General features: G+C 64.5%; 53 protein-coding genes and 2 pseudogenes (1 of these 55 cut by a window edge). 28 read left to right on the top strand and 27 right to left on the bottom strand.

Annotated features, from left to right (window positions below; genetic code table 11):
- On the bottom strand, positions 1-102 hold the start of the coding sequence (locus QWY80_RS16495; RefSeq protein ID WP_290233873.1) for a hypothetical protein. It extends 144 nt beyond the left edge of the window; only the first 102 of its 246 coding nucleotides appear in the window; the start codon lies at positions 100-102; the stop codon falls past the left edge of the window.
- 198 nt (positions 103-300) lie between these two features.
- Between QWY80_RS16495 and QWY80_RS16490 the strand changes: the two genes are divergently transcribed.
- The 3 genes from QWY80_RS16490 (at position 301) to QWY80_RS16480 (ending at position 3,400) form a co-directional block, all read left to right on the top strand.
- Complete coding sequence (locus QWY80_RS16490) at positions 301-669, top strand: DUF6746 family protein (protein WP_290233871.1); 369 nt, start codon at positions 301-303, stop codon at positions 667-669.
- A gap of 114 nt (positions 670-783) precedes the next feature.
- Positions 784-2,220: a bifunctional enoyl-CoA hydratase/phosphate acetyltransferase gene (locus QWY80_RS16485; protein ID WP_290233869.1), complete on the top strand. Its 1,437-nt coding sequence runs from the start codon at positions 784-786 to the stop codon at positions 2,218-2,220.
- A complete protein-coding gene (locus QWY80_RS16480) occupies positions 2,213-3,400 on the top strand; it encodes an acetate/propionate family kinase (protein WP_290233866.1) in 1,188 nt (395 codons plus the stop codon). The genes QWY80_RS16485 and QWY80_RS16480 overlap by 8 nt, the downstream gene beginning before the upstream one ends.
- A 40-nt stretch (positions 3,401-3,440) precedes the next feature.
- Here QWY80_RS16480 and QWY80_RS16475 read toward each other — a convergent pair whose 3' ends face one another.
- From QWY80_RS16475 to QWY80_RS16415, 14 genes are all read right to left on the bottom strand, one after another.
- A complete protein-coding gene (locus QWY80_RS16475) occupies positions 3,441-4,031 on the bottom strand; it encodes a DUF4202 domain-containing protein (RefSeq protein WP_290233862.1) in 591 nt (196 codons plus the stop codon).
- A 402-nt stretch (positions 4,032-4,433) separates the two neighbouring features.
- Positions 4,434-4,931 carry a hypothetical protein gene (locus tag QWY80_RS16470; protein ID WP_290233860.1) on the bottom strand — a complete coding sequence of 166 codons (498 nt, stop codon included), beginning with the start codon at positions 4,929-4,931 and terminating at the stop codon, positions 4,434-4,436.
- A 21-nt stretch (positions 4,932-4,952) separates the two neighbouring features.
- Positions 4,953-6,038, bottom strand: coding sequence for a T6SS phospholipase effector Tle1-like catalytic domain-containing protein (locus QWY80_RS16465; protein WP_290233857.1), 1,086 nt, complete (start codon positions 6,036-6,038; stop codon positions 4,953-4,955).
- Positions 6,039-6,390: 352 nt separating this feature from the next.
- Positions 6,391-7,821: an IS1182 family transposase gene (locus tag QWY80_RS16460; protein WP_290233854.1), complete on the bottom strand. Its 1,431-nt coding sequence runs from the start codon at positions 7,819-7,821 to the stop codon at positions 6,391-6,393.
- Positions 7,822-7,936: 115 nt separating this feature from the next.
- Positions 7,937-8,299 (bottom strand): DUF2513 domain-containing protein, encoded by a 363-nt coding sequence (locus QWY80_RS16455; RefSeq protein ID WP_290233851.1) that lies wholly within the window; start codon positions 8,297-8,299, stop codon positions 7,937-7,939.
- 79 nt (positions 8,300-8,378) lie between these two features.
- Positions 8,379-8,939, bottom strand: a complete 561-nt coding sequence (locus tag QWY80_RS16450) for a hypothetical protein (RefSeq protein WP_290233849.1) — start codon at positions 8,937-8,939, stop codon at positions 8,379-8,381.
- 250 nt (positions 8,940-9,189) lie between these two features.
- A complete protein-coding gene (locus QWY80_RS19490; RefSeq protein ID WP_494337378.1) occupies positions 9,190-9,387 on the bottom strand; it encodes a DUF3761 domain-containing protein in 198 nt (65 codons plus the stop codon).
- A 421-nt stretch (positions 9,388-9,808) separates the two neighbouring features.
- Entirely contained in the window at positions 9,809-10,336 is a 528-nt protein-coding gene (locus tag QWY80_RS16445; RefSeq protein ID WP_290233845.1) for a hypothetical protein, read from the bottom strand.
- Between the two features lie 387 nt (positions 10,337-10,723).
- Complete coding sequence (locus tag QWY80_RS16440; RefSeq protein WP_290233842.1) at positions 10,724-11,311, bottom strand: hypothetical protein; 588 nt, start codon at positions 11,309-11,311, stop codon at positions 10,724-10,726.
- Positions 11,312-12,680: 1,369 nt separating this feature from the next.
- A complete protein-coding gene (locus QWY80_RS16435) occupies positions 12,681-13,082 on the bottom strand; it encodes a hypothetical protein (RefSeq protein ID WP_290233840.1) in 402 nt (133 codons plus the stop codon).
- A gap of 318 nt (positions 13,083-13,400) precedes the next feature.
- On the bottom strand, positions 13,401-13,607 hold the full coding sequence (locus tag QWY80_RS16430) for a KTSC domain-containing protein (protein ID WP_290233837.1): 207 nt from the start codon (positions 13,605-13,607) through the stop codon (positions 13,401-13,403).
- A 133-nt stretch (positions 13,608-13,740) separates the two neighbouring features.
- Positions 13,741-14,553 carry a hypothetical protein gene (locus tag QWY80_RS16425; protein WP_290233833.1) on the bottom strand — a complete coding sequence of 271 codons (813 nt, stop codon included), beginning with the start codon at positions 14,551-14,553 and terminating at the stop codon, positions 13,741-13,743.
- A 73-nt stretch (positions 14,554-14,626) separates the two neighbouring features.
- On the bottom strand, positions 14,627-15,136 hold the full coding sequence (locus QWY80_RS16420; protein ID WP_290233830.1) for a hypothetical protein: 510 nt from the start codon (positions 15,134-15,136) through the stop codon (positions 14,627-14,629).
- Positions 15,137-16,569: 1,433 nt separating this feature from the next.
- Entirely contained in the window at positions 16,570-19,164 is a 2,595-nt protein-coding gene (locus QWY80_RS16415; RefSeq protein ID WP_290233828.1) for a DEAD/DEAH box helicase, read from the bottom strand.
- Positions 19,165-19,830: 666 nt separating this feature from the next.
- Between QWY80_RS16415 and hsdR the strand changes: the two genes are divergently transcribed.
- The 5 genes from hsdR (at position 19,831) to QWY80_RS16390 (ending at position 27,765) form a co-directional block, all read left to right on the top strand.
- The gene (hsdR, locus tag QWY80_RS16410; RefSeq protein ID WP_290233825.1) at positions 19,831-22,263 is read left to right on the top strand and encodes an EcoAI/FtnUII family type I restriction enzme subunit R; all 2,433 of its coding nucleotides are present in this window, start codon (positions 19,831-19,833) and stop codon (positions 22,261-22,263) included.
- 84 nt (positions 22,264-22,347) lie between these two features.
- On the top strand, positions 22,348-23,832 hold the full coding sequence (locus QWY80_RS16405; RefSeq protein ID WP_290233820.1) for a type I restriction-modification system subunit M: 1,485 nt from the start codon (positions 22,348-22,350) through the stop codon (positions 23,830-23,832).
- On the top strand, positions 23,829-25,586 hold the full coding sequence (locus QWY80_RS16400; protein WP_290233819.1) for a restriction endonuclease subunit S: 1,758 nt from the start codon (positions 23,829-23,831) through the stop codon (positions 25,584-25,586). The genes QWY80_RS16405 and QWY80_RS16400 overlap by 4 nt, the downstream gene beginning before the upstream one ends.
- On the top strand, positions 25,586-26,560 hold the full coding sequence (locus QWY80_RS16395; protein WP_290233815.1) for an Abi family protein: 975 nt from the start codon (positions 25,586-25,588) through the stop codon (positions 26,558-26,560). The genes QWY80_RS16400 and QWY80_RS16395 overlap by 1 nt, the downstream gene beginning before the upstream one ends.
- 200 nt (positions 26,561-26,760) lie before the next feature.
- Complete coding sequence (locus tag QWY80_RS16390) at positions 26,761-27,765, top strand: aldo/keto reductase (RefSeq protein ID WP_290233812.1); 1,005 nt, start codon at positions 26,761-26,763, stop codon at positions 27,763-27,765.
- A 25-nt stretch (positions 27,766-27,790) separates the two neighbouring features.
- Here QWY80_RS16390 and QWY80_RS16385 read toward each other — a convergent pair whose 3' ends face one another.
- Complete coding sequence (locus QWY80_RS16385; RefSeq protein ID WP_290233809.1) at positions 27,791-28,015, bottom strand: type II toxin-antitoxin system Phd/YefM family antitoxin; 225 nt, start codon at positions 28,013-28,015, stop codon at positions 27,791-27,793.
- A gap of 86 nt (positions 28,016-28,101) precedes the next feature.
- A complete protein-coding gene (locus QWY80_RS16380; protein ID WP_290233807.1) occupies positions 28,102-28,632 on the bottom strand; it encodes a cytochrome b in 531 nt (176 codons plus the stop codon).
- Positions 28,633-28,837: 205 nt separating this feature from the next.
- Between QWY80_RS16380 and QWY80_RS16375 the strand changes: the two genes are divergently transcribed.
- From QWY80_RS16375 to thiE, 16 genes are all read left to right on the top strand, one after another.
- On the top strand, positions 28,838-30,016 hold the full coding sequence (locus QWY80_RS16375) for an FAD-dependent monooxygenase (RefSeq protein WP_290233804.1): 1,179 nt from the start codon (positions 28,838-28,840) through the stop codon (positions 30,014-30,016).
- 54 nt (positions 30,017-30,070) lie between these two features.
- Complete coding sequence (locus QWY80_RS16370; RefSeq protein ID WP_290233801.1) at positions 30,071-30,730, top strand: hypothetical protein; 660 nt, start codon at positions 30,071-30,073, stop codon at positions 30,728-30,730.
- Positions 30,731-30,803: 73 nt separating this feature from the next.
- Complete coding sequence (locus QWY80_RS16365) at positions 30,804-30,953, top strand: hypothetical protein (RefSeq protein ID WP_290233798.1); 150 nt, start codon at positions 30,804-30,806, stop codon at positions 30,951-30,953.
- Positions 30,953-31,687, top strand: coding sequence for a metal ABC transporter ATP-binding protein (locus QWY80_RS16360; protein ID WP_290233796.1), 735 nt, complete (start codon positions 30,953-30,955; stop codon positions 31,685-31,687). The genes QWY80_RS16365 and QWY80_RS16360 overlap by 1 nt, the downstream gene beginning before the upstream one ends.
- Positions 31,671-32,561, top strand: a complete 891-nt coding sequence (locus tag QWY80_RS16355) for a metal ABC transporter permease (RefSeq protein WP_290233793.1) — start codon at positions 31,671-31,673, stop codon at positions 32,559-32,561. The genes QWY80_RS16360 and QWY80_RS16355 overlap by 17 nt, the downstream gene beginning before the upstream one ends.
- 21 nt (positions 32,562-32,582) lie before the next feature.
- Entirely contained in the window at positions 32,583-33,617 is a 1,035-nt protein-coding gene (locus QWY80_RS16350; RefSeq protein ID WP_290233792.1) for a metal ABC transporter solute-binding protein, Zn/Mn family, read from the top strand.
- A gap of 101 nt (positions 33,618-33,718) precedes the next feature.
- Positions 33,719-34,027 (top strand): nucleotidyltransferase domain-containing protein, encoded by a 309-nt coding sequence (locus tag QWY80_RS16345; RefSeq protein ID WP_290233791.1) that lies wholly within the window; start codon positions 33,719-33,721, stop codon positions 34,025-34,027.
- Between the two features lie 168 nt (positions 34,028-34,195).
- Positions 34,196-34,870 (top strand): ABC transporter ATP-binding protein, encoded by a 675-nt coding sequence (locus QWY80_RS16340; RefSeq protein ID WP_290233790.1) that lies wholly within the window; start codon positions 34,196-34,198, stop codon positions 34,868-34,870.
- Positions 34,870-37,383: an FtsX-like permease family protein gene (locus QWY80_RS16335; protein ID WP_290233789.1), complete on the top strand. Its 2,514-nt coding sequence runs from the start codon at positions 34,870-34,872 to the stop codon at positions 37,381-37,383. Before QWY80_RS16340 ends, QWY80_RS16335 begins: the two co-directional genes overlap by 1 nt.
- Entirely contained in the window at positions 37,380-38,558 is a 1,179-nt protein-coding gene (locus tag QWY80_RS16330) for a lipocalin-like domain-containing protein (RefSeq protein ID WP_290233786.1), read from the top strand. Before QWY80_RS16335 ends, QWY80_RS16330 begins: the two co-directional genes overlap by 4 nt.
- A gap of 16 nt (positions 38,559-38,574) precedes the next feature.
- The gene (locus tag QWY80_RS16325) at positions 38,575-39,477 is read left to right on the top strand and encodes a LysR family transcriptional regulator (RefSeq protein WP_290233783.1); all 903 of its coding nucleotides are present in this window, start codon (positions 38,575-38,577) and stop codon (positions 39,475-39,477) included.
- Between the two features lie 134 nt (positions 39,478-39,611).
- Positions 39,612-40,034, top strand: a complete 423-nt coding sequence (locus QWY80_RS16320; RefSeq protein ID WP_290233781.1) for a DoxX family protein — start codon at positions 39,612-39,614, stop codon at positions 40,032-40,034.
- 66 nt (positions 40,035-40,100) lie between these two features.
- Positions 40,101-40,838 (top strand): DODA-type extradiol aromatic ring-opening family dioxygenase, encoded by a 738-nt coding sequence (locus tag QWY80_RS16315; protein WP_290233779.1) that lies wholly within the window; start codon positions 40,101-40,103, stop codon positions 40,836-40,838.
- 114 nt (positions 40,839-40,952) lie between these two features.
- Complete coding sequence (locus QWY80_RS16310; protein ID WP_290233777.1) at positions 40,953-41,297, top strand: hypothetical protein; 345 nt, start codon at positions 40,953-40,955, stop codon at positions 41,295-41,297.
- A gap of 62 nt (positions 41,298-41,359) precedes the next feature.
- Positions 41,360-41,863 carry a C40 family peptidase gene (locus QWY80_RS16305; protein ID WP_290233774.1) on the top strand — a complete coding sequence of 168 codons (504 nt, stop codon included), beginning with the start codon at positions 41,360-41,362 and terminating at the stop codon, positions 41,861-41,863.
- Between the two features lie 90 nt (positions 41,864-41,953).
- Positions 41,954-42,571: a thiamine phosphate synthase gene (gene thiE, locus QWY80_RS16300; RefSeq protein ID WP_290233770.1), complete on the top strand. Its 618-nt coding sequence runs from the start codon at positions 41,954-41,956 to the stop codon at positions 42,569-42,571.
- Positions 42,572-42,672: 101 nt separating this feature from the next.
- Here the strand turns inward: thiE and QWY80_RS16295 are convergent, their stop codons facing one another.
- From QWY80_RS16295 to QWY80_RS16250, 10 genes are all read right to left on the bottom strand, one after another.
- Positions 42,673-43,422, bottom strand: a complete 750-nt coding sequence (locus tag QWY80_RS16295; protein WP_290233767.1) for a ZinT family metal-binding protein — start codon at positions 43,420-43,422, stop codon at positions 42,673-42,675.
- A 126-nt stretch (positions 43,423-43,548) separates the two neighbouring features.
- Complete coding sequence (locus QWY80_RS16290) at positions 43,549-44,424, bottom strand: DMT family transporter (RefSeq protein WP_290233763.1); 876 nt, start codon at positions 44,422-44,424, stop codon at positions 43,549-43,551.
- A 111-nt stretch (positions 44,425-44,535) separates the two neighbouring features.
- Positions 44,536-45,903, bottom strand: a complete 1,368-nt coding sequence (locus QWY80_RS16285) for a D-alanyl-D-alanine carboxypeptidase (RefSeq protein ID WP_290233759.1) — start codon at positions 45,901-45,903, stop codon at positions 44,536-44,538.
- A gap of 106 nt (positions 45,904-46,009) precedes the next feature.
- Positions 46,010-48,877, bottom strand: a complete 2,868-nt coding sequence (locus QWY80_RS16280; RefSeq protein ID WP_290233755.1) for an HD domain-containing phosphohydrolase — start codon at positions 48,875-48,877, stop codon at positions 46,010-46,012.
- Positions 48,878-49,014: 137 nt separating this feature from the next.
- Positions 49,015-49,785: a TSUP family transporter gene (locus QWY80_RS16275; RefSeq protein ID WP_290233751.1), complete on the bottom strand. Its 771-nt coding sequence runs from the start codon at positions 49,783-49,785 to the stop codon at positions 49,015-49,017.
- Positions 49,782-50,822, bottom strand: coding sequence for an ABC transporter ATP-binding protein (locus QWY80_RS16270; protein WP_290233748.1), 1,041 nt, complete (start codon positions 50,820-50,822; stop codon positions 49,782-49,784). The genes QWY80_RS16275 and QWY80_RS16270 overlap by 4 nt, the downstream gene beginning before the upstream one ends.
- Entirely contained in the window at positions 50,819-51,877 is a 1,059-nt protein-coding gene (locus tag QWY80_RS16265; protein ID WP_290233746.1) for an ABC transporter ATP-binding protein, read from the bottom strand. Before QWY80_RS16265 ends, QWY80_RS16270 begins: the two co-directional genes overlap by 4 nt.
- On the bottom strand, positions 51,852-52,805 hold the full coding sequence (locus tag QWY80_RS16260; protein ID WP_435389377.1) for an ABC transporter permease: 954 nt from the start codon (positions 52,803-52,805) through the stop codon (positions 51,852-51,854). The genes QWY80_RS16265 and QWY80_RS16260 overlap by 26 nt, the downstream gene beginning before the upstream one ends.
- An 8-nt stretch (positions 52,806-52,813) precedes the next feature.
- The gene (locus QWY80_RS16255) at positions 52,814-53,791 is read right to left on the bottom strand and encodes an ABC transporter permease (protein WP_290233739.1); all 978 of its coding nucleotides are present in this window, start codon (positions 53,789-53,791) and stop codon (positions 52,814-52,816) included.
- Between the two features lie 67 nt (positions 53,792-53,858).
- A complete protein-coding gene (locus tag QWY80_RS16250) occupies positions 53,859-55,439 on the bottom strand; it encodes an ABC transporter substrate-binding protein (protein WP_290233737.1) in 1,581 nt (526 codons plus the stop codon).
- A 246-nt stretch (positions 55,440-55,685) separates the two neighbouring features.
- Here QWY80_RS16250 and QWY80_RS16245 point away from each other — a divergent pair.
- From QWY80_RS16245 to QWY80_RS16235, 4 genes and pseudogenes are all read left to right on the top strand, one after another.
- Positions 55,686-55,952: pseudogene (locus QWY80_RS16245) on the top strand (3-hydroxyacyl-CoA dehydrogenase NAD-binding domain-containing protein); the annotation flags it as partial.
- Positions 55,953-56,005: 53 nt separating this feature from the next.
- Positions 56,006-56,461, top strand: coding sequence for a thioesterase family protein (locus tag QWY80_RS16240; protein WP_290233735.1), 456 nt, complete (start codon positions 56,006-56,008; stop codon positions 56,459-56,461).
- 45 nt (positions 56,462-56,506) lie between these two features.
- On the top strand, positions 56,507-56,635 hold the full coding sequence (locus tag QWY80_RS19470; protein ID WP_435389376.1) for a hypothetical protein: 129 nt from the start codon (positions 56,507-56,509) through the stop codon (positions 56,633-56,635).
- A pseudogene (locus QWY80_RS16235) lies at positions 56,587-56,889 on the top strand (BCCT family transporter); the annotation flags it as partial. The gene QWY80_RS19470 and the pseudogene QWY80_RS16235, both read left to right, overlap by 49 nt.
- Positions 56,890-56,909: the final 20 nt, after the last annotated feature.

Raw genomic sequence — 56,909 nt, 5'->3', positions numbered from 1 at the left:
GACCGTCGAGGCCCGGGCCAGGCGCACGGAAGCGTCGCTGATGCCGCAAACCTGGGGAACGCCGGCCGGCCGGCTGGCCAGATGGTGGATGCGCTGCGTCATGTGGACCTCCCTGATCGCCTTTATAATAACAATTATCATTTACAATAGACAATCTAGGACGCCCGGAAGACCTTGTCAAAGCCGGCTCGGCGCAGGCCAACGATGAAACCCTTCCCGGTGCTTGCCGGCACGGGGGAGAGCGTCTAGCATCATGAATGCCAATCAGTATCATTTACTCATGATAGGGAGACTCACCCGATGAAGACGCTGCTCCTCACCGCGGTTGCTGCCGGCCTGCTGGCCACCGCCGCCCACGCCGACGAACGCCCCGACCACTTCGAAGGCAAGGCCTCCGAGACCCTGGAACAGGCCATGAGCAACTTCACCGCCACCAACCGTGAGCTGGCCGAACTGCTCGCCCAGGACGAGCTGAGCGATGAAGACCTGGGCTCCATCCATGAGCTCAGCTACACCCTGGAGAACGCCCTGGCCAGGATCGACGCAGAGGTCGAGGCCATGGCCGTCGACCTGGAGGAGGTCCACCTGGGCTCCGAGAGCCTGGACAGGGAGCGCGTGCATACCCACGGCAGTGCCTACCTCGAGGCCGCCCAGCCCCTGGCGCCCTGACCGCCCGACCTGGGGGACTCCCTGCGACCTGGCTCAACATGGCGGCCCCGACGACCGGCTATGCTGGGAGTCTAACCTGCTGCGATGCCGTGCAAGACGACCGGAGTCCCCGACATGGATGCCCCATCCGACGATGGCTATATAGAGAATCGCACCTTCGACGAGATCCAGGTGGGCGACCAGGCCCAACTGGAGAAGCGCCTGACCCTGGACGACATCCAGCTGTTCGCCATCCTGTCCGGTGACGTCAATCCCGCCCATGTGGACGACGACTTCGCCCGCAGCACCCGCTTCCAGGAGGTGATCGCCCACGGCATGTGGGGCGGCGCCCTGATCTCCACGGTGCTCGGCACGCAGTTGCCCGGCCCCGGCACCCTCTACCTGGGCCAGACCCTGCAGTTCCGCGCCCCGGTCAACCTGGGCGACGTGCTCAGGGTCAGCGTGCGCGTCACCGCCAAGGACGAGGCACGTCACCAGCTTACCCTGGACTGCCGCTGCGAGAACCAGAAGGGCAAGGTGGTGATCGAGGGCGAGGCGCGGGTGCTCGCCCCCACCGAGAAGATCCGCCGCCCGCGGACCGTGCTGCCCACGGTGCGCCTGGCCGAACGCGGCCGCCTGCACGAGATCCTCTCCGCCGCCGACCACCCGGCCGCCATCCCCATGGCGGTGGTGCACCCGGTGGACGAGGTCTCGCTCACCGGCGCCGTGGCCGCCGCCCGCCACGGGCTGATCGTGCCGCTGCTGGTGGGCCCCGCGGCCAGGATTCGCGCCGCCGCCGACGCCGCCGAGCTCAACATCGGCGACTTCGAACTCATCGACACGCCCCACAGCCACGCCGCCGCCGAGCGCGCCGTGGCCCTGGTCCGCGAGGGGCGCGCCGAGGCCCTGATGAAGGGCGCCCTGCACACCGACGAGCTGATGCACGAGGTGCTCAAGCGCGACAGCGGCCTGCGCACCGAGCGCTGCATCAGCCACGTGATGGCCTTCGACGTGCCCACCTACCCGAGGCCGCTGTTCATCACCGACGCCGCCATCAACATCACGCCCGGCCTGGCCCACAAGCGCGACATCATCCAGAACGCCTTCGAGCTGGCCCACGCCCTGGGCAATGCCGACCCCAGGGTGGCAATCCTCGCCGCGGTGGAGACCATCAACCCGCGGATGCCCTCCACCCTGGACGCCGCCGCCCTGTGCAAGATGGCCGAGCGCGGCCAGATCCGCGGCGGCACCCTGGACGGCCCGCTGGCCTTCGACAACGCCATCTCCGAGGCCGCCGCCCGGGCCAAGGGCATCGACTCGCCGGTGGCCGGGCGCGCCGACATCCTGGTCGCCCCCGACCTGGAGGCCGCCAACATGCTGATGAAGCAGCTCACCTACCTGGCCGACGCCACCGGCGCCGGGCTGGTGATCGGCGCCCGGGTGCCCATCGTGCTCACCAGCCGCGCCGACGAGGCGATCACCCGCATGGCCTCCTGCGCCCTGGCCCTGCTGCTCGCCGACCACCAGCAGCGCCAGGGCCTGCCCGGCAAGGTGGGAGGCCGGGATGAGTGACATCCTCACCCTCAACAGCGGCTCCTCGAGCCTCAAGTTCGCCCTCTACGCCGCGCAACCCGGCCAGGCGCTGGCCGACCTCACCCCGCGCTGCCGCGGCCAGTTCGCCGGGCTCGGCACCGCCACGCCGGGCGTCCAGTTGCACGACGCCCGGGGCCAGTCCCGGGACGCCGACCTCGGGGCTCTGCCCGAGCGGCTCGACCACCGGGACGCCACCACCCGGCTGCTGGCATGGATCGACGCCATGCCCGAGCTCGAGCTCGCCGTGGTCGGCCATCGTGTGGTGCACGGCGGGCAGCGCTACCACCGCCCGGTGGTGCTGACGCCGGCGATCGTCGACGAGTTGGAGGCGCTCAACTCCCTGGCCCCGCTGCACCAGCACTTCTGCCTGGCGCCGGTGGCGCGGCTCGCCGAGCGCCACCCCGAGCTCCCCCAGGTGGCCTGCTTCGACACCGCCTTCCACGCCACCCAGCCCGACGTGGCCCGCCACTTCGCCCTGCCCCGCGAGTTCACCGCACGCGGGCTGATCCGCTACGGCTTCCACGGCCTCTCCTACGACTACCTCAACCGGGTGCTGCCGCAGCACCTCGGCGACGCCCCCCGCGAGCGGGTGATCATCGCCCACCTGGGCAACGGTGCCAGCCTGTGCGCCATCCGCGATGGGCAGAGCGTGGCCTCCACCATGGGCTTCACCGCCATCGAGGGCCTGCCCATGGGCACCCGCAGCGGCAGCCTCGACCCCGGCCTGGTGCTGCACCTGATCCACGAGGAGGGCATGAGCGCCGAGGCGGTCGGCGACCTGCTCTACAAGCGCTCCGGCCTGCTCGGCGTCTCCGGCATCAGCAGCGACATGCGCGACCTGCTGGCCAGCCCCGCCCCCGAGGCCCGGGAGGCCATCGACCTCTATACCTACCGCGCCGCGCGCGAGATCGGCAGCCTGGCCGCCGCCCTGGGCGGGCTCGACCAGTTGGTCTTCACCGCCGGTATCGGCGAGCACGCCGCCCCGGTGCGCGAGGCCATCTGCCGCGGTTGCGACTGGCTGGGCCTGAGCCTCGACGACGCCGCCAATCGCCGCCACGCCAGGCGCATCAGCACCGCCGACAGCCGCGTCGGCGCCTGGGTCATCCCCACCGACGAGGAGCGCATGATCGCCTGGTACAGCCGTCAGCCAGGCGTTTGACGCGACGCAATGCAGCGAGCCCGGGATCGCTCGGCGCGCCTCAGCCCGCCAGGGCCTCCTCCACCAGGCGCCGCGCCTCGTCGCTCATCGGCAGCCCCAGGGCCAGCTCGTGGGCGCGCGGCGACATCTTCTTCCAGGTCTTCTGCACGATGCGGATCAGGTGGTCGTGGTCGACCTGCTTCGAGAAGTCGGCGAAGTAGTTCTCCAGGAACACCAGGCAGGCGCAGTCCTCCACCGCCTGGGTGCCCGGGTCGCGGCCCAGTCCCTGCTTGCGGATCATCGCCGCCACCTGCTCGGCCGCCTCGGCGGAGTAGCCCGCCTCCTGCATCAGGCGAGCGGTGGTCTCGCCGGCGCGCTTGCCCTGATCACGCCGCCAGGTCAGGTAGCCCACCCGGCCCTCGGGGTAGTCGCCGCGCGGCACCTGCCAGCGCTGCAAATGCTGGGCGCGCACCGCCAGCCGCACCCGTTCGTCGGGATCGTCCATCAGCCGCTCCAGCCAGGCGCTCATGCGCCCGGCATGCCACAGCTCCAGCGGCTGGCTCTCGCCCTCCGCCTCCACGCGGCGCGGGTCCTCCGCGTGCAGGGCATCCAGGGCGGCCAGGGTCTTGGCGTAAGGGGTATCGACGGACATGGGTCGCTCCTCGAAGGGTTGCGGATACGGAAAGGGTCGGCCTCCAGCATACCCGGCCTGCCCGGCAGGGCACACATCGGCCGGGCCCTACCACTAAGGTCGCGTTGTCGCCGCGGGTCGCAGCGACCATGATGCCGGCCACTGACGCACGCATAAAAAAGGTCCCCCGAAGGGGACCAGGTGGAGCACGCCAGCTCACGCTTCGAATCGCCGCCGCCAGGGCGGCGATCCTGCCAATTACAATGCGATCATCGAGCCAAGAAACACAAAACCCTTTCTGAACAAGGCCTTGAACAAAAACACAAGCGCAAGGCCTTGTCTCTCCGCTCGCTCGCCGATGCTGCCCTGCACCATCCAGGCCCCGGAAATGCCCGCCTCGCCCCATGGTGGCGCCCGCACACCTCAGTCGCGACAGACCGCCACCCCGGCTCCCCCCGCCGAGAAGGCCTCGAACCCGTCGGGCGCCTTGACCCGGACCTCGGGACACTCGATCGCCTCGCCCCCTTCGCCCAGGCACCCGGAAATCGTCATCGACAGCGCCAGGGCCTGGCAGGCATGCCCCTCGATCGGCTCCAGCGCGATCTCGTCGGCGAACATGCCGTAATCCGTCGGCGCCAGCCCCACCCTCAGCGCCTGCGACGCCACTGCCGTTCCCCGGGCATCGTGGGCCGCCAGCGAACCGATGAACTCGCGCAGTGCCGTCATGCGGGGAATGTACGCCTCGAGCGTCGCCCGGCAAGGCGGCACGAGGCCGTATTGCGCCGCCCCGGCCCACAGGTTGAGCCGCCCCGGTTCCCGCTGGCTGCGCGGCTCGCAGTGCGGCAGTTCCGCCACCGCCGCATGCGCCACCATCATCAGACCAGCGAACACCCCGGCGCGGGATTTCCCTCGAGCTCCCATCACCGCCTCCCATGCAACGGCTCATCCCTCGATGGGCAGGGGCTCCGGGGGAGTACAGCCCGCCGCGACCAGGGTCTCCGGCCGATAGCCGGAATTTTCCTGCCAGCGACGCCACACGGACGGATCGACGCTGACGCCCACCGCCGGGTTGCCGTCGCGGTCGCTGGCATAGCCCCGATGATGCCTGCCATCGCCGCCCTGCGTCAGCGACTTGTACCAGCGATACAGCCCCCGCATGAACTCCTGGTAGGAATCCCGCGGCTTGGCCCGATAGGCCTCGGGCAGGGGCTCCGGGATGAACAGCTTCAACCCCGCCCGCTCGGCCTTCTGGCACATCCAGCCATAGGCCAGGCTGGCCAGGGGATCGAAACCGCCGTCCGCCATCCGGTAGCCGCCGCCCACATTGGCATGGGCGCCGATGAACCAGCGCTGCTCCACCTCCAGCTGGCTCGGCTTCTTCTGGCCACCGGCGTGGGTCCAGAGGGCAATGTCATAGGCCGCGCGATGCTCGTCCAGCGCCACCGCCTGATAGGCATGCCGCACGATCGACGACAACTCGGTATCGTGCCAGGCATAGCGCCCATGCTCGGACAGGTTGGTGCCCGGAATCCCCAGCGCCCCGACGGTATCCCACACGCCGATGAAGTGGATCTCGATCTCGCGGCTGTAGCGCCGCCGGAAATCGCTGCAACGCGCATCGTCGGGGGCAATCTGCTTATCGCGGTAGAGGGCCTCGGCCTCCTCCACCAGGCCGGGCGTGGCGACCCGCAACAGCCCGCACTTGCGGATCATCCCCACCAGGCTGCGCGCCGTGTAGGCGCCTCGGCTGAAGCCGAGGACGAAGATCTGCGACCCCTCCAGGTAGTGGCGCACCAGCCAGTCGTAGCCCTTCTGGAGGTTGCGGCTCAGCCCCACTCCGAAGGCCCCGCCGGTGATACGCTCCCACTGCCGCGTGCCGACCCCCGGCTCGTAGAAGAAGCTCTGCCGGACGCCATGCGCATCGTAGTCGGAGATGTCCCGGGCCAGCCGGTAGATGTTCGTGCGGTCCTGGGGATCGTTCCAGGTGCCATCGAACAACAGGATCAACCGCTGCGTGGGATTGGCCATGCGCCGCCCTCCTTGTCGCCCGGCCCTGGCCTGCGCAGCCATGGCATGGACCGGGACGCCCGCCACGGGTGCTCGAGGCCGTTACATAGGGTTAGCGTAGGTAACAGAGCGGTGGGGTGCCATTCCTCGGTTAAGAAGAGAAGGACAGAAATCGGTCGAGGCTGTGTGAAAACACGAATACCCGCCGCCTATACCTGTATCTAGCGATGAAGCCGCTCTCAGCGGCCAACGAGACGCTTCAGAGCACTTCCATCATCGCCACATCCGAGGTTATTCAAAGTCACGCTTCCCAAGAAATCCTCCCTGGAGAGCGTCACAGGCCGCTACAGGCGCGACTAGGGCGGCAGGTGCATTACGCCCGCATCGCCTGAATCAATCGCTTGGTACCGAGGATATTCATGACGCGCTTCATATTGTAGGCCAGCACGTGAAGGCTCATTTCCGTGCTGACATTTTTGAGGGTTTTGGTCAGAAAATGTGTCGCACCCATCCAGGCCTTCAGCGTTCCGAACGGGTGCTCGACTGTCTGGCGTCTGAGGCGCATCATTTCCGGTTTCTTGTCCAAACCAGACTGCACTGACTCAAGCACATCCTCATGCTCCCAGCGCTTGATTCGTCGGTAGTTCCCCGTGGTGCATTGCGGCTTCATTGAGCAGTACGGGCAGGCCGAACTCCAGTAGCAATGTAGTATCTGGCTCTTTTCGACACTCTTGAAACGCCAGATCAGCCGCTCTCCCGCAGGGCAGCGATATTCATTCTTTTCAGGCACATACCGAAATGCCTCTCTGGGATACATCCCTTTGGCCTGACTCGGTGAGGTCTTGGGTTTGGGGAGATAGGTGGTGATACCGGCCTCGTGGCACGCGAGAATCTCTTCTCCTTTAAAATAACCGCGATCAGCTACGACGTTGAGATCGCTGGCACAGATGGCATCACGCGCCTGTTTGGCCATCCGGGACAGTTGACTGCGATCACTGCCGACGTTGGTGACCTCATGGGCGATGATCAAGTGGTGCCGGCTGTCGACGGCCGTCTGCACATTGTATCCCACTACCCCAGTGCCTCGCGTCGTCATGGAGCGGGCATCGGGATCCGTCAACGACACCTGTTGGTCTGGTGCCTGTGTTCTTTGGATTTCAATTGCTTGCAGTTGCTGCACCTCCTCCGTGAGGGCTGCAATCTTGTCCTTCAGGTGAGCCGCCTGTGCTTCTGTGACAGCCGGAACTCCCTGGTCAGCTGAGTCGAGTTGGCGCAGGTAATGCTCAATGCTCTTCTCGATTTCCTCGGCGCGCCGTTTCATCTTGGCGAACGTAAAGTTGCGGTCTCGGTTGTTGACCGCTTTGAATTTGCTCCCGTCGATGGCCACGATGGCTTGTGAGAAGAGCCCCAGGCGCCGGCAGAGCACGATAAAGTCTCGACAGGTGTCGCGGATCGCCTTGCCATTGTGCTTACGGAAGTCGGCAATCGTCTTGAAGTCCGGTGCCAGGCGCTCTGTCAGCCACATCAGCTCGACATTGCGCTGTGCCTCGCGCTCTAGGCGACGGCTGGATTGGACGCGATTGAGGTAACCGTAGAGATAGATTTTCAGGAGTATAGCGGGGTGATACGCGGGCCGACCGGTGGCATGTGGGTCGACACCCTTGAAACCTAGTTGTCTGAGGTCGAGAGCCTCGACGAAGGCCTCGATGGCTCGGACCGGGTTGTCCTCTGCGACGAAATCATCCAGAAGCTCAGGGAACAACGTGGCTTGAGACCGGGACTCACCTGAAACGAAGCGCTTCATTGGCACCTCCACGAGCTGTCACGGGTAAAGTATAGCGGGAGCCACGTTTTCACACAGCCTCGGCCAGGAGCGGACGTTGAGCATAAGCTTATGCATGTATAACAGTAATTAGGTCTCATAACCCAAAAATACTTTTCACGGCATCAATCGCCAGGGACTTTACAATGTCGAAGGGCATAGATACCCCTTTCTCTGCGGCCTTAGCCTTTACATTTTCCCACACTTTCTCCTCACGTACTGCGTCTAGAAACTCATGGCCCGCCCAAGACGGATTAAAGGCTAGAACTCGAATTATTCTTCCCGTATTCGTCATTTCAGGTTCGTAGTCAATGAGCTTAGCTTGAGCAAGCAACAACAAATGGTATTTGATTGTAAGGTTGTCATAGCCCTCAATGTCCAGCGTTTCCACAGCCTCAGGCCCTGGTTTAGCCTCAAGCGTGAGAAGGATTTTACGTACGAGGTCAAGATCACGTTTCATTGTTATTCCTTGAACGGCCTAACGTATAGCTAACCGACAGCGGCGCGCGAAGCGTACAGATGTCCGGTTGAGCGACATGTTATGTCTCAATCGGATCCCAACCAAAATCACGTGTGAGCCACCTACGAAACTTGGTGTCTATTTGTACTGGCGCCCTTCGAATGTACCTCTCCGCTACCTGGCGTTCCTCATGATCAATGGTCTGTAGGTGGTCGAGGATCTGTTCGTAGGTTGGCATTTTATCTCTCGCATTCCGAAACCCACATTTAAGATTAGTCCAAACCACCGCATCAAGGCCAAGTTCTTTTGCCCAAGCTCCGATCTGTGCTTCACATCTACCGTGCGAAGTCTCGGTCTCGGAACACCAGTAGCCGATAGAGTATTTGATGTTCTCCTCGGAGATGCCTTCTCGTTCTGCCAGAGCCGCCTTCGCATCCTCAAGGGCGACCACGGACATCAGAGCCCATAGGGTTCTTACCAGAGTGCCTTGTTCGACAATCACAAGCGTCACGCGCTTTCCACCCGATTCTCGAGCGAATTCGATTGGGAGAATTGGGCCGTCCTCGAACCAATTGCCGCGAATTGGCAATCCACGAGGGTCCCAAATCAACGAGCCCCAACCAAGGCATGCGATCTTCATCGGCTTCTCCTTGAAGCAGAACAGTGATTAGAGTTCCCGTCTTATCATTGGGTGAACGTGCCGGCTGCATTTGATGGGCCGGCCACTTTGAGTCATCAACTGACTTAGCCATTCCATCAGCATAGGCTAACACACTCCATCCGGCCAAAAGCGGTCTTTCAATGATACATTATGCAGCACCCACCTGGAATAACGAAGACGACGTTACGAGGATCTGGTTAGCTTTTTTCCTGTTTAGATTGTTAGGCAGCTAGTCAGCAACACCTCCATGATGAGAGCAAGTTCCCCTACCCCGAGAGCTAGAGTATGTGCCATCTTCACAAACTGACCCATGACTAGGACATATTTTCCTGACGCGGGCTTCTTTAATGCTCTTAACACCAGAGCAGTATCGAACGCCCCTGGGGGTTATATTGCAATCAACAACAGTATAACCATATCTTAACATTTTTTCTTTAGATTCGAATATTTCATCACCAACACCCTCCATGATCGCCATATGGTTTCGCACGTTTGCATCTTGAACATCCGAAAGATATCCGACTGAAAACTTTTCACCAAAAAATAGATAATCTTCTTCATAACAACCGTAATTCGCGCACCCGCTCACTAATATAGAGAAAAACATTAGTATAGAAAATCTATATAAACTCATCTTCTAAATCGCTTGCTCAACATAGTCAAGAGCTCCCTATCGGCCAGAAGCAGTCGTTCAGTAAGGGCTGATATAAGCCGAAGCACGGAGGCGATATAAAAAAGGACAAAGCCGCTAATCCTAATTTAAAAATAATAAGCGAAGCACCTGCCCGACATCCATCTGCAGAGTACCGGGTCAAGTCTGGAGCACTTAAACCATAAATCAGTTCGTATCAGACAACGCTCCGTAGCCTAAGGTGGCCGTAAGATTGAACAATAGCTATCCATTGAATTGAAACTTCGTCCTTTGAATCCTTCAAGGCTCGGACAAGTTCCGCACGACCTACGTAGTTATATTCAACAAGCTCGAAGAGCTCAATAAGCTTCACGGACTTTGACATTTTTCTCAAGTCCGGTCTATGGGGGGCCGCTTCAAACAAAGCGCATACACAACGCCCGAAATTTATCACTATCCGATCTTTGGAGCTTTCGTGTAAAACCCTCGCAAGCTCGCGAACTTTAGTTCTTGCGAGAAATTGTTTATCGCGCATCTCTCTTACCTGTGAAACGATGGCTGAAATTTCGCTTCGATCCGCATCCCTGACAAGTTCTAGACTTTTAGAGAAGAATGCGAAGTAGTCCTCCACGACTGGTTCAAGCTCTCGAAACAATGGCTCTATTACTTCTTCAAAATAACGGCGTCGACTCATAGCTCGAACTGACAAAACCGGAATAATTCGGTCAATGACTTTCAGGAACACATCCAAATTTTCTAACATTTTTCATGCCCATGAACAATTAGACTATTATGCCAAGATAGACGAATTTGGCTGAGCGTTAATCCATGCCATACAGCGGCCAGCGGATATATAAAATTTCTTTAATTAAACATATATTAATTTAGCTAATTAGAGTAATACTGGCAGTGGTTCCGACTATACAGCATAGTAGGACATGCCCGCAGCATATCCAAGGTCGTTAGTTACTTCTGCCATTCCTTAATCGTAGTCTATAGTTCTCTAATCGGCCAGAAGCGGCCCTTCAGCCTGTGTTCATATAACGCTTTTTTTTCAGCGGTGCACTTTTAGCACAGCGTAGCGGGCATCCAGTGGAGGGCCGCCAAGCCCAGAGCGTACTGCAACAACTGGTTAGGCCTGCGCTGAAGCTCCGAGGAATCTACCTTTGAACTCGTATATCCCTTTAAACCCATGTGGTCCTTTCCAATGCATCGAAAGCAGTTTAGTTAAGCGACGACCGTAAGAGGCCATCAGCCATTCGTACTTTTCCCAAAGCCCCTCATCAAGAGTGGATGGCAGAGAACTATTTTCTTTGCTCAGTGCACAAGGATACCTAGCCCATGATTCGCTGCCTTCTTCAAAGGCTCGCAAAATGCCCCACCCCTTTGTCTTGTAAGGGATATTCACAGACTTGGAGGCTAACTCCGTAAGTTTGTGGGACCTTAAAAGTTTTGAAAGCTTACCATTTGAAATCCAGCCTGGATTTTCGTAAACGAGGAAGGCTTTGATCGCATTTTCCAACGCAAACGAGGCAAGTAGAAAAGTCGATCTATTAGTATTATCCCAAGCACTTCGTGCCCCAGATCTATGATCGAGATAACTAAGATGACCTCGCCCAAAACTTTGCCTCAACTGCACGGCTTGATCATGTAGGTCGTCAGCTACTAAGAACCAGCTATGCGGGCATGCCAGATCTACGAACTCCTCATTCGTCATCATATTCCTTAACACTTGATTAAAGGCCTTACAGTGATTAGACTTCACGCTCTTTTATAGACTTGCACGCGCTGACACGTTCATTCGAGTTATACCGCATGCCATTCACAGTCTAACCCACTAAAATTTATAATAATTAGATATAGGCCGGCAGTATAACACCAATCATCGTGTCGGCTGCTTAACTTAGATGGACATGCCAGAAACATTTGTCGGCATGTCGGCTTTGGATCGATAGATCCCTAAATCGTACATCAGCATACACTAACGCTCTCATATCGGCCAGAAGCGGTCATTGAACACTTGCCAAATAATAGTTAGATCATTGTTTCTTATAACTTATGCTATCCCTCAGCAACCTTTAATTTAAAAAACCTTAAGCGCCACTAATTCTTATATAGCCTCTTTGTAACCCAATGAATTGTCTTAACTAAATTTTTACTTTCGCTTATGGCTTACCATTCCAACTCACACTAGAACGGTTGTGAGCGGCACCTTTTTATTTTCTCACTCAGACATTACAATAAGAAGCCAGCCAATCAAAAAAACCAACCCCATTATTACCCCATTTTTCCTCTTATCACCAGACAAACTCGGGGACAAGACGCAATATCCAATATAGCCAAGAATTATCATCAGAACTGTGTATTTCGTATAGTCCATTCCCTAACCCCAATGCGCTCAGTTTTTGTCGGTTGACGACCTTCACATTCAATCACATTACATCATTACAGGCTAGGGCTCTCCTATCGGACATGAGCGGACGTTGAGAAGAATTTACTTTAAATATAATATTTAGTTTAATCATCAGTTGGCTGGCATTAAAGCAGGCGATTCTTACAACTCAAGTCACCCGCAAGGGCACAAAAAACCGGGAAGTAAATAATTATTGCAAGCACTAATCCACCGCTTTTTTGATCATGACTTCTTGCCCAAACCAGGCGCTCCCCCTTGTACAACTGGCCCTCTTTTAGGTGGATATTCCCACTCATACGTGGGACATATGTATAATTTAAACTCGCGAGCTTGGTTAATTTCGCCAGGCGTAGGTTCCCGCCCATGCACTGACCGAAAATGACGTTTAAATTCACTTCTCGGAAAAAATTCCTTGCAGTGCACACAGTATCTTTGCCTTGCTTTATTACGACTCATCTCTACCACCACTATTGAATTCAATGAAAGCAAAACGATGCTCAATTAAATTATAAAAACTTTCTTCACCCATGCTAAAAATAAGTCCTACCCATATCCAACTCTCTTGTCCAGACGCATTAAAGATATGAACCAATGAATCAATAAAAGCAGAAAAGGATATAATACCTTACCTTGAAAAACCGAAGTTCAGCGTCAGCTTTTCCCTATCAGCATTTAGTTAGGTTCTTTTGACTTCACGCCATTTGCTCCGGTCATTTACTATTTTTCCATTCCTGAAGGGAACAAACATTGTATCACCAAAAAACTCAGCCCTTAGTTCAATCCAAAAATCACCTTCTAGAACTTCATTTGCTGCATCAGGCTTTCTAGAAGAAAATGGATATTCAAATTTAACTAAATACAGCTCCCCTGATGCCTTGAGCTCATAAACAGAAACATACCCGCGCCAGCAAGCAGTACAAAAAGCACGTTCTTGTGGTTTCCCTTTCTGCTTGAATGGATAAGCCTTTCGATTCTTATAGCCTGAAGGTTCACCGATAAATATGGAGAAGAGCTTGTAGGCACCAAATTCCACACCACCTTTATTATTAATGAGTTTTTCGGGTATCTGTGCAGTCATACTAATCACCCCTACTAGCAGTTGGAATACAATCTTATTTATCGGATTATCATACCGACTACTATAAACAATAACCGAGCAGGCAATGTAAGCTCTTATATCCTATGAATATTCTAACATTTATGTATAGCTTGGCAGCATATCACAGATAAATGTGCCGGTAGTATTTCCCGGGAAGTCCACACTGAATCGTCAAATGTCTCAGCCACTCCATAAGCATGGACTACAGTTCAACATTCGGCCAGCAACGGCCCATCAGGGACTTCCGGCGGCCGTAGGCGGCGTACTGATGCGACTTCTTAAAAGCTCGGCGCAAGGTTAGCACTGGTACCGATCTTTGATGTATTGATGATAATAGCGCCCGACTGAACCGGAGTTCACGAATTCACGGAACACTGCTTCCGGCACGCCACAAAAGGTATAAACCGGATGACTATCCTCAAAGTCTATAAACATCTTGGAAGTCTCGGTGTCATATCCAACTTCTGTTATGGCTCTAGATCTGACAGATACCCATTCGACCATGGTGTTCCCCTCCCAACTTTTAACTCCTGAGCTCAAGGGAATTTGAGGCGGCGCCCGTTTTTTGCGGCAGCAAAAATGGGCGACGGATCAAACGTCCTCTGCGGCAATTTATTAGGCGCGTGCTGAACCATGGCTACAACAATATGCCTAGGACGACGAGCACGACTATCACGATAATCGCAATTATAGAAATGGATGGACCTTTGTTCTCAGCACCCGCGTTTTCCGCTGGAGCATACCGGGGGCTATGGGGTTTGCGGGGCGAACTTGTGGCAGCCGACTTCAAGCCAAATTCTTGATCTACTAAAGCCGCGGCAGCCTTGTAGGCGGCGGTTCTATTGCTTCCACCCTGCAGCGTATACCCGTCGGTGCCGGTTCGCTCCCCAAACCACAACAAGCTGCACCCGGAATAGCGCTTAATAGATTTCATTACCTTATCGTCGGCGACGAGCTTCCCGGCCACAGAATTCAACTGAGGGTCATTTGGGGAGACAATGGCGGTCTTGGATCGGGAGCCTAATCGATCATTCAGAACATTAGATGCAAACCATGCTGCCAGTTCCTGTTCTCGGCCAGACTCAGACAACACCGAAAAAATTTGACCGTAGACCGAAGCTTCACCAGTGTAGCGACTTGTTTCAACTTCGTATTCGTTGGCAATTTTCATCAGCTGAGGGGAAGCCGTCGTATCTTCATCGATTTTGCAAGAGATTAGGTCGCTGAGTTCAGCTTTCGTAGCATCGGGTGGAATTCTAATCCGCAGGTCTTTGGCATATGCAATCTGCCTTTCGGTTGGCGGATCCGGAGGCAGTTCTTCGATTTGATCTATAGCGGTGCCATCGGCCTCCGCCTTTGCTCGGGCTGATGCTTCGTCCTTGGCTGTATAGGTTCGTGAGCGAGAGCGGCCTGAATCCTTTCCAATTCCTCGGACCTTGTATTTCGGCATTTCGTTCTCTCTTTTTATAGCCTAACGTTTGAGTTAAGCCAACCCGCGAAGCGAAGTCGGCTTGAACGAACAGTTAGGGCTCATTCTCGATTCTCTCCAGGTCAAGGTCATTAAGTTCGCTTTCCGGATCTCGGCGGAAGATATCAACGACAGTCTCCCAGACTAGCAAGCCGAACCCATAGAACTTCCGAGCCTTGTCCAGCGTCACTTGGCTCACTTGGAAGTGCCTACTTCCGTCGTTGGTGAGCCCGAAGTGGCGGCAATGGTCGTATGCGTCAATGAACTCTTTGAACTGGTCTTTAAGACTCGGGTCGAGCCCATGCTTATCTACCAAAGAATCGAAGATCTTGGATGGCGAGGGCAACTTGCTATCTGGCTCAGGATTGTTCTGCCCAAGAAGCTGCGACACGCTAAGACCGATGGTGCAGATGATAAAGACGCATCGCTCATGGAAATGCTCTACCTCCGCGCTCTCCAATATATCATGCTCAAGCGCAGCCCAATACAGCTTGGCTTGCTTGAGTGAGTACAGCTGAAGATTCGTATCTTCGCCGTTCGAGTCGATGAAGTAGTAGCGATGCATAGCGATGAGCCCTAACGATTAGTTTAGATGAGCCGTACCAACCGCCGCCCGGCTTTGCCGGCCGCAGCGCTTTACGGCGTCGGGTTAAAGCTTTTTTAGGGCAAGTCGGCCACAAGACGTTCCTGCACGCTTCAATAAAGCAGCCAACATTTTATAATCCACAAAAGCCCCTTTTACTTAGCTTTTTTGGCACCATTCAACCCGTGCTTGTGGTGCACCTTCAAAGCGATCCGCTGTGCCAGAAAAGTCATGTCTCAGGTACTGTCCTGGCTTTAGGCTCTTAGAATTAAGTGTTTCTACACGCTTGTACCCTTGGGCCTTCAACTGCTCCTCCAACCTATCTGCATCTACCGGGCTTCCTTGCTGCAATCTTATCTCCATACGTATTTCCTCTGTTACTCTAACAGTGATTATTCGGAACGCTCTGATATTGAACGCAGGAAGGACATCCACTTTCTACAAGCGACCTGACTACGCCATCGATCTACACATCAGGCTATGGCAAGAAAGTGGTTGTGCTTTTTAGTTTTCCTTTTCACCAGCCTAGCCTAAAGTTTCCCATCCGGCCAAAAGCTGACGTTTGGCAAAAGCTGATGTAAAATTTAACGTTGTACTTTATCTGCGCTCTCTTTGCGCCCGGCTCGACGCGCTTGCTGGGCTTGTGCCTTTGCTACAAACATCATCAAGACGTCGAAGACCTTCAAGTCCCTCAGAATCCGCCACAAGAACCCTCAGGAACGCATACTCCACTAGCTTCATGGTCCTCTTCAGCTTACGGAGGTCCACCCAGAACTCGCCCCTGTTAGTGAACCGTAGTCCTATCTCCGAGCGCCGCGTGCGCCCATATCGGAACAGATCGGAGTCCGGATCGAACTCTGCCAATTGTCCAATAGGCTTCGTAACCCAAAGCGGCGCGTGCTCTCCATAGCGGTCACGGACGTGGCAACAAAACACATGCAGCAACGACCCGATGCTATGATTTAGTTTCTCCGGATGCACGATTACCTTCAGGTAAAGCTCTACGCCATGGCGGTATAGATAGAGAATCGGACAAATGACTTCTTGCCCACGCTCGCCATCCGCCAGAACTTGGTCAACAAGGAGCGCCGCTGCGGTGAAGTATGAGCGGGCGAGCGACTCGTCATCGTACCCGGCCATACCACCGAGAAGAGCACCGTGTGTACACGTTTCGTCGAGATCCTCAGGAGGTTCGCTGAAGATTAAATGGTCAGCCTGCATACACTTCTATGCCTATAGTACGATGTCCACCCTGCGATGACTTGACTTCCCTCTTCACTTTCCGGAAGAAATACTTTTAGATCGTCGACTTCCTTAACTGTCCCATCAGCATATGCTTAAATTCCAAATTCGGCCAATAGCAGACCTTTGCTCATTTTGGTATGGCTTTGAGATTGAGCCGAAAAACATAGACCCTATGGCGTTTCCTCCAGATATTCGCGCGCAGGCCGTCTTTCAAGCCAAACACTCAGTCCCGGCGCATCTGCCGTGGCATTTACAAGAGCTGTTGCTGCTTCAGCCCTCCACGCCAAGTTTCCCGGTTCCTGAAAGCTCCTACGCAGCTCCCTGACAGTCACTAGAGCTTCTTCAGCCCATGCCCGGAACTCATCTAGCCCCCAATAAGCGACCCTCATGAGATGTGGCTGCGCTCCAGGCATCGCCTTCTTGGCTGGTGTCACAAGCACAGGCTGAATAATTCGTGCATCTACGGCATCCGTCACATGATCTCGGATCCAATCCGGGTGAGAAGCCGCCTGTCGCGCCTTAGTCGCGTCAATTACGGCTGTGCTTGGGTTAGCATTGGCATGATCCTCAAAAACGATAACCACATCACCAACTTGCCACCATGGATCGGGGGAGGCATCAGTCTCGCGCTTGCCCGCCACAAAACCGAGATGTTCGCCTAGCAGCACCTGCGCCTGCTCAAATGAGGCACCATCCTGGAGTCCGTCACGAATCTTCTTCTCTTGCGCCGAAAACGCGCGGTTATGGACCGTACCTAGCTTCTGTAGGTAGGCCTCAAGACGCTCGACCTGTAGCTGGATAACTGTATCATCTTGTTCATCGGCTGTTGGCGGTTCATCGCGCCCATGCGCCAGTTCGACGAGCCAAGGAATACCCGCTGCTGCGTCTTTTGCCTTTTTGAACTGCTCTCTTGCCTGCACACCTAAGTCGGCATATTTTTGTGCGGATGAAAGTTCGGCTGCACTCCCTGCAAGGTAATGCCATAGTGCTCGATAACCCCGAAGCTCACTATTGTTTAGCCCACCAAGCACTTCACGAGCAGCCTCATATGCTTTCGGGTAGTCCTGGCCCCACATTGCCTGCTGCCAGACTATTTCATGCTTCACGATTGAGGATAACTCACCCATTGCGGGAAAAGGCTCCTGAACTGCGTTGCCCCTTGCTTCTAGAATAATTTCATTTGCCTCCTCCCATTCCGACTCATGCTCAAGGAATATTTCGAAGTTTTCCTTGATGGTTGCCGCGTTGACTTCGCTCGACTGCTCCACCCCAAACTCAAGCTCAGCTTGCAATTCAGGATGGAAATGCTTCCGCCTACGGCGATCCGTTAGGTAGGCTGGAAGGTCCTCCCCCGTGACCACAACCGCTGAATAATCATTAAGGCCTCGAGTACACCTACCGACCGCTTGGAGCACACGGGTCTGAACCCTTTCATTAAATAGAAGATTGGCTCCCATTCGAGTCATGAGGAACCGCTCCTGAAGGTTAGTTGCTCTCGGCAACCCTTCGACAAACAACAGACGACAGTCGTGATTCGGAAAGTCGATTCCATCGTAGCGGTTAGCTATCACTGCTACCGCACCTTCTTCATCTACAAAACCTGAACGGCTAGACTCAAGATCTTCCGCAGTAAAAACTGGGAATTTCAACATAGAGCCCACATCTTCTCGAATGCTCTCTGCAGCCTCATTGGTTGGTGTTAACACGAGGCTTCGACCTGCTTTTCTCATTAGAGAACGACGTAAATCTAGGATTTCATCCTCTGCCAAAGATCTTTCTGGAAAGATAAAAAATCGACGACCTATCCCTTGGCGATCCCACCCTTCAGGAATAGGTAAGCGAGTGATATTTGTGCGGCCTGTGAGCCGCTCTAGGTCTCCGCCTGCCCCCAAGGTGGCGGACATGAAAATTCTCTGCTTTGCCCCTGCGAACGGACGGTGCGTCCATGTCGGAGGTATTAGTGGCCTAATCATTACTTCTGAACATGTGACATACAACTGGCAAGCGGCGAGATTATCCTCAAGCATGCTCCACGCGTAACGCTGATCGCTTTCACGTATATTCTGAGATATAACTGACTGCAGTTCTTGGGCGATTTCTGACAACTTATAGCTTGGGATCTTATCGACCCATGTCATATCCTCAAAGCTACTTCTATCCCCAATCATGCGGGCATAGCTGACATCTGACAACTTCCCCTTAAGAACTCCAGCGACAGCATAAAACAAACCCTCATCGTCACCAGAACGACGAATATTAACCGTCCACTGGCTCGCAATATAATTCTCCGACGCATGAGCATCGTCGACGAGAACAATATCCGGATCCTCAAAAAACGGGTTAGTATTGAACAGGCTGCTGTAGGTAGTAACAGCCACTTTGTTTCCATCTAAGTAGGCAGCTTTCGCACTTGGTGTGTAGTTCTTTACAGAGCCAGTAAAAGCCTGCACAGACAATCCATACTTATCGTCCGCTTCGTCAGCTACTTGACTCACAAGCTGTCTGGTAGGACAAAGATAGACTACGCGCTCGCCGTACTTTCGCCGTCGCCATTCAGCGAGCAACAGCCCAACGAGGGTTTTTCCACTACCAGTTGGCAACTGAAGAGCTACGTCTGATGCGTCTAGCGCTTCGGTTACGTATGTTCGGAGAACCTGTCCTTGATGATCATATAGGCTTGGGTGCTTGCGGCGAGGAAGATCTCGAAATAGCCGATCCGGACTCTCAGGGACAGGAACATGTGCGGAAGGTTTTTTAAACGCCATAAATCCTCATCATAGCTAATATTAAAGATCTACACCAAGGTATCCTAAGCGCCGACATCAGCGTGTTCGGCTCAGTTGTCATGTAATGCAAAGAATTTTAAAAATAGAAATCATCATGTGTTCATGGTGGACCCCATACAACAGAATCAGATGCTGACCATCTGCTCTGACATAACCGCTGTGGGTCGATATCTGCCGGTCGCAAACCCCTACCGAAGAATCTCTACTGGCTGGAACCCCACTCCGGTATGGATTTTATGATCTGAGAGCACGCTACCGCCTGACAGTACCGCATGAGGGACCGCCTCCTTGGTAGAAAGGGCTGTCAGGTTCGCAAGGTGGCGACACTGGCAGCCCCATTAAGACACGTCGTGCTCCTGCGCACGTGACCGCTCATTTCGGCGATCATGACCGATTTGCACACTTATATATGTTTTCACACAGCCTGGGGCGTCAGTTGCCATCCACACCACTGCATGATCTGCTATGAAGCATGTGACTTGAGCATGGTTCCCTCCTGGCGTTTCTAATCCTTTATGGTGAGATAGCCCATCACCACCGCGCCTTTCCGATGAAGTCAGCCTAGCACAGGATGCTTAGCCTGGTTAAATATCGTAAGCTCAGGTAACCGCCGCCCGCCCCGCCACCGACCAGCAGGATGCCAGCATGGACAAGAAGGCGCTCAGCGAACGGGACATCTGTACCAAGTTCATCACGCCGGCGCTTGAGCGTGCCGGCTGGGATATCCAGGTCCAGGTGCGCGAGGAGGTCTCCTTCACCAACGGCCGCATCATCGTGCGCGGGCGGCTGCACACCCGCGGCAAGCGGCGCCGGGCCGACTACCTGCTCAGTTTCCAGAAGAACCAGCCCATCGCGGTGATCGAGGCCAAGGACAACAAGCACGGCCTGGGCGACGGCATGCAGCAGGCGCTGTCCTACAGCGACGCCCTGGACGTGCCCTTCGTATTTTCCAGCAACGGCGATGGCTTCCTGTTCCACGACCGCACCGGCCTGGGTGGCCAGACGGAAACCGTGCTCGGACTGGATGAGTTTCCATCTCCCGAAACGCTCTGGGAGCGCTACTGCCGGTACAAGGGCCTCGGCCCGGCGGCGCGCCCGGTGGTGGAGCAGCCCTATTTCGACGACGGCAGCGGGCGTACGCCGCGCTACTACCAGACGGTGGCGATCAACCGCACCGTGGAGGCGGTGGCCCGCGGCCAGGACCGGATCCTGCTGGTGATGGCCACCGGCACCGGCAAGACCTTCACTGCCTTCCAGATCATCTGGCGGCTGTGGAAAGCGAAGCAGAAGAAGCGGATCCTCTTCCTCGCCGACCGCAACATCCTGGTCGACCAGACCAAGAACAACGACTTCAAGCCGTTCGGCCAGGCGATGACCAAGGTCACCAACCGCACGGCGGACCCGTCCTACGAGATCTACCTCTCGCTCTACCAGGCCGTCACCGGCAACGAGGAGGAGAAGAACATCTACAAGCAGTTCTCGCCGGACTTCTTCGACCTGGTGGTGATCGACGAGTGTCACCGCGGTAGCGCGGCGGTGGACTCGGCGTGGCGCTCGATCCTCGACTACTTCTCCTCGGCCACCCATATCGGCCTCACCGCCACGCCCAAGGAGACGAAGGAGGTCTCCAACATCGACTACTTCGGTGAGCCGGTCTACACCTACTCGCTCAGGCAGGGCATCGAGGACGGTTTCCTCGCCCCCTACAAGGTGGTGCGGGTGGATATCGACCGCGACCTGCAGGGTTGGCGCCCCACCAAGGGCCAGCGCGACAAGCTCGGCCAGGAGATCGAGGACCGCATCTACAACCAGCGGGACTTCGACCGCCAGCTGGTGATAGAGCCCCGCACCGCGCTGGTGGCCCATAAGGTCACCGAGTTCCTGGAGAGCACCGATCCCTACCAGAAGACCATCGTCTTCTGCGAGGACATCGACCACGCCGAGCGCATGCGCCAGGCGCTGGTCAATCTCAACCCCCAGCGGGTGGCCGAGAACCGCAAGTACGTGATGCGCATCACCGGCGACGAGGCAGAGGGCAAGGCCGAACTCGACAACTTCATCGACCCCGAGGCGCGCTACCCGGTCATTGCCACCACCAGCAAGCTGATGACCACCGGCGTCGACGCCCAGACCTGCAAGCTGATCGTGCTCGACCAGCGCATCCAGTCGATGACCGAGTTCAAGCAGATCATCGGCCGTGGCACCCGCATCAACGAGGACTACCACAAGCACTGGTTCACCATCCTCGACTTCAAGAAGGCCACCGAGCTGTTCGCCGACCCCGATTTCGACGGCGATCCGGTCAAGGTCTACCAGCCCAGGGACGACGATCCCATCGCCCCGGACGACGAGACGGCGGAGGACGCGGTGGAGGCCGGTGACAGCGCCGCGGGGGTGGAGGACAGCCATGGCGACTACGAGGTGGAGGAAGGCGCCACCTGGCAGAGCGACGACACCTTCGGCGGCACCGATCTCGGCGGCGACGAAGGGCCCGGCAAGCGGGTAAAGTATGTGGTCGACGACGTAGAGGTCAGCGTGGTGGCCGAGCGGGTGCAGTACCTGGGCCCGGACGGCAAGCTGATCACCGAGAGCCTGCGCGACTACACCCGCAAGCGGCTCCAGGCGCAGTTCGCCTCCCTGGATGACTTCCTGCGCCGCTGGCACGAGGCCGAGCGCAAGCAGGCGATCCTCGAGGAACTGGAGGAAAACGGCATCTTCTGGGAGGACCTGATCAAGGACATGGGCAAGACGCTCGGCGACGAGCCCGATCCCTTCGACGTGATCTGCCACATCGCCTTCGATCGCCCGCCGCTGACCCGCCGCGAGCGCGCCGAGCAGGTAAGGAAGCGCGATATCTTCACCCGCTACGAAGGCCAGGCCCGCCAGGTGCTGGAGTCGCTGGTCGACAAGTATGCCGACGCCGGCATCGCGCCCATCGAGGACCCCAAGGTACTCACCCTGGCGCCCTTCGACCGGCTCGGCGCGCCCATGGAGCTGGTCAAGGCCTTCGGCGGCAAGCCGGGCTATACCCGCGCGGTGCGCGAACTGGAAGACGCCCTCTATCACTCCGGGGCCTGATCGTCACCCTATCCACACCCTGTTGCCGGGCGCCCCTTGTGGATGATCCGGCATGCGTATCGAACACCAAGGAACGCCTCACCCATGGCCATCAGCAGCACCATCAAATCCATCCAGGACATCATGCGCAAGGACGTGGGCGTGGACGGCGACGCCCAACGGATCGGCCAGCTGGTCTGGATGCTGTTCCTGAAGATCTTCGACGACCGGGAGCAGGAGTGGGAGATGTTCGATGAGAACTACCGCTCGCCGATCCCCGAGCCATTGCGCTGGCGAAACTGGGCCGCCGACCCGGAGGGCATGACCGGCAACGAGCTCAAGGAGTTCGTCGACACCATGCTCTTCCCCGGCCTGCAGCAGTTGCAGCCACGCGGCGACGACACCCGCGGCGTGGTGATCCGCAACGTCTTCGAGGACGCCTACAACTACATGAAGTCAGGCCAGTTGATGCGCCAGGTCATCAACAAGCTCCAGGACGGCATCGACTTCAACACCCAAGCCGACCGCCACCAGCTCGGCGACATGTACGAGCAGATCCTCAAGGACCTGCAGAGCGCCGGCAATGCCGGCGAGTTCTACACCCCGCGGGCGGTGACCGAGTTCATGGTCAATCGGGTGGATCCCAAGCTCGACGAGATCGTCATGGACCCGGCCTGCGGTACCGGCGGCTTCCTCACCTGCACCATCGAGCACAAGCGCAGCCGCTATGTGACGACAACGGAGGACGAGCAAGTCCTGCAGACCAGCATCCGCGGCATCGACAAGAAGCCTCTGCCCCACCTGCTGGCCACCACCAACATGATCCTCCATGGCATCGAGGTGCCGGAGCAGGTCCGCCACGACAACGCCCTGGCACGCCCGTTACGCGACTGGAGCCCCAGGGAGCGGGTCGACGCCATCGTCGCCAACCCGCCCTTCGGCGGCATGGAGGAGGACGGCATTGAGACCAACTTCCCCCAGGCCTTCCGCACCCGGGAGACCGCCGACCTCTTCATGACGCTGTTCATCCACCTGCTGAAGGACGGCGGGCGCGCCGCCGTGGTGCTACCGGACGGCTTCCTGTTCGGCGAAGGCATGAAGACCCGCCTCAAGGAGAAGCTGCTCACCGAGTGCAACCTGCACACCATCGTCCGCCTGCCTAACGGCGTGTTCAATCCCTACACCGGCATCAAGACCAACCTGCTGTTCTTCACCAAGGGCCAGCCCACCGAGCAGATCTGGTACTACGAGCACCCCTATCCCGAGGGCTACAAGAGCTACAGCAAGACCAAGCCGATGCGCTTCGCGGAGTTCGCCACCGAGATCGACTGGTGGGGTGACGAGAGCGACGGCTTCGCCAGCCGCCAGGAGACCGAGCAGGCCTGGAAGGTCGACATCGACGAGATCAAGGCGCGCCACTACAACCTGGATATCAAGAACCCCTGGCAGGGCGAAGAGGTCAGCCACGACCCCGATGAACTGCTGGAGAAATACGCCCGCCAGCAGGCCGAGATCCAGGAGCTGCGCGACCAGCTCAAGGAGATCCTCGGTGACGCCCTGAGTCATACCGTCACGGAGGGCCGGGCATGAACGTGCGTGAACCGAGCCTGACGACCATCGGCGAGACGGCCAATACCGATGTGACGGGACTGCTCATCGATCATCTGGACCTCTGGACCGGCGCCGTCACACAGAAGCGCAGCGGTGGCCGCGGCAGCAACGGAAAGGTCGAGCTCACCGGCATCAAGAAGCTGCGCGAGCTGATCCTGGAGCTGGCCGTGCGCGGCAAGCTGGTGGAGCAGGATCCCAATGACGAGCCCGCCAGCGTGCTGCTGGAGCGCATCGCCGAGGAGAAGGCGCGGCTGGTCAAGGAAGGAAAGATCAAGAAGCCGAAGAAGCTGCCGGAGATTACTGAGGACGAGAAGCCGTTTGAACTTCCCCCTGGATGGTCTTGGGCACGCCTTGGCACAATTGCTCAGATCAGCCCCAGAAACGATGCAGATGATGAAATTCTGGCATCGTTCGTCCCCATGCCACTAATATCGACTTCCTTTCATGGCGAGCATAGCCAAGAGCCGCGCCCTTGGGGCGAAATAAAGAAAGGCTATACCCATTTTGCGGATGGTGACATCGCCATTGCCAAAATCACCCCCTGCTTTGAGAACAGCAAGGCAGCAGTCTTTCGCAACTTAGAAAATGGAATTGGCGCTGGCACTACGGAGCTGCATATTGCTCGCCCCTATGGGGAAACGTTGAACCCGCTCTATATACTCCTCTGCCTGAAGTCTCCTCGCTTCCTGAGCACTGGCGAGGAAAAGATGACTGGATCTGCCGGCCAAAAACGCGTTCCCAAAGACTTTTTCTCTGGTGAGCCGCTCCCCTTGCCGCCTTTGGCAGAACAACACCGTATCGTCGAAAAAGTCGAAGAACTCATGGCCCTCTGCGACCGCTTGGAGCAGCAGGTCGGCGACCAGTTGGCAGCCCATGAGGTGCTGGTGGATACTCTGCTCGACGCCCTGACCCGCTCCGCGGATGCCGCTGAGCTGGCCGTGAACTGGGCCCGCATCGCCGAGCATTTCGATACCCTCTTCACCACCGAAGCCAGCATCGACAAGCTGAAGCAGACCGTTTTGCACCTAGCTGTAACCGGAAAAACAGTTAAAGCTCATGGAGATAAAACAAAGTACAAATCAATCTTCAAAGACTCTCCTCAGAAGCAAGAGCTGCTCTCTAAATCGATTCCAAACTTCCCATCCCACTGGAAGCCATCAACATTGCTAGAAGCTTCTGAAATAATTGTGGACTGCCCGCACTCAACACCCAAGTGGTCAGATAGCGGCTTCATTTGTGTAAGAACCAACCAGTTCATGCCTGGAAAGCTAGATCTTTCCAATTCCAAATATGTAAATGAGACCACATATTTAGAGCGCATTAAACGATTAGAGCCTGAGAAGGATGATATATTATACAGCCGCGAAGGAGGTATCCTCGGCGTAGCCTGCCGAGTCCCACCTGGAGTCAAGCTTTGCCTCGGACAAAGGATGATGCTAATTCGTCCCAACAAAGAAAAAACCAGAAGCCAATACTTGGAAATGGTGCTCAATTCGCCATTTATCAAGTCAATTGCTGAGAACAATACCACAGGGGGTGCAGCACCAAGAGTCAACATGTTTGTTATCAAAAACTACCCCACCCCCATTCCACCACTTAATGAACAAGATAAAATCATAGAAAGTTACGAAACCTTCATATCTCTCTGCGACCAGCTCAATGCCCGCCTAGGCAAGGCAGGCGAGACTCGCGCCAATCTGGCCGAGGCAGTGGTGGAGCAGGCGGTATCCTGATGGCCTACGATCGTCCATGGAAGTCTTTCGAGGAGCAGCTTGAGCTGCTGGAAGCACGGGGTATGGTGGTCGCCGATGAAGCGGCTGCTTTGGAATACCTGGAGCGCGTCGGCTACTACCGATTGAGTGCCTACTGGTACCCGTTCCGGGTATTCGAAACGGTGGGACATGACCGCCACGGCCGCCCGATCTCGAAGGCCACCGACCGGTTCGTTCCCGACACCCAGTTCGTCGATGCGGTGCGACTCTACCTGTTCGACAAGGAGCTTCGGCTGCGCCTGACGGATGCCCTGGAGCGGATCGAGATCGCCCTGCGAGTCGATATCGCCTACCTGCTGGGGGAACGCGACGCCTTTGCGCACCTGCACCGCGCCTCCTTTCACCCATCCTTCGCTCGCCGAAAGTTCGGGCGAGACCCGCGCGACAGTTTCGAGAAATGGCAGGCGCGCTGCGAGGGGATGGAAAAGCGCTCCAAGGAGGACTTCGTCAACCACTACCGGCAGAAGCACGGCCCGAGGCTACCGATCTGGGTAGCCGTCGAAACCTGGGACTTCGGCACCATCTCGCAGTTGTTTGCGATGATGAAGGTGCCGGACCAGCAGCGTATCGCCGAAAAGTACGGTGTATCGGACTGGGAGGTCTTCCAACGCTGGCTGCGCTCACTGAACTTCCTGCGCAACGTCTGCGCCCACCATAGCCGACTATGGAACCGCAACATCGCTCGACCCAAACTACCTGAGCCTGGCGTGCTCCATTGGTGTGATGCGTTTCGCGGAGAAGGTGAGCTAACCACACGCACTTTTGTACTGCTTGCCATCGTGCGGCATATGACCAGGGAGGTCTGCCCGGACACTGGCTGGCACCGGCGCCTTCAGGTGCACCTGACGACCTTCCCGTCACAGCATGCCCAGCGCCAGCTTTCCCTGGAGGACATGGGAACGCCGTCAGGCTGGGAGCGCTGGTGGTCAGCGTGAGGGATGGGAGACGGGAAATAAGAACCCCCGCGTAAGCTCGTAAGAGCCAAGAGGCGGGGGTCGTGTTGAAACCAATGGTAGGGCATTGGCCCGAGTCGCGCAACAACCTTGAAGGGACCGACTCCCCCCACCTTGCGATGCCCCACTCCACCTCGGCATGATGGCCTCTCTCCCCTGCCCACCACCTGACGAGGATCGCCATGTCGACCGTCTTCGCCCGCCTCAAGGAAGTCGCTTCGCCCACCATCGGCCTGGGCGCCATGAACCTCTCCCACGGCTACGGCACCCCGGTGCCCGAGCCCGAGGCGCTGCGCGCCCTGGAGGCAGCCTTCGACATGGGCTATCGCCACTTCGATACCGCCACCCTCTACGGGGCCACGGCCAACGAGCAACTGGTGGGCAAGGCGCTCGCCGGCAAGCGCGACGAGATCCTGCTGGCCAGCAAGTGCGGCCTGTTCATCGACCCGGCGCTGGGCAAGCGGGCGCTCGACGGGCGCCCCGAGACGCTGCGGCGGCAGTGCGAGGCGAGCCTCGAGCGCCTGCGCACCGATCACCTGGACCTCTACTACCTGCACCGCTGGGACAAGCGCGTGCCCATCGAGGAGAGCGTCGGGGCGCTGGGGCGCCTGGTGGAGGAAGGCAAGATCGGCGCCGTCGGCCTGTCCGAGGTCTCCGCCGCCACCCTGCGCCGCGCCCGGGCTGAATACCCCATCGCGGCGGTGCAGTCGGAGTACTCGCTGTGGACGCGCAACCCGGAGATCGCGCTGATCGAGGCGTGCCGCGAGGCGGACACCGCGCTGGTGGCCTTCAGCCCCCTGGGCCGCGGCTTCCTGGCCGGGGCCGTCAGCGATCCCGCCGACCTCGAGGAGAGCGATATGCGCCGCAGCATGCCGCGCTTCAGCGCCGAGAACTATCCCCGCAACCTGCGCCTGCTGGAAGACCTCAGGGCCGTGGCGAAGGAGCTGGACATGACGCCCGGCCAGCTGGCGCTGGCCTGGCTGCTGGCCAAGGGCGACGACGTCATCCCCATCCCCGGCTCACGCTCCGTCGAGCACATGCGCGAGAACCTGGCGGCGGAAGGGCTGCGCCTGGATGCCGCGACCGTCACCCGACTGGACGCCATGATGACGCCGGACCGGGTGGTGGGCGGTCGCTACGGCGAGGCCCAGCTGGCGGAGATCGATACCGAGGAGTTCGCCTCCTGACCAGGCATCACCGACGTGCCGGCCCTCAGGCATCTTCCTCGCGCTCCAGGTCGATGTAGAGGCTCTCCAGGTGGTCGGCGCTGGGCGTCGCCTCGCCGGTGAGTCGGTGGTAATCCTCCAGCGACATCAGCACCGCGTGGGGGCCGTTCCTGCGCGTGATGACGATCGGCTGGTGGCGATCGCAAACCTTGTCGCACAGCTGCTTGAGCTTGTCGCGTGCCTTGGCGAGGGTGATGACCTCGAGATCCATAGCGTCTCTCCCGTGGCTGTTGGAGTTAAGTCTAGCCGACTCCGCCACCCCCCTCGCCCGGGGCCAGCGCAACGGGCATCCCCAGGCTAGCCGGAACGGCGCCCCGCCATGCGCTCCAGCACGTCCTCGTCGCCGCTGCGGCGGTGCCAGATCGCCATGCCCACGTGGCCGACGATCAGCACCAGCAGGGTCCAGCCCAGCAGCCCGTGGAAGATGCCGCCGACGGCGGTCATCCACTCGATCTCGCCCTCGAAGCCCGGCATCAGCGGGATGCCGAACGGCGCGAAGGCGCGGCCGGAGCCGTACTGGCGGATCAGCGCCACGGCGGGGATGCTGATCATCAGCAGGTAGAGTGACAGGTGGCCCAGGGTGGCGACGGCGTTGACCGCCGGTGGGCGACGCGGGAGGTCGAGCAGCGCCCAGGCCAGGCGCACGATGGCCAGCAGCATCAGCAGGGCCCCGTTGACCTTGTGGGTGGCCCAGAGGGCCTCGTCCAGGGCACTGTCGGGAGCCAGCACGTGCGCCCCCACGGTGATGAACTGCCAGGCGAACAGGGCCGCCATGCCCCAGTGCAGGAAGCGGGTGAAGCGTCCGTAGTGGGTGGCCGGTGCGTTCATGAGGGTCCTCCCGGGGGAGTTGGTGGATGGCATGACGCCATCCTAGCCACCAAAGGCGCAGCGATTGTGAAAGTGGGAGCCGGCGCGTTACGCGTGGGGGCATGGTAGCCCTTCTGCTCGTCGGGTAGGCGCCTTCGGGAGGCGTGCATGGCTCGGCGCCGGGGATCCGGTATCCTAGGCCGTGGTTTCCCGCAAGGAGAGAGGAATGGACAGCACCCTGGACGCGATCATCGTGGGCGGCGGCATGGTCGGCGCGGCCGTGGCGGCGGCGCTGGGCCAGGCCGGCCTGGCGGTGGCCCTGGTGGAGGGCGGCGCGCCGCCCGCGGCCATCGCCGACGACGAGCCCTTCGACCTGCGCGTCTCCTCGCTGAACCTGGCCTCGCAGCGCCTGCTCGAGTCGGTGGGCGCCTGGCAGCGCCTCCCCGCCGCGCGGCGCAGCGTCTTCCGCCACATCCACGCCTGGGACGAGGACGAGCGCCGCGCCATCCGCTTCGCCGCCGGCGACCTGGGGCTCGAGGACTTCGGCCACTTCGTCGAGAACAGGGTGATCCGCCGCGCCCTGTGGCAGCGGCTGGCCGAGCTGCCCAATGTGGCGGTGCACTGCCATGCCGGGCCGGTGGCGCGCATCGGCGGCGGCGAGCGCAGCCTGCTCGAGCTCGACGACGGTCGCCTGCTGGCCGCGCGGCTGGTGGTGGGCGCCGACGGGGCGGGCTCGCGGATGCGCGAACTGGCCGGCATCGCCACCCGGGACGCCGACTACCACCAGCGCGCCCTGATCGTGAACGTGCGCACCCACCTGCCCCAGCAGGACGTGAGCTGGCAACGCTTCACCCCCGAGGGGCCCCAGGCCATGCTGCCGCTGCCCGGCCCCCACGCCTCGCTGGTGTGGTACGCCGGCCCCGAGGCGACCCGCGAGCGCGAGGCGCTGGACGACGCGGCGCTGCGCCAGGCCATCGAGCGCGACTTCCCCGCACGGCTGGGCGGGGTGGAGGCGGTGCTGGGGCGCGCCAGCTTCCCCATCCGCCGCCGCCACGCCGAGCACTACACCCGCCCGCGCCTGGCCCTGGTGGGCGACGCCGCCCACGTCATCCACCCACTGGCCGGCCAGGGCCTCAACCTGGGCCTGCAGGACGCCGCCACCCTGAGCGAGCGGGTGATCGCCGCCCATCACGCCGGCCGGGACCCCGGCGGGCCCGGGCCCCTGGCGGCCTATGCCCGCCATCGCCGCCCCCAGGTGCTGGCGATGATCGCCGCCACCGAGGCCTTCCACCGCGTCTTCACCGGGGCGGGGCCGCTGCGCCGGGCGGGCGCCGCCGGGCTGTCGGTGGCCGAGCGCCTGGGCGGCGCCAAGCGCCTGGTGATGCGCCAGGCGCTGGGGTTGTAGGCCCTTCTTGCCAGCAGTGCTAGGCTTCGAAGGCCGGCCCCCAAGGAGATCGCCATGCCTCGCCTCGCCCGCCTGACCTGCCTGCTCGTCCTGCTGCTGCCGCTGCCCGCCCTGGCCCAATCCACGCCGGAGGCGGAGTGGCAGGCCTACGAAAGGGCCCTGGCCGACGGCGCCCGCCACGCCGGCTACTGGCAGGCCGGCTGGACCACCGTCTACGCCGGCAGCCTGGCGTTGAACGCCTGGCAGGCCAGCGAGGCGAGCGACCGCGACGACCGCTTCGACGCCCGGGTGGGGGTGGTGAAGTCGACGCTGGCGCTGGGCGGCATGCTGTTCGACCGCCAGCCGCACCCCGCCGCCCTGCGCGAGCTGCGCGACGGCGACGACGACGTGGCGCGCGCCCGGGCGCTGCTCGAGTCGGTGGCCGCCGAGGAGCGCCGGCGGCGCAGCTGGCGCGCCCGCCTGGGCTCGCTGGCGGTGAACACCGCGGCGGGGCTGGCCATCGCCGTAGGCGACGACCGCGAGCGCGACGGCGCCATCAACTTCGCCACCGGCATGCTGGTCAGCGAGCTGCAGCTGCGCACCCAGCCGGGCCAGGCCACGGCGGCGATCAATCGCTTCCAGCCGGTGAGCGTCTCGCTCGGCGACCTGCGCCTGGAGGGCGAATACGCCTTCCTGGTGGGCCCGCAGCAGTTGGGCCTGGCCCTGCGCTACTGATCGCCCCTTCCGGTGCTGGCCAGCCGCGCTATTGTTATGTTATAACTTCCGCCGATTTTTCGGAGGATTCCCCATGGCACACCGCGCACACCGGCACCGCCCGGAAGGGCCCTGCCATTTCTCGCTGATGTCGCTCTCGGCGGCGCGTCGCCTGCTGCTGGCGGCGCTGCCGCTGCTGGTCCTGTGGCTGACGGTGGCCTGGGCCGCCGGCTGGGGGGGCTGATGTCGCGCCTGCAACTCGACGACCTGACCCTGGCCCGCGGCGGGCGCACCGTGCTGGAGCACCTGGAGGGGCGCTTCCAGGACGGTGCCGTCACCGCCCTGCTCGGCGCCAACGGCGCCGGCAAGAGCACCCTGATCGCGGCGATCATGGGCATGCTGCGCCCGGTGGCCGGCCGCGTGAGCTGCCAGGTGCCCAGGGAGCGCCGCGCCTGGCTGCCCCAGCAGCTGGCGCTGGACCTCACCTTCCCGATGAGCGTCGAGGAGCTGATCATGACCGGCTCCTGGCCCAGCCATGGGGCGGCCAAGGGCTACTGCGCGGTGCACTACCGCCGCGGCCGCGAGATCATGGCGCGGCTGGGCATCTCGCACCTGGCCCACCGCCAGCTGGGCGAGCTCTCCGGCGGCCAGCGCCAGCGCGCCCTGCTCGGCCGTACCCTGATGCAGGAAGCCGAGCTGCTGCTGCTCGACGAGCCCTTCGCCAACGTCGACATGGAGACCGTGGACGTGCTGATGGACGCGCTGCGCGACATGGCCCGGGAGGGCGCCACCATCATCGTGGTGCTGCACGACCTCGAGCAGCTCTCGCGGCTGGCCGACGACGTGCTGCTGCTGGCCGGCGGCCACGGCCGCTGGGCGAGCCCCGAATCGTTGCTCGAACGCTACGCCGGCCAGGCGTCCCGCGCCCCGCGCCTGCCGCTCACCTTCCCGGATGCCCTCGATGCTGGAACTGCTTGACGCCTGGCTGCTCGCCCCCTTCGACTACGGCTTCATGAAGCGCGCCCTGGTGGCCGGCCTGGCGCTGTCGCTGGCCGCCCCGCCGCTGGGGGTCTTCCTGATGCTGCGCGGCATGAGCCTGATCGGCGACGCCATGGCCCACGCCATCCTGCCCGGCGTGGCGCTGGGCTTCCTGCTGGCCGGCTTCTCGCTGCCGATGATGAGCCTGGGCGGGGTACTCTCGGGCCTGCTGGTGGCGGTGCTGGCCGGCAGCGTGTCGCAGATGACCGGCCATCGCGAGGATTCCGCCATGGCCAGTTTCTTCCTGATCTCGCTGGCCGGCGGGGTGATGCTGGTGTCGCTGGGCGGCAGCAGCGTCGACCTCACCCATGTGCTGTTCGGCTCGATCCTGGCCGTCGACACCACCGCCCTGCTGCTGATCGCCGGCATCAGCAGCCTGATCGTGGTGACCCTGGCGGTGATCTTCCGCGCCCTGGTGGTGGAGTGCCTGGACCCGCTGTTCCTGCGCGGCCAGGGCAGCCCGGTGGGGCTGGTGCACGGCCTCTTCCTCGGCCTGGTGGTGCTCAACCTCACCGCCGGCTTCCAGACCCTGGGCACCCTGATGGCCGTGGGCCTGATGATGCTGCCGGCCACCACCGCGCGCTTCTGGAGCCAGCGCCTGGAGGGCCTGATCGGCATCGCCATCGGCGTGGCCCTGGTGTCGAGCACCGGCGGCCTGCTGCTCTCCTATCACCTCAGCCTGCCCTCGGGCCCGGCGATCATCCTGCTGGCCGGCGCCGCCTACCTGGTCTCGGCGCTGGTGGGCCGCCACCACAGCCTCACCCACCGCCTGCGCCGCCGTGCCACGCCGCTGGGCGCCCCCGAAACCGACTGACCCCAACGGAGCCTTTCCATCATGCGTTTTCCCAAGCCCCCTGCCGCCCTGCTGGGCCTCGCCGCGCTGCTGGCCCTGCCCACCGTCCAGGCCGACGAGCGGGTGAAGGTGCTGGCCAGCTTCAGCATCCTCGCCGACATGGTCGAGAACGTCGGCGGCGAGCACGTCGAGGTGGCCACCCTGGTCGGGGCCGACGGCGACGCCCACGTCTACTCGCCGCGCCCCACCGACGCCCGCGCCCTGGCCGAGGCGGACCTGGTGGTGTTCAACGGCCTGCGCTTCGAGGGCTGGATGGAGCGCCTGGTCGATTCCAGCGACTATGCCGGGCCATTGGTGGTCACCACCGACGGCATCGAGCCCCCGGCCTCCGGCGGCCACGAGGCGCATGACCACGGTCACGATCATGGACATGACGATCACGACCACGGCGACCAGGACCCCCACGGCTGGCAGGACCTGGCCAACGGCGAGGTCTACGTGGCCAATATCCGCGACGGCCTGATCGAGGCCGACCCCGACAACGCCGAGGCCTACGAAGCCAACGCCGAGCGCTACCTGGAGGAGATCGACGCCGCCGACGCCGAGATCCGCGAGCTGCTGGACGAGATCCCCGCCGGCACCAGCGTGATCACCGGCCACGACTCCTTCGGCTACTTCGCCGCCGCCTACGACCTGCGCTTCCTGTCGCCGGTGGGACTCTCCACCGAGGCCGACCCCAGCGCCGCCAACATGGCCGAGCTGATCGACCTGATCGGCGAACAGGACGTGCGCGCGCTGTTCCACGAGAACATGACCAGCCCGGCGATCATCATGCAGCTCGCCGAGGAGACCGGCCTGCCCATCGCCGGCACCCTCTACGCCGACGCCCTGGCCAGCGAGGGCGAGGCCAGCACCTGGCTGGGCATGATGCGCCACAACGCCCGCACCCTGCACGACGCCCTGGCCGAGCCTGGCCACGGCGACCACGACCACGACCACGACCACGACCACGACCACGACCACGACCACGACCACGACCACGACCACGACCATCAGGATCATGGCCACGCCCACTGAGCGATAACCCGCCCCGACAACGCCGCCTTCGGGTGGCGTTGTCGGCCTCGGCCGGTGCAGTGCTAGACTCTTCATGAGTCTTTCACGCCCGGAATCTCACCATGCGTCTCAGCATCCAGCAGCGCCATCTCATCCTCGCCATCGCAAGGCGGCTCGTCGGTCGCGACGTGGAAGTCCGCCTGTTTGGCTCACGCCTGGACGATACTCGCCGCGGCGGTGACCTGGACTTGTTGCTGGTTTCCCCCACCCCCATCTCGCTCCTCGCGCGCGCCGAGCTGAAACAGGCATTGGAGGAGTCCCTGCAACTGCCTGTGGATATTGTGACTTATACACAGGACGATGAACCGACTCCCTTCCAGGCCATCGCCCTCCACCAGGCACGGCCCATCACGGCCGAGGATGCTGCATGAGCTTTCTGGGGTGCTCTTTCAGGCCTCTCGGCACCTCGTGACCTTGAGCATCGAACAACTAGGTATCCCACCCGCCAGCCGGGACTTCGCGGAAGAGTTCGAACGTATCTTCGCCTGAACCAGCGGCTGTGCCACCATCATCGGCTGTTGAACGCCAGGGAAGCCGCCATGCTCGAGTTCCGCCAGGTACACAAGGCCTATGCCACGCCCCAGGGGCCGCTCGAGGTGCTGGGCGGGGTCGACCTGACGCTGGCGGCGGGGGAGAGCCTGGCGCTGATGGGCGAGTCGGGCAGCGGCAAGTCGACCCTGCTGCACCTGGCCGCCGGCCTCGACCTGCCCGATGCGGGCGAGGTGCGCCTGGCCGGCCGGGCGATCTCGGGGCTCGCCGAGCCCGAGCGGGCGCGGCTGCGCCGCGAGTCGCTGGGGCTGGTGTTCCAGCAGTTCCACCTGGTGCCGAGCCTGACGGTGCGCGACAACCTGCGCCTGCAGGCGCGGCTGGCCGGCCGCGACGACGCCGCCTGGTCGGCCGAGCTGGTCGCGCGGCTGGGCCTCGCCGGGATGGAGCGCCGCTACCCGGAGCAGCTCTCCGGCGGCCAGCAGCAGCGCCTGGCCATCGGCCGCGCCCTGGCGCCCCGCCCGCCCCTGCTGCTGGCCGACGAACCCACCGGCAACCTCGATGAGGCCAGCGCCGATGAGGTGCTGGCCCTGCTGCTGGAACTGGTCCGCGAGACCCGCTGCGCGCTGCTGATGGTGACCCACAGCCCCCGGGTCGCCGCCCCCCTGGACCGCCGACTGAGGCTCTCCCGCGGCCGGCTGACCGCCCCGCAGGAGGCGCCGGCCTGATGCCCACCCTGCTCGCCACCCTGCTCTCCCACTACCGTCGCCATCCAGGCCAGCTCGCCATGCTGCTGCTGGGCCTGTGGGTGGCCAGCGCGCTGTGGAGCGGCGTGCAGGCGATCAATGCCTCGGCCCGCGACAGCTACGCCCGCGCCGAGGCGCTGTTCACCACCGACCTCGACCGCCTGGAGCGTCGCGACGGCACGCCCCTGACCCGCGACGACTTCCTCGCCCTGCGACGGGCGGGCCTGCCGGTCTCGCCGCTGCTGGAGGGGGAGCTGGAGGCGCCGGACGGCACCCGCCTGACGGTGATCGGCATCGACCCGCTCACCCTGCCCGGCGACAGCGCCTTCGCCACCGCCGGCAGCTCTTCCTCATCAAACCCGGGCGAACTCACCGGCTTCCTGACGCCGCCCTGGCAGGCCCGGGTTGCCCCGGACACCCTGCCCGCCCTGGGCCTCGATGCCGGGTCGTCCGAGGACGCCACCCCGCGCCTGGCGGCGGGCCGGCTGCCGCCGCTGACCCTGGCGCCCGCGCTGCCCCCGCAGACCCTGGTGATGGATATCGCCGCCGCGGCCGAACTGCTCGACACGGGCGAGCGCCTCTCGCGCCTGGTCACCGCCCCAGGGGCGCTGGATGCGCCGCCGCCGGGGCTGTCGCTGACCCGCGCCGCCACCCTGGTGTCGCCGGGCCAGCTCACCCAGAGCTTCCACCTCAACCTCACCGCCCTGGCGCTGCTGGCGCTGGTCGTCGGGCTGTTCATCGTCCAGGCGGCGCTGGGCCTGGCCCTGGAACAGCGCCTGGGCATGCTGCGCACCCTGCGCGCCCTGGGGGTACCCGGCCGCGCCCTGGTCGGCGGCCTGGCGCTGGAGCTGCTGCTGCTCGGCAGCCTCGGCGCCCTGGCCGGCATCGCCGGCGGCGTCTGGCTGGCCCGGGCGCTGCTGCCCGACGTGGCCGCCACCCTGGGCAGCCTCTACGGCGCCGGGGTGGGCGTGGAGCTGCGCCTGCCCTGGCACTACTGGGCCGGCGGCCTGGCGGTGACCCTGGCCGGCCTGTTGCTGGCCGGCGCCGGGGTACTGTGGCGGGCCGCGCGCCTCACGGTGCTGGACCTGGGCCGGGCCCAGGCGTGGCGCGCCGGCTACCAGCGCCAGCTCCGGCGCATGGCGCTGGCCGGCGGCCTGGTGGCCATCGGTGGGTTGGCGGTGTGGGCCTGGCTGTGGCGCCAACCCGCCGGCGAGGGGCTCACGGCCGGCTTCATGCTGATGGGCGCCCTGCTGCTGCTGGGCGCGCTCTGGCTGCCGCCGCTGCTGGCCGCGGCCCTGGCGGGGCTCGCCCGCCTGGTCCGACGGCGCCCCCTGGCCCAGTGGGCCCTGGCCGACCTGCAGTTGCAGCTGCCGCGGCTGTCGCTGGCGCTGATGGCACTGCTGATCGCGCTGTCCGCCAGCCTGGGGGTCAACAGCATGGTGGGCGGCTTCCGCCTCACCTTCCTGGAGTGGCTGGACCAGCGCCTGGTCGCCGACCTCTACCTGGACCCGCCGGCGGAGCGCTTCGATGCCATCCACGCCTGGCTGGGCGAGCGCCCCGAGGTGGCCGAACGCCTGGCCACCCGCCAGGGCGAGACCACCCTGCTGGCGGTGGTACGCGACGGCGAGAGCCGCGCCCGGGAGCGGCCGGTAGAGCTCTTCGGCATCACCCCGGGCACGCACCTGACGCCCAGCTGGCCGCTGCTCGCGACCCGCGAGGGCCGGCAGGCGGCGTGGTCGGCGCTCGAGGCGGGCGAGGCCTTCGTCAACGAGCAGCTGGCCATCGCCGAGGGGCTGGCCCCCGGCGACCGCCTGACCCTGGCCGCCCCGGACGGCCGCGCGATCCTCGAGGTGGCGGCGGTCTACCCCGACTACGGCAACCCCCGCGGCGAGGTGCTGCTGGCCACGCCCCGCCTGGGCGAGCGCTTCGCCGCCCCGCCGGGCTCCATTGGCATCGTGCTCGCCGAGGGCGCCGACCCCGCCGCACTGGCCGAAGCCCTCGCCGTACGCTTCGCCCTGGGCCGCGACGCTCTGCGCGATCAGCGGCAGGTGAAGCGCGTGGCCACCGAGATCTTCGAGCGCACCTTCACCATCACCCGGGCGCTCAACGCCCTGACCCTGGCGGTGGCGGCCCTGGCGCTGCTGGCCAGCCTGCTGGCCCAGGCCCGCGAGCGGCGGCGCCGGCTGGCCCCGCTGTGGGTCCTGGGCGTGCCGCGGGGCCGCCTGGTGTGGGTCCAGCTCGCCCAGCTGGGCGGGGCGGCCCTGGCCACCGGCCTGGTCGCCGTGCCGCTGGGCATCGCCATCACCTGGGGACTGGTGGAGGTGGTCAACGTGGCCGCCTTCGGCTGGCGGTTGCCGCTGCACCTCTTCCCGGGCGAGATCGCCCTGACCCTGGCCACCGCCGTGGCGGTGGCACTGCTCGCCGCCGGGCTGCCGGCGCTGCGCCTGTGGCGCACCCCGCCGCGGGCGCTGCTGGCCGAGGAGGCGGCGGCATGATGGCGTGGCGGGCGAGGCACGGCTGGCGGGCCCGGATCGGCGGGGCGCTGCTGGTGCTGGGGTTGAGCGGCTGCGGCGAGGCGCCCGACACCGGCGGTGGCGCCGGCATCGCCGACCTGGGCGAGTCGGCGGAGGATTATCGTCAGGCCGGCCCCGACCAGACGCTGGCGTTTCCCGAGGACCACGGCGCCCATCCCGACTACCGCATCGAGTGGTGGTACCTGACCGCCAACCTGGAGGACGAGCACGGCGAGCCGCTGGGCCTGCAGTGGACCCTGTTCCGCCGGGCCCTGTCTCCCCCGCAGCAGGCGCCAGCGGATGAGCGTCCCGGCCCCTGGCTGGCCGACCAGTTGTGGATGGCCCATATGGCGGTGTCCCGCGGCACCACCCACCGGGTGGCGGAACGCTTCGCCCGCAGCAACCCCTCGGCCGACGCTCTCGATGGCCAGGCCGGCGCCGTGGCGGCGCCCTTCCGCGCCTGGCTCGACGACTGGCGGCTGGAGAGCCGGGGCAACGCCTCAGGGGTCGAGAGCTTCGAGCGACTGACCCTCTCCGCCTTCGACGGCGAGGGCGACGAGCGCTTCGGCTACCGCCTCGAGCTCACCGCCGAGGGGCCGCTGGTGGCGCACGGCGACGACGGCTTCAGCCGCAAGGCCGCCGACGGCCAGGGCTCGATGTACGTCAGCCAGCCGTTCTGGCGCGTGGAGGGCGAGGTGACCCTGGACGGCGAGACGCACGAGGTCAGCGGCCGCGGCTGGCTGGACCGCGAATGGAGCAGCCAGCTGCTGGGGCCCGGTCAGGCGGGCTGGGACTGGTTCTCCCTGCACCTGGACGACGGCCACAAGCTGATGGCCTTCCGGCTGCGCGGCGGCGGCGAGGCCGGCGGCGACTACCGCTCCGGCACCTGGATCACGCCGCAGGGCGAGCCCCGGCCCCTGGCACCGGACGAACTCCTCCTTACGCCGCTGGCCAGCTCCACGGTGGCCGGCCGCGAGGTGCCGACCCGCTGGCGGCTCGAGGTGCCGCCGGCCGAGCTCGACCTGATCGTCGAGGCGCCCCACAGCGAGCGCTGGATGGACACCAGCGTGCCCTACTGGGAGGGCGAGGTGGTGGTTCGCGACCGTGACGACGACGCGCCATTGGGCGAGGGCTATCTGGAGATGACGGGCTATTGATCCCCTGGAGCAAGCGATGAACCAACTGGACGCCATGACCGCCTTCGTGCGCGTCGCCGAGCTGGGCAGCTATACCCGCGCCGCCGAGGCGCTGGACCTGTCGCGCACCCGGGTCTCCCGCCAGGTGATGGAGCTGGAGGAGCACCTGGGGGTGCGCCTGCTGCAGCGCACCACCCGGCGGCTGCACCTCACCGAGGCCGGCGAGCGCTACCTGGCCCGGGCCCAGGGCATCCTGCAGGCCCTGGAGGAGGCCGCCGACGAGGTGGGCAGCGGCACCGGCGAGATCCGCGGCCGGCTGCGGGTCAACGGCCCGATGAGCTTCGGCACCCGCCACCTGGCGCCACTGGTGACCCGCTTCATGGTCGAGCACCCGGCCCTGGAGGTGCGCCTCGACCTCAACGACCGGCGCGTCGACCTGCTGGAGGAGGGCTACGACCTGGCGATCCGCATCGGCAGCCTGCCCGACTCCAGCCTGGTGGCGCGTCGCCTGACCCGCTGCCGCCTGCTGCTGTGCGCCTCGCCCGACTACCTGGCCGCGCACGGCGAGCCGCGCCACCTGGAGGAGCTGGCCCACCACCGCTGCCTGCGCTACCGCACCGGCGGCAGCGGCGGCGACTGGCAGTTCGGCGGCCGGCGCCTGGCCACCCGCGGCCCCCTGGAGAGTAACAACGGCGACGTCCTGACCCTGGCCGCCGAGGCCGGGCTGGGCATCGCCCAGCAGCCCAGTTTCCTGGTCACCGAGAGCATCCGGGAGGGCCGCCTGGTGCCACTGCTCGGCCACGAGCCCCCGGTGACCCTGGACGTCCACGGCCTCTACCCGGCCCGGCGCCACCTGCCGGCCAAGGTCGAGCGCTTCCTGGCGTGGCTCGCCGAGGCCTGGGGCGACCCCCCGAGCTGGGAGCGGGAGCTGGGGCTGTAGCCCCGCTCACCCGGCGGCAGTCATAATTGTCGCCTTATCCGCAACAGTTATTTGCGAATCCTGCGGATTATCTCCGTCTTCGCCCCGGCTAGAGTGACAGCCATCGACAACACACCCCGACGGAGATCACGACCATGACTACCCAAGCCCTTGCCGCAAACCGCACCGACGACCTGCAGCCCCACGCCATCGCCCTGCTGCGCATCGCGCTCGGCGTCATGACCCTGGCCCACGGCCTGATGAAGGTGTTCGTCTTCACCGTGCCCGGTACCGTGGGCTACTTCGAGTCCCTGGGCCTGCCCGGCGTCCTCGCCTACCTGACCATCCTCGCCGAGGTCGGCGGCGGCCTGGCGCTGATCCTCGGCCTCTTCACCCGCTGGGTGAGCCTGGCCCTGGTGCCGGTGCTGCTCGGCGCCGCCTGGGTCCACCTCGGCAATGGCTGGGTGTTCTCCAACGAAGGCGGCGGCTGGGAGTTTCCGGTGTTCTGGACCCTCGCCCTGCTGGTGCAGGCCGGCCTGGGTAGCGGTAGCCTGAGCGTCAGCCGCCGCTTCGCCTGAGCCGCGCCCCTCGACTTCCGCGCCTGCCCACCCGGGCGGGCGTCCCCCTTCTCCAGGAGGTTCACCATGCTACCCAGCCTCTTCATCTCCCACGGCTCGCCCATGCTGGCCCTGACCGAGACCCCGGCCCACGCCTTCCTGCGCGAACTCGGCCGGCGGCTGCGTCCGCAGGCGGTGGTGGTCGTCTCGGCCCACTGGGCCAGCCGGCGCCTGATGGTCAGCACCAGCGAGCGCCCCGAGACCATCCACGACTTCGGCGGCTTCCCCCGCGAGCTCTTCGAGTGCCAGTATCCGGCCCCCGGCGAGCCCGAGCTGGCCAGGCGCCTGGCCCGGGAGCTGAACGCCGTGCCGGTGGAGCGCGGCCTGGACCACGGCGCCTGGGTACCGCTGTCGCTGATGTTTCCCGAGGCGGACATTCCGGTGGTCTCGCTGTCGCTGCCCACGCAATGGTCCAACGCCGAGCTGGCGGCCCTGGGCGAGCGGCTCGCCGCGCTGCGCGAGGAGAACGTCCTGGTGATCGGCTCGGGCAGCCTGACCCACAACCTCTACGAGATGCTGCCGCTGGGTGCGGAGATGCCCCCCTGGGTCGGCGAGTTCGCCGACTGGATCGAGGCACGCCTGACCGAGGACGATCGCGAGTCGCTGCTGGCCTGGGAGCAGGCCCCGAAGGCCCGGGAGAACCACCCGACGCCGGAGCACTTCCAGCCGCTGCTGGTGGCCATGGGCGCCGGCGGCCGGGCCGAGCGCCTGCACCACAGCGTGGAGCACGGCGTGCTGGCCATGGACCTCTACGCCTTCGCCTGAGGCGCAAGCATCGCCTACCCACGGCATCTGCATGGTCCCCGCAAGGGTGCCGGGCACGTCACCCGCCGAACGCCTACGCTTGTAGGGAAGTCTTGCCCATCTGGAGGCATCGCCATGACCGCCGTCGACATGAACCTGGGTGCCCATATCACCCTCAAGGAACTCTCCCGGGCGCTCTCCCGCGGCTTCTCGCCCATCGTCGAGGTGGAGTCCCTGGACGGGATCTACACGGTGCGCTTCCACCACGCCAACGGCACCTCCGAGCTCTCCGATGAGTTCGGCCATACCCGCACCTTCCTCGGCACCGGCGAGATCCGCGACCTGCTCGGCGGCCTGGGGCTGACCCACGGCGTCCTGACCTGGGCCGACCAGTGCGGCGACGAGATGATCGGCGTGCCGGGCCATGCCCTGACCCCGGACGAGATGCTGGCCCACGGCACCCGCATCGCCTTTCGCTGATGGTCGCCAGGGGCACCCTGAGCGGCTAAGGTAGGGGGGTCTGCGTGACCAGAGGACGCCCCATGCCCGTCGCTCCCCGCCTTCGCCCCGCCATCGACCTGCGCCCGCTGCTGCTCCTGGGATGGCTGTTGCTGCTCACCGGCTGTGCCGGCAAGGAGCTCGCCGTCCGCGACCCCGCTCCCGACGAGGGACTCTCCATGGAGCGGGCGCTGATCCTCGCCACCGCCGAGCGTGCCCTGGGCACGCCCTACCGCTTCGGTGGCAACTCGCCACGCGGCCTCGACTGCTCGGGCCTGGTGGCAATGGCCTACCGCGCCGCGGGCATCGCGGTGCCGCGCAGCGCCGACGCCCAGTTCCGCGCCCTGCCGGAGGTCGACCGGGCCCGCCCCGGTGACCTGCTGTTCTTCGACACCGCCGGCGGCGGCAAGGCCAGCCACGTGGGCATCTACCACGGCGACGGTCGGATGATTCATGCCCCGGGGCGCGGGCGCCGCGTGGAGACCTCGCCGGTGGCGATCGCCTACTGGCAGGAGCGCTTCCTGGGCGCCGCCGCCCCGGCGCCCTGAGGGCGCTTTGCCGGCCGGGAGCGGCCGCGTATCATCGGGGGCGCTGAAAGCCCGACCATCTCGCCGACCTGCCACCCCTGGAGGTGCCCCATGCGCCCTGACCTCTCCCTCTACCTGGTGACCGACCCCGGACTGTGCGCCGAGCGCGGCCTGGAGGAGACCGTGGTGGCCGCGGTACGCGGCGGCGTGACGCTGGTCCAGCTGCGCGACAAGCACGCCTCGGATGGCGAGCTGATCGACCAGGCCCGGCGCCTCAAGGCGGCCCTGGCCGGCAGCGGGGTCCCGCTGATCATCAACGACCGCCTGGCGGTGGCCGTGGAGAGCGGCGCCGATGGCCTGCACATCGGCCAGGACGACGGCGAGGTGGCCGCGGCCCGCGCCGCCCTGGGCGAGGCGGCGATCCTCGGCCTGTCGGTGCAGACCCTGGACCAGATGGGCCGCATCGATCCCCAGGCCCTCGACTACCTGGGCCTGGGGCCGGTGTTCGCCACTCCCAGCAAGCACGACCACGCATCGCCACTCGGCTTCGAGGGCCTGGCCACCCTGGTGGCGGCCAGTCCCCTGCCCAGCGTGGCCATCGGCGGGCTCAAGGCCGAGCATGTGGCGCCGGTACGCCAGGCCGGCGCCGACGGCCTGGCGGTGATCTCCGCCATCTGTGGCCAGCCCGACCCTGAGGCCGCCGTCCGACGCTTCTTCGAACCGCAGTGATTCAACCGGCCGCGGCAGGTCCGACAACCGCTCACCCTCTATCATCACGAGGCCCCTCCTCAGAGGGGCCTTGGGGTATCGATGCGGCAGGAAAAGGGATCTCAATGCGCCAGCATTTCATCCACGATGGCCTGGCCATCCAGGCTTGAGGGATAGTAAGTCGGCCAGTTCGTGACCTCTTCCAGTAAGGCGTCCCGGTCATCGCCCCAATACAGGTGGTAGTGATCGGCGTCGGTCGGGTAGATGCCATGGTCGCTGAACTGGATGAACGCCGGGAGGTCCTCGCCACCCTCCTCGAGTGCGAAGATATATCTCACCCCTCGATTGCCGGCCTCATAGGTCAGGATCTCGTACCCGTCATAGGCATACTCCCCGGACCTCGTGTCCCCATCCGCATGGAAGGAGACGGAGCTCCCCTCGATCACGATGCGTTCGACGTCGGTCCGATAGCCCGTCTCGTAGTACTCCTGGTACTCCTCGGCCGTTTTCTCGTCGTCCTCTTCCGCCTTGTGGGCAAACACCTCGTCGAGGGTGCCATCCTGCAGGTAGGGGTACACCGACTGCCAGTCGCCTTCCCAATCGGACAGCGACCGGTCCTCGACTTGATCGTCATCGAAGTACCCCGCGTAGATATCATCGTCATGGGCATGATCGTGGTCGTGGTCGTGGTCGTGGTCGTGGTCGTGGTCGTGGTCGTGGTCGTGGTCGTGGTCATGACGGTGCCCATGGTCATCGGACACGGACTCGTCGGAGGCGGCATGATCGCCATGCGCGATAGCCAAGGGCGTCCCTAGCATCGACAGCAGGCTGATGGCGATAACGCTCGCCTTTCTTGGATAGGGCATGCTCATTGCTTTCCTCTCGTGACAGGCCAAGTGGGGTCGGGCCGGGTAGCGGCGAACCGCCGCAGCGATATGTTATGATATATCATTGCTTTCATGTCAAGTCTCGCGCTCCCTCCGGGCCGACCCGGGCCCTCAGGCCGTCGGGCGGCGCTTGAGCGTGGTGCGGCCCTCGCGGTAGGCGATGGCCAGGCCGCTGCCGATGATCAGGGCGCTGCCCAGGAACACCCAGGGATCGGGCATCTCGCCCCAGAACCACCAGCCCAGGAACACCGCCCAGAGCATGGCGGTGTAATCGAAGGGCGCGGCGATGGCCGCCGGGGCGTAGCGGAATGCCAGGGTGATGAAGGCGGTGGCACCGACCCCGAACAGCCCCGCGCCGAGGAAGCCCAGCCAGTGCCAGGGGTGCGGCGACTGCCACACCCAGGGCAGCAGCGCGCCGGTGATCACGAAGGGCACCAGGGTCATGTAGAAGACCATGGCCCAGAGGTGCTCGGTGCCACCCCAGCGCCGCGAGGTGAGCATCGTCAGGGCGTAGAACAGCGCCGCCCCCACCATCACCAGCGACCCGGGGTGGAAGGCCTCGCCGCCGGGGCGTACCACGATCAACACCCCCACGAAGCCCACCAGCGAGGCCGCCAGCACCGGACCCTCGATGCGCTCGCCCAGCAGCGGGACGGACAGCAGGGTGACGAACAGCGGTGCCACGAAGGCGATGGCCGTGGCCTCGGCCAGCGGCAGCAGGGTCAGGCCCAGCACGAAGCAGCCCATGGTGCCGGTGTAGATCAGTCCGCGCAGCAGATGCACCCCGGGACGCCGGGTACGCAGCTTGCGCAGGCCGCCCCCGAAGTGCGCCAGCGCCGCGATCAGCGGCAGCGACACCAGGGTGCGGAAGAAGATGATCTGCAGCGGCGAGTGGACCTCGCCGAGCCACTTGGAGATGGCGTCGCCGATGGCCAGGCAGAGCACGCCCAGGCACATGGCCAGGATTCCCTTCAACGACGCTGGCATGGTCCCTCCCGTTCGCCGAACCGCCGACCCAAAAGCGCCACCCCGCCGGCCAGGGGCCGGCGGGGTGGCATTGCGGATCAGACTAGAAGGTTCGCAAGCGAACGGCAAGGCCTAGAAGCCGGCGTCGATCACCATGCAGTCCATGCCCTCCTGCACCAGGCTACGGCAGGCGCGCTGGGCCTGGTTCTCGTCGAGGTTGACCAGCCGGGCGCGGAACAGCTGCTGGGGGCCGGGCACCTCGAGGACGTCGACCCGGGCGTTGGTCAGCTCGCGGTCGAGGCGGTCGGCGGCCCGGCCGGCCAGGTGGCGGGCATTGTCGGGGTCGCTGAAGGCGCCCACCTGCACGCCCCAGCCGCCGTCACCCACCGGTTCCAGGCGCTGCTGCGTCCGCGTGGAGGCATGGCCCTGCGGCTCGCTGCCGGCAATCAGCTCGCGGATGGGATCGTTGGCCGAGCCCTGGGCGGCCTCCGGCAGTGGGTCGGAGGTCGAGGGCCGCGGCTCGGGGGCCTCCAGGCTGGCCAGCTGCACCGCGGGCTCCGGATCGGGCGTCGGGGGCGATGCCACCGGCGCGGCGGTGGGCGCGGCGTCCGGCAGGCGCATGTAATCGCCGGAGAAGTCGGCCGCGGCGACCCAGTCGCCGCGGTCGTAGAGCGACGCCCGCACGAAGCCACGGTCGAGCAGGTCGGCCATATGGGTATCCCGCGATGCCGCCGTGAAGCCGCCCATCACCACCGAGAGCAGGCGGCGCCCATTGCGCACCGCCGAGGTGGCCACGTTGAAGCCCGAGGCGCGGATGAAGCCGGTCTTGAGGCCGTCGGCGCCGGGGTAGTTGTCCAGCAGGCGGTTGTGGCCGGTGATGGTCTTGCCCTTCCAGTTGAAGCGGGTGCGCGAGAAGTAATGGTAATACTGGGGGAAGTCCTGCATCAGGCGCAGTGACAGGGTGGCCATGTCGCGGACGGTGGTGGTCTGGCCGGCGTCGGGCAGGCCGTTGGGGTTGCGGAAGGTGGTGCGAGTCATGCCCAGCTCGCGGGCCTTGGCGGTCATCATGCGGGCGAAGTGCTCCTCGCTGCCGCCCAGCGCCTCGGCCACCACCACGGCCACATCGTTGGCCGACTTGATCACCAGCGCCTGAATGGCGGTCTCCACGGGAATGCTCGAGCCGGCCTTGACGTAGAGCTTGGAAGCCGGCCTGGAGGCGGCGTAGGAGGAGACCGGCAGCGGCCTGTCGAGGCTCATGCTGCGCCCCTCCAGGGCCTCGAACAGCAGGTAGAGGGTCATCATCTTGGTCAGCGAGGCCGGGTAGCGCGTCTCGTCGGCGTTGGCCGCATGCAGCACCTCGCCGCTCTCCACGTCCACCACGATGGCGGCATAGCGGGGGTTCGCCTGGGCGGTGGTCGACAGCAGCATCACCAGACCGGCCAGCAGCCATAGCGCCGTCACCGCCGGACGGCGCCCCGAAATCGTGATCGCGGTCACCATAGTGTCGTTCCCTCGAGGGTCCCTTGGGTCATCAATCGCCTTCTTATAGGGGCATTATGGCTCCCTCGGGCGGACTGTACAGCGCCTGGCAGGAAAAATCTCGCTCTCAGCCCAGCCCTGCCCGGTCAAGCAGCGCGACGATGTCCACCTCATCGCGCTGGCCCGGGGCGAGATAGGCCTCGGCATAGTCGCGCCACAGGCCGCTCTTCAGCAGCAGCCGGAAGAGTTCGCCGTCCAGGTGGCCGTCGCGGACCATGTCGGCGACGATCTCCAGGGCATGCGACAGCGTCATGACCGACTTGTAGGGCCGGTCGGACGCGGTCAGCGCCTCGAGGACGTCGGCCATGGCCAGCACCCGTTCCTCGACGCTGGCCTCCGACAAGGCGAGCCGCCGCGGATAACCTGCGCCGTCGAGGCGCTCGTGGTGGTTGCCGGCGATCTCCGGCACCCGTTGCAGGTGAGCCGGCCAGGGCAGCGAGGTGAGCATGATCAGCGTCTGGACCACGTGCTCCTGGATGCGGAAGCGTTCGATCTCGTTGAGGGTGCCGCGCCGCACGGCGAGGTTGTAGCGCTCCCCCTGGTGGCCCGCATGGGGCGGCAAGGCCATGGCGAAGCCCCAGCGGTTGGCCGGATCGCCCGGGCTCACCGGGGGGCGCCGCCCCTCGGGCCAGTCGAGGCGATGCCAGGCGCGATCGGCCAGCAGGGGCTCCTCCGCCGGCAGCGACGCGCGGGGCTCACGGGCCATGCGCTCGGCCTCCTCGACGGAGACTCCCAGCCGGTCGTCGAAGTGGCGCCACCAGCGCCACTCGGCGATCGCCTCGAGCCGCGCCAGGGTCGCGTCGTCCATCGCCTCGGCGCCCTGGTTGGCCGCGGCGACCAGGGCGAAGGCCTCCCGCAGCTCCTGGCGGCGACTCGCGCGAACTTCCGCGAGGCGGTCCGCATCCTCGCCGGCGGCGACGCCTCGCCAGTAGTCGATCTCGGCGTCGCGCCACAGCACCTCGAAGCGGGTGCGGATCTCGTGGATGCGGTTGTAGCGGGTCTCCAGCTTGGTGCCCTTCTCCATCACCTCGTCGGGGGTGGTGAGCTTGCCGCAGTCGTGGAGCCAGGCCGCCAGATGGAAGGCCTGGCGGGTCTTGTCGTCGGGCGATACCGCGGCGAAGGGCCCCTCCCGTGTCTCGGCGACCCGTTCCAGCAGCATTTCCGCCAGCACCGGTACGCGCGAGCAGTGGGCGCCGGTGTGCGGCGACTTGGCGTCGATGGCCCCGGCGATCATGCGCACGATGGCGTCCAGCAGGCGCTCCTCGGCCTGGATCAGGCGGCGCATCTCGATGGCCAGCGCGGCCGCCGAGGAGATCTCCTCGACGAAGTCGGCCCAATAGCGCCCCGAGCCTTCCTGCTCGGCCAACACCAGCAGGCCCAGCCGCCGCCCGTCGCGGCTGCGCAGCGGCACGGCGAGGCGCTGCTGGCGTTGCAGGCGCCGCTGCAGTTCGGCCAGCTCGCCCTCCTCCGACTCGGCCTCGAGCCTGGCCGGCAGCGCGGCGTGGTCACCGGGCACCCCCGCCTCGGCGACCAGCGCCAGGCCCGGCCGCCCCTCCTCCGCCAGGTAGACGCCGCCATGCCGGCTGCCGGTCAACGCCAGCAGGCCCTCGAGGATCTCCTGCAGCATGCGCTCCAGATGCGGCTCGGTGGCCAGGGTGCGCATCATGTCGCGGATCCGCCGGAGGTTGTCGGCCATGCCCGACATGGCGCCGTCCAGCTGGCGCACCTCGACGATGCGCGACGCCACCCCGCGCCGGGCCGTGAAGTCGAAGGCCCCCAGGACCCTGGCCCGCTCGCCCAGGGCGTGGAGGGGGCGGGCGATGCGCCCTCCCAGCCACAGGCCCACGGGCAGCACCAGCAGCACGAGCCCCGCCGCCATCAACGCCTGGCGCCGCAGCAGGGCCCGCGACTCGGCCAGTGCCTCGCTGGCGGGCACCGCCACCAGCAGCCAGGAGTCGCTCTCGCCCATGGCCAGGAAGGGCAGCCGGCCGCCGTACCACGCCTCCCCCTCCACCTCGACGACCTGGACCTCCTCCCCGCGCGGCAGCCGGGCCATGGCCTCCAGCGCCGGCTCGCCCAGCTCGTCGAGCCGCGCCAGGCGCAGGGCGTCGCCTTCCCCCACCAGCAGCCGTTCCAGCTCCGGATAGGCCAGCACCTCGTCGCGCTCGGAGACGATGGCCAGCCGGGTGCCGGGGGTTAGCCTGAGCTCGCGCATCTCGCGGCCCAGGTCGGTGACGGTGGCGTCCAGGCCAACCACGCCCCGCCCCGAGGGGGCGACCCGGGAGAGGGTGACCCCCACCTCGCGGGTGGTGAAGAAGGGATAGGGCGGCGTCAGCGCCACCCCGCCCCCGGCTGCCTGGCGATACCAGGGCCGTTCGCGGGGATCGAAGCGGTAGTCCTCGGGCTCGACGCGCACCAGCAGCTCGAGGTCGGCGTCGTAGAGGCGCCACTCGCCGACGCGCCCCTCCCCGGACCGGCGGGTCACCGCCTGGACCAGCCAGGCCGCCGAATGGCCGGCCAGGCCCTCGTCGGCCTCGGCCAGGCGCTCGTCCCAGGGCCGTACCAGCAGGAAGTCGCCGGTCTCGTAGCCCGCGTAGACGGCGCTGGCCACCTCGTGGACCGCCAGCGCCTCGACCAGGACGGGCAGCCGCGCCAGCCGAGCCTCCAGGCTCTCGGCCTCGAGCAGGGGATCGTGGGCCAGCAGGCGCAGCAGCGCCCGACCCGGCGCGATGAGGCGCCGCGCCCGCTCCTCGGTCATCTCCGCCAGGCGGGGAACGCTGTCGGTCATGGCATTGACCAGCAGCCGGTCGGCGCTGCGCGCACCGTGCCACATCAGCAGGCCGGCCAGGATCAGCAGCAGGGCCAGGATCACCAGCGGGATCAGTCCACGGATGGACAGCAGGCGTCTGGTGAGTCGGGTACCCAGGGACGACATGGCGTGGCTCCCGCCGGAGAAAGCGTCCCCAGCGGGACGAATCGGTCCGAGATGCCTTCAGCATATGCCGCCGGTGACGCGGCTGTCAGGCAGGCGACCACTGCGTCGCCAACGCTGGCCAGCAACGGGCACGGCCATCACCCCGCCAGCCGCTGCCACCCCAACCAGATCAGGCGCAGCGCCAAGAGGGTCAACACCCCCTTGAACAGCGTATCGAAGCGACGGTCGGAGAGGCGCCGCAGCAGCCGCAGGCCCAGCCAGGTCCCCAGGAAGCCCGCCGCCACCATGGCCAGCATCAGCGGCAGCCAGGCGTGGAAGACGAAGCCGGCGACGCCGAACACGAAGGCCTTGGTGAGGTGCTGGAAGGTCATGCAGGCGGCGAAGGTGGCCACCCGCGGCAGGCGCTCGCTGAAGTGCTGCTTGATCACCGCGGCCACCAGCGGGCCGGTCGCCCCCACCAGGCTGGAGAGGAAGGTGGTCAGGGCCCCGGCCAGCAGGGTGCCGCCCCGGCCGAGCAGCCCCCGGGGCCAGCCCGGCCCCCAGCAGGAGTAGAGCACGAAGGTGGCGATGCACAGCTCCAGCACGCCGGCGGGCAGGCGCACCAGCAGCCAGGCGGCGGCCAGGGCGCCCAGCACCACCCCGGGCAGGAAGGCGGCCAGCAGGCCGCGGTCCAGGTGCCGCCAGGTCATCAGCGCCCGGCCGCCGTTGGAGCCCAGCTGCACCATGCCGTGCACCGGGATCAGCGCCGTGGCCGGCATCGCCTGGGCCATGGCCAGGATCAGCAGGGTGCCGCCGCCGATGCCCACCGCGGCGGAGAGGCCCGAGGTGAAGGCCGAGAGCAGCACCAGGCCCAGGTTGACCGGCCCCGCGAGCGGTGAGAGCGCGTCGAGGAGCGCCAACGAATTCACGGGAGGCGTCCCTCCTCCACCCCATGGCAGGCCACCTCGCTGCCGTCGCGGCGGGCGATGAGTTGCGGCACCTCGCGCCGGCAGCGCTCGTTGGCGTGGGGGCAGCGCGGATGGAAGGCACAGCCCGGCGGCGGATGCACCGGGTTGGGCACCTCGCCCTGGATCATGGAGCGCTCGCGGCCCACCCCCTCCAGCGACGGCACCGCCGCCAGCAGCATCTTCGCGTAGGGATGGTGAGGGGTGGCGAAGAGGGCGTCAGACGCCGCGATCTCGGCGATGCGCCCCAGGTACATCACCGCGATGCGGTCGGCCATGTGCTTGACCACCGCCATGTCGTGGCTGATGAACAGGTAGGTGAGCCCGTACTCCTGCTGCAGGTCGCGCATCAGGTTGAGGATCTGTGCCTGCACCGAGACATCCAGCGCCGAGGTGGGCTCGTCGCAGACCATGAACTCCGGCTCGTTGGCGAGCGCCCGGGCGATGGAGATGCGCTGGCGCTGGCCGCCGGAGAACTCGTGAGGGTAGCGGCCAGCATCCGCCGCCGAGAGCCCCACCTGCTCGAGCAGCTCGCCGACGCGCCGATGGCGCTGCACGGCACTCATCTCCGGGCGGAAGAAGCGCAGCGGCTCGCCGATGATGGTGCCCACCCGCCACAGCGGATTCAGGCTGGCGTAGGGGTCCTGGAAGATCATCTGGAAGCGCTGGCGGATCGCCGCCGCCTGCCGGCCGGTGCGCCCCGCCAGGTCGCTGATGTCCTGGCCGTCGAAGACCAGCCGGCCGCGGGTCAGGCCGTGGAGCCCGACGATCAGCCGCGCCACCGTGGACTTGCCGCAGCCCGACTCGCCCACCAGGGCCAGGGTCTCGCCGCGGCGGATGCTGAAGCTCACCCCGTCCACCGCCTTCAGCGTCAGCCGCTCGGCGCGCTCCAGCACCCGGTTGAGCCAGGGGCGGGAGACGTCGAAGTGGCATGCCAGGTCGCTGGCCTCCAGCAGCACCTCGCCACTCGCCGCGGTCGGGATCGTCCGGGTCTCGCTCATCGGGCCACCTCCTGCGCACGCCGCGGCAGCGGATCCTCGGGATCGTGGAGCCAGCAGGCGGCCAGGCTCGCCCCCGCCGGCATCAGCTCGGGGCGCCGGTGCGCGCAGCGCTCGGCGGCATGCGGGCAGCGCGGGTGGAAGGCGCAGCCGGGGGGAATCGCCGCCAGCCGCGGCATGGCGCCCTCGATCTGGTAGAGGCGCGCATGGCGCTCGGCGAGCGCCGGAATCGAGGCCATCAGGCCCTCGGTATAGGGGTGCCGGGGGCGGCGGATCACCGCGTTCACCGGGCCGATCTCGATCAGCCGCCCGGCGTACATCACCGCGACGCGATCGGCGGTCTCGGCGATCACCCCCATGTCGTGGGTGACCAGCATCACCGCCGCGCCGCGCTCGGCGCAGACCCGCTTGAGCAGGGCGAGGATCTGCGCCTGCACCGAGACGTCCAGCGCCGTGGTGGGCTCGTCGGCGATGATCAGCTCGGGCTCGGCGGCCAGCGCCAGGGCGATCACCACCCGCTGGCGCATGCCGCCGGAGAACTGGTGCGGGTAGCTGTCGAGCCGGGTCTCCGGGGCGGGAATGCCCACCTCGCGCAGCAGCGCCAGGGCGCGCTCGCGGGCCTCGGCCACGCTAAGCGGCAGGTGCGTGCGGAGGGTCTCCACCAGCTGGTCGCCGATGGAGAACAGCGGGTTCAGGCTGGTCAGCGGGTCCTGGAAGATCATGCCGATGTGCCGGCCGCGCAGCGGCACGAAGTCGTCCTCGGCGAGGTCGTCGATGCGCCGCCCGGCGAGGCGGATCTCGCCGCCGGCGATGCGCCCGGGCGGCTCCAGCAGGCGGATCACGGCGTTGCCGGTCATCGACTTGCCGGCGCCGGACTCGCCCACCACCCCGAGCACCTCGCCCGGGGCGATATCGAAGGAGACGTCGTCCAGCGCCACCAGGGTAGCGTGGCGGGTGGGGAACTCCACCCGCAGATGGCGCACGCTGAGCACCGGTTCCGGCGTCGTGACACCGGTCCCCGGGTCCGCCTGCCTATCTGAGCTTGGGGTTGAGGACATCACGCAACCAGTCTCCCAGCAGGTTGACGGAGAGCGCCAGCACCAGCAGCGCCACCCCGGGGAAGAGCAGGATCCACCACTCGCCCGAGAACATGTAGTCCTGGCCGACCCGGATCAGGGTGCCCAGGCTCGGCTGGGTGGCCGGCATGCCGACCCCCAGGAAGGACAGCGTGGCCTCGGCGATGATCGCCAGCGCCAGGCCGATGGTGCCGATCACCAGCACCGGGCGCAGCACGTTGGGCAGGATGTGCTGGAAGAGGATGCGACCGTCCGGCAGGCCGATCACCCGCGCCGCCTGCACGTACTCCTTGTGCTTCTCCACCATGGTGGCGCCGCGCACGGCGCGGGCGTACTGCACCCAGTCGGAGAGGCCGATGGCCACGATCAGCACGATGATCGCCACCTCGGCGTGCATGGAGCGCGGCAGGAGGCCGCGGATCACACCGAAGATCAGCAACGCCATGAGGATCGACGGGAAGGTCAGCTGGACGTCGGCGACGCGCATGATCAGGGCGTCGCGCCAGCCGCCGCGGAAGCCCGCCAGCAGGCCCAGGGCGGTCCCCAGCACCAGGGCGAAGAGCACCGCGGCGAAGCCCACCAGCAGCGAGATGCGCGAGCCGTAGAGGATCGCCGAGAAGACGTCGCGGCCCTGGCTGTCGCTGCCCAGCAGGTAGAAGGTGCCGGTGAACTCCGAACGGGTCAGCGGCGGCGTGAAGGCATCGATCAGGTCGAGCTGACCCGGATCGAAGGGGTTCTGGGGGGCGATCCAGGGCGCGAACAGCGCACCGGCGAACATCGCCAACGTCACCAGGGTGGCGGCGATCACCACCGGCTGGCGCTGCCAGGAGTAGACGATATCGCTGTCGAGAAATGTCCTGAGCCTGCCGGGCGGCGGCGACGCCGGCGGTGACTCGACGGTTGATTTCACATCCCGGCTCATCTGGCCCCCCCCTGCACCCGCAGACGCGGGTCGACGGCGTAGTAGAGCAGGTCCACCACCAGGTTGATGACCACGAACACCAGGGCGATCATCATCAGGTAGGCGGCCATCACCGGGATGTCGACGAAGCGCACCGCGGTGATGAACAGCGCCCCCACCCCCGGCCACTGGAACACCGTCTCGGTGATGATGGCGAAGGCGATGATGGTGCCCAGCTGCAGGCCGATGATGGTGATCACCGGGATCAGGGTGTTCTTCAGCGCATGGCGCAGGTTGACCACCCGCCGCGACAGGCCGCGGGCCCGGGCGAACTTGATGTAATCGGTGCGCAGTACCTCGAGCATCTCGGCACGCACCAGGCGCATGATCAGGGTGAGCTGGAAGAGTCCCAGGGTGATGGCCGGCAGGATCAGCGAGCGTAGCCCGCTGGCGGTCAACAACCCGGTATTCCACCAGCCCAGCTCCACCACTTCCCCCCGGCCGAAGGCAGGCAGCCAGCCCAGCTCCACCGCGAACAGGTAGATCAGCAGCACGCCGATCAGGAAGGTGGGCAGCGAGACGCCGATCAGCGAGACCGTCATGATGACGTTGGACAGCCAGCTGCCGCGGCGAATGGCGGTGTAGATGCCCAGCACGATGCCCATCACCACGGCGAAGATCGCCGAGATGACGGCCAGCTCCAGGGTCGCCGGCAGGCGCTCGGCGATCAGCTCGGTGACCGGCCGTGCCGAACGGTAGGAGATGCCGAACTCGAAGCGGGCGGCATTGGCGACGAACTGCCAGAACTGCACCACCACCGGCCGGTCGAGCCCCAACTGGGCCCGGAGCTCGGCGCGGTCGGCCTCGGAGGCCTCCTGGCCGAGCATGTTGAGCACCGGGTCGCCGACGTAGTGGAACAGCGAGAAGGCGATGAGCGCGACCACCAGCATCACGAAGATGGCCTGCAGGACGCGCTGGATCAGGAAAGCCAGCATGGAGTCTCCACTCGCCGGCGTGTCCCCGGGGCCAGTGGCGCCCGGGGACACGCCGGGTCCTACGGGATCAGTCCTTGAACTTCAGGTACTTGAAGTGCGGAGTGTTCTCGCTCTGTACCTGGAAGTCGATGTCGTCACGCATCGACCAGGTGAGCATCTGGTGATGGAGGGGGATGTAGACGATGTCGTCGTGGACGATCTCCCAGGCCTCCGCGATCATGGCGTTGCGCGCCTCCTCGTCGGTCTCGCTGCCCATCTCGAGGGTCAGCTCGTCGACCCGCTCGTCGGAGTAGCCGGTGAAGTTCCAGCTGCCGCGGTCGCCACCCTTGGTGTGGTAGAGGTAGTTGAAGATGTACTCGGAGTCCATGGTCGGCACGCCCCAGCCGAGCATGTAGAAGTCGTACTCCTCGCGGGCCAGCTCGGCGAAGTGCACCGAACGGGTCTGGGCCACCAGGTCCACGGTGATGCCGATGCGCGCCAGCATGCTGACCACCGCCTGGCAGATCTGCTCGTCGTTGACGTAGCGGTCGTTGGGGCAGTTCAGGGTGACGCGGAAGCCGTCGCCGTAACCCGCCTCGGCCATCAGTTCGTTGGCCCGTTCGAGGTCGGTGGGAATCACCTCGTCCATCTCCTCCGAGTAGCCGTTGACGAAGGGCGGCGCGATCATGCCGGCGGGCTGGGAGTTGCCGCGCATCACCGCCCGCTGGATGGTGGTCTGGTCCACGGCCAGGTTGATCGCCTCGCGCACGCGGCGGTCGGCGAAGGGGTTGTCGTCGGTATCGGCGCTGCGCAGCTCGGCGGAGCCCAGGTCCATGCCCAGGAAGATGGTGCGGTTCTCGGCGCCCTGCTCGTTGCGGATGCCGTCGGCCTCGGCCAGACGCTCGATGTCCTGCACCGGCGCCTCCTGCAGGAAGTCCACCTCGCCGGAGAGCAGCGCCGCCACCCGGGTGGCCGCCGACTCGATGGGCGTGTAGATCAGCTCGGAGATCTCCATGGGGTAATGGTCGATGCCCCAGTAGTCGTCGTTGCGTACCAGCACGGTGCGCACGTCGGGCTCGCGGCTCTGCACCCGGAAGGGGCCGCTGCCGTTGGCGTTGCGCACCGCATGGGTCTCCTCGCCAGCGGCGTAGTCCTGCGGTGCCTCGACGCCATGCTCCTCGGCCCACTCGCGGCTCATGATGAACAGGTTGGTGAGGTTATTGGGCAGCAGCGGATTGGGGTCGTGGGTTTCCACGTGCACCCGGTAGTCATCGGCCGCGCGCACCTCCTTGATGGAGGTCAACAGGCCGCGCATGTCGGAGTTCTCGTGGCGGGCGCGGTTCAGGGAGAAGACCACGTCGTCGGCGGTCAGCGCCTGGCCCTCATGGAAGGTCACTCCCTCGCGGATCTCGAAGACCCAGACGTGAGGGTCGTCCTCGCTGACGTACCAGTCGGTGGCCAGGCCCGGCTGGTACTCCACGTCCATGTCCTGGTAGATCAGCACGTCGAAGATCTGGTGGTTGAGGGCGTGGGTGGGCCCCTCGTTCTGGGAGTGGGGATCCAGGGTCAGGCCGTCCGCGGAACGCGTCCAGCGCAGGGTCTCGGCGTTGGCGGTGGTGGCCAGCATGGCGGTGGCCACGGCGGTGGCAAGCAGTGTCTTCCTGAGCATCTTGTTGTTCCTCGTTCAAGCGTTGGATGGGCAACGGCCCTGGAGGCTTTCTCCCCTAACGTAGACGAGAAGGAAAGACTGGGGTCACCAACACTTTCAGCGCTGGTTGGACCCTCGGTCGCCGGGCGACACTCCCGCCCGACAATCGACGCTCCGCAACAACTTTACGACGCTTCATGTCAACTATCTCGGGTGAGGCTGGGCCACACTGCCCCGCGTCGAACAGCCAAACGCGAGGAGCGGAGCATGAACCGCAACGTCATCCTGACCTGTGCCGTCACCAGTGCCGGCGACACCACCGGCAAGAATCCCAACGTGCCCGAGCGCCTGGCACTCAAGCGCGAGATCCTCGCGGCCCTGGACGCGGCGGCGGCCCCGGAGACGATCATCGGTTCCTCCACCTCGGGCTTCAAGCCCAGCGACCTGCAGCGCGATTGCCCCCGGTCGCCGGGGCGGGTGATCGTCGCCCACCCCTTCAAACCGGTCTACCTGCTGCCGCTGGTCGAGCTGCTCGACCTGGTTCAGAAGTACTGGCCCGAGGCCGAGGGCCTGGAGGGACGCATCTGATGGTGATCCTGGAGAGCCGCGTCGCCCCCGAGTGGGTCGACTACAACGGCCACATGAACGATGCCGAGTACGCCAGGGTGTTCTCCCTGGCCGTCGAGGCGTTGATGGCGCGCATCGGCCTGGACGCCGCGGGTCGCCACCGGCACGGCTACACGATCTACACCCTGGAGACCCACCTCTGCTACCGCCGCGAGGCCCACCAGGGGCAGCCGCTGTGGGTGACCCTGAGCCTGCTCGACCGCGACGCCAAGCGCCTGCACGCCTTCTTCGAACTGCTCGACGACGAGGACAACCTGCTGGCCACCAGCGAGCAGATGCTGATGGGCATCGACAGCGAGGCCGGCCGCCCGGCGCCCTTCCCGGCGCCGATCGAGGCCGCCATCGACGCGCTGCCCCATGTCGCCCGCGAGGCCTGGCCCGGACTCGCCGGGCGCACCATCGGCATTCGCCGCTAAGGCGAGCCGGCCTGAGCAGGACAGCCGCCCGGTACAGTCGGCACGTTGTTCGGCGCGGTGCGGGCCTGGATCGAGGGCACCTTCAGCGGCTACTACCTGGTGACAGTGATGCTGCTGGCGGTGTGCGCCTTCATCGTGGTCAGCCGCTACGGCGGCGTGCGCCTGGGTGCCTGATCATCTTCGGCGGCAACGCCATGCACCAGGAGCTCAATGCCGCGGGCGGCCCGGGCAACGCCGGCATCATCGAGCTGGTCAACGCCTGGAACCTGCCCGCCGCGCTGTTCGTCACCTCCTCAGACTCCGGCACCCTGGTGCTGACCACCATCCTGTCGCTGGGCAACGAGGAGCCGCCGCAACGCTTCCGGGTCTTCTGGGGCGTGGTGATCGGCCTGGTGGCCGCGGTGCTGCTGGTGGCCGGCGGGCTCAACACTCGATGGCGTTGACCGCC

It is taken from the genome of Halomonas ramblicola, assembly GCF_030409215.1.
GTDB lineage: Bacteria > Pseudomonadota > Gammaproteobacteria > Pseudomonadales > Halomonadaceae > Halomonas > Halomonas ramblicola.
Note: the sequence above shows the minus strand (reverse complement) of the source record. Positions and strands in the feature narration are given on the sequence as shown.

What these genes read in the sequence shown, in the direction of transcription:
- QWY80_RS16490 (WP_290233871.1), top strand. Translation starts at nt 301, where the DNA reads ATGAAGACGCTGCTCCTCACCGCGGTTGCTGCCGGCCTGCTGGCCACC.
- QWY80_RS16485 (WP_290233869.1), top strand. Translation starts at nt 784, where the DNA reads ATGGATGCCCCATCCGACGATGGCTATATAGAGAATCGCACCTTCGAC.
- QWY80_RS16480 (WP_290233866.1), top strand. Translation starts at nt 2,213, where the DNA reads ATGAGTGACATCCTCACCCTCAACAGCGGCTCCTCGAGCCTCAAGTTC.
- QWY80_RS16475 (WP_290233862.1), bottom strand. Translation starts at nt 4,031, where the DNA reads ATGTCCGTCGATACCCCTTACGCCAAGACCCTGGCCGCCCTGGATGCC.
- QWY80_RS16470 (WP_290233860.1), bottom strand. Translation starts at nt 4,931, where the DNA reads ATGGGAGCTCGAGGGAAATCCCGCGCCGGGGTGTTCGCTGGTCTGATG.
- QWY80_RS16465 (WP_290233857.1), bottom strand. Translation starts at nt 6,038, where the DNA reads ATGGCCAATCCCACGCAGCGGTTGATCCTGTTGTTCGATGGCACCTGG.
- QWY80_RS16460 (WP_290233854.1), bottom strand. Translation starts at nt 7,821, where the DNA reads ATGAAGCGCTTCGTTTCAGGTGAGTCCCGGTCTCAAGCCACGTTGTTC.
- QWY80_RS16455 (WP_290233851.1), bottom strand. Translation starts at nt 8,299, where the DNA reads ATGAAACGTGATCTTGACCTCGTACGTAAAATCCTTCTCACGCTTGAG.
- QWY80_RS16450 (WP_290233849.1), bottom strand. Translation starts at nt 8,939, where the DNA reads ATGAAGATCGCATGCCTTGGTTGGGGCTCGTTGATTTGGGACCCTCGT.
- QWY80_RS19490 (WP_494337378.1), bottom strand. Translation starts at nt 9,387, where the DNA reads ATGTTAAGATATGGTTATACTGTTGTTGATTGCAATATAACCCCCAGG.
- QWY80_RS16440 (WP_290233842.1), bottom strand. Translation starts at nt 11,311, where the DNA reads ATGATGACGAATGAGGAGTTCGTAGATCTGGCATGCCCGCATAGCTGG.
- QWY80_RS16435 (WP_290233840.1), bottom strand. Translation starts at nt 13,082, where the DNA reads ATGACTGCACAGATACCCGAAAAACTCATTAATAATAAAGGTGGTGTG.
- QWY80_RS16430 (WP_290233837.1), bottom strand. Translation starts at nt 13,607, where the DNA reads ATGGTCGAATGGGTATCTGTCAGATCTAGAGCCATAACAGAAGTTGGA.
- QWY80_RS16425 (WP_290233833.1), bottom strand. Translation starts at nt 14,553, where the DNA reads ATGCCGAAATACAAGGTCCGAGGAATTGGAAAGGATTCAGGCCGCTCT.
- QWY80_RS16420 (WP_290233830.1), bottom strand. Translation starts at nt 15,136, where the DNA reads ATGCATCGCTACTACTTCATCGACTCGAACGGCGAAGATACGAATCTT.
- QWY80_RS16415 (WP_290233828.1), bottom strand. Translation starts at nt 19,164, where the DNA reads ATGGCGTTTAAAAAACCTTCCGCACATGTTCCTGTCCCTGAGAGTCCG.
- hsdR (WP_290233825.1), top strand. Translation starts at nt 19,831, where the DNA reads ATGGACAAGAAGGCGCTCAGCGAACGGGACATCTGTACCAAGTTCATC.
- QWY80_RS16405 (WP_290233820.1), top strand. Translation starts at nt 22,348, where the DNA reads ATGGCCATCAGCAGCACCATCAAATCCATCCAGGACATCATGCGCAAG.
- QWY80_RS16400 (WP_290233819.1), top strand. Translation starts at nt 23,829, where the DNA reads ATGAACGTGCGTGAACCGAGCCTGACGACCATCGGCGAGACGGCCAAT.
- QWY80_RS16395 (WP_290233815.1), top strand. Translation starts at nt 25,586, where the DNA reads ATGGCCTACGATCGTCCATGGAAGTCTTTCGAGGAGCAGCTTGAGCTG.
- QWY80_RS16390 (WP_290233812.1), top strand. Translation starts at nt 26,761, where the DNA reads ATGTCGACCGTCTTCGCCCGCCTCAAGGAAGTCGCTTCGCCCACCATC.
- QWY80_RS16385 (WP_290233809.1), bottom strand. Translation starts at nt 28,015, where the DNA reads ATGGATCTCGAGGTCATCACCCTCGCCAAGGCACGCGACAAGCTCAAG.
- QWY80_RS16380 (WP_290233807.1), bottom strand. Translation starts at nt 28,632, where the DNA reads ATGAACGCACCGGCCACCCACTACGGACGCTTCACCCGCTTCCTGCAC.
- QWY80_RS16375 (WP_290233804.1), top strand. Translation starts at nt 28,838, where the DNA reads ATGGACAGCACCCTGGACGCGATCATCGTGGGCGGCGGCATGGTCGGC.
- QWY80_RS16370 (WP_290233801.1), top strand. Translation starts at nt 30,071, where the DNA reads ATGCCTCGCCTCGCCCGCCTGACCTGCCTGCTCGTCCTGCTGCTGCCG.
- QWY80_RS16365 (WP_290233798.1), top strand. Translation starts at nt 30,804, where the DNA reads ATGGCACACCGCGCACACCGGCACCGCCCGGAAGGGCCCTGCCATTTC.
- QWY80_RS16360 (WP_290233796.1), top strand. Translation starts at nt 30,953, where the DNA reads ATGTCGCGCCTGCAACTCGACGACCTGACCCTGGCCCGCGGCGGGCGC.
- QWY80_RS16355 (WP_290233793.1), top strand. Translation starts at nt 31,671, where the DNA reads ATGCTGGAACTGCTTGACGCCTGGCTGCTCGCCCCCTTCGACTACGGC.
- QWY80_RS16350 (WP_290233792.1), top strand. Translation starts at nt 32,583, where the DNA reads ATGCGTTTTCCCAAGCCCCCTGCCGCCCTGCTGGGCCTCGCCGCGCTG.
- QWY80_RS16345 (WP_290233791.1), top strand. Translation starts at nt 33,719, where the DNA reads ATGCGTCTCAGCATCCAGCAGCGCCATCTCATCCTCGCCATCGCAAGG.
- QWY80_RS16340 (WP_290233790.1), top strand. Translation starts at nt 34,196, where the DNA reads ATGCTCGAGTTCCGCCAGGTACACAAGGCCTATGCCACGCCCCAGGGG.
- QWY80_RS16335 (WP_290233789.1), top strand. Translation starts at nt 34,870, where the DNA reads ATGCCCACCCTGCTCGCCACCCTGCTCTCCCACTACCGTCGCCATCCA.
- QWY80_RS16330 (WP_290233786.1), top strand. Translation starts at nt 37,380, where the DNA reads ATGATGGCGTGGCGGGCGAGGCACGGCTGGCGGGCCCGGATCGGCGGG.
- QWY80_RS16325 (WP_290233783.1), top strand. Translation starts at nt 38,575, where the DNA reads ATGAACCAACTGGACGCCATGACCGCCTTCGTGCGCGTCGCCGAGCTG.
- QWY80_RS16320 (WP_290233781.1), top strand. Translation starts at nt 39,612, where the DNA reads ATGACTACCCAAGCCCTTGCCGCAAACCGCACCGACGACCTGCAGCCC.
- QWY80_RS16315 (WP_290233779.1), top strand. Translation starts at nt 40,101, where the DNA reads ATGCTACCCAGCCTCTTCATCTCCCACGGCTCGCCCATGCTGGCCCTG.
- QWY80_RS16310 (WP_290233777.1), top strand. Translation starts at nt 40,953, where the DNA reads ATGACCGCCGTCGACATGAACCTGGGTGCCCATATCACCCTCAAGGAA.
- QWY80_RS16305 (WP_290233774.1), top strand. Translation starts at nt 41,360, where the DNA reads ATGCCCGTCGCTCCCCGCCTTCGCCCCGCCATCGACCTGCGCCCGCTG.
- thiE (WP_290233770.1), top strand. Translation starts at nt 41,954, where the DNA reads ATGCGCCCTGACCTCTCCCTCTACCTGGTGACCGACCCCGGACTGTGC.
- QWY80_RS16295 (WP_290233767.1), bottom strand. Translation starts at nt 43,422, where the DNA reads ATGAGCATGCCCTATCCAAGAAAGGCGAGCGTTATCGCCATCAGCCTG.
- QWY80_RS16290 (WP_290233763.1), bottom strand. Translation starts at nt 44,424, where the DNA reads ATGCCAGCGTCGTTGAAGGGAATCCTGGCCATGTGCCTGGGCGTGCTC.
- QWY80_RS16285 (WP_290233759.1), bottom strand. Translation starts at nt 45,903, where the DNA reads ATGGTGACCGCGATCACGATTTCGGGGCGCCGTCCGGCGGTGACGGCG.
- QWY80_RS16280 (WP_290233755.1), bottom strand. Translation starts at nt 48,877, where the DNA reads ATGTCGTCCCTGGGTACCCGACTCACCAGACGCCTGCTGTCCATCCGT.
- QWY80_RS16270 (WP_290233748.1), bottom strand. Translation starts at nt 50,822, where the DNA reads ATGAGCGAGACCCGGACGATCCCGACCGCGGCGAGTGGCGAGGTGCTG.
- QWY80_RS16265 (WP_290233746.1), bottom strand. Translation starts at nt 51,877, where the DNA reads ATGTCCTCAACCCCAAGCTCAGATAGGCAGGCGGACCCGGGGACCGGT.
- QWY80_RS16255 (WP_290233739.1), bottom strand. Translation starts at nt 53,791, where the DNA reads ATGCTGGCTTTCCTGATCCAGCGCGTCCTGCAGGCCATCTTCGTGATG.
- QWY80_RS16250 (WP_290233737.1), bottom strand. Translation starts at nt 55,439, where the DNA reads ATGCTCAGGAAGACACTGCTTGCCACCGCCGTGGCCACCGCCATGCTG.
- QWY80_RS16240 (WP_290233735.1), top strand. Translation starts at nt 56,006, where the DNA reads ATGGTGATCCTGGAGAGCCGCGTCGCCCCCGAGTGGGTCGACTACAAC.